57 protein-coding genes (2 of these 57 running past the window's edge) are annotated in these 56,325 nt (G+C 60.1%); 30 read left to right on the top strand and 27 right to left on the bottom strand.

Annotation, left to right across the window (positions count from 1 at the left end; translation table 11 throughout):
* Positions 1 to 620 carry the 3' portion of a non-homologous end-joining DNA ligase gene (gene ligD, locus DTW90_RS25420; protein ID WP_149341862.1) on the top strand. The gene continues 433 nt to the left of window position 1, outside the view, so only the last 620 of its 1,053 coding nucleotides appear in the window; its start codon lies off the left edge, out of view; its stop codon occupies positions 618 to 620.
* A gap of 62 nt (positions 621 to 682) precedes the next feature.
* Positions 683 to 1,477 carry an SOS response-associated peptidase gene (locus DTW90_RS25415; RefSeq protein WP_149341861.1) on the top strand — a complete coding sequence of 265 codons (795 nt, stop codon included), beginning with the start codon at positions 683 to 685 and terminating at the stop codon, positions 1,475 to 1,477.
* Here DTW90_RS25415 and DTW90_RS25410 read toward each other — a convergent pair.
* The gene (locus DTW90_RS25410) at positions 1,455 to 2,447 is read right to left on the bottom strand and encodes a YiiX/YebB-like N1pC/P60 family cysteine hydrolase (RefSeq protein ID WP_188080039.1); all 993 of its coding nucleotides are present in this window, start codon (positions 2,445 to 2,447) and stop codon (positions 1,455 to 1,457) included. The genes DTW90_RS25415 and DTW90_RS25410 overlap by 23 nt on opposite strands.
* A gap of 351 nt (positions 2,448 to 2,798) precedes the next feature.
* On the opposite strand from DTW90_RS25410, the gene thyX reads away from it, so the two are divergent.
* From thyX to DTW90_RS25385, 5 genes are all read left to right on the top strand, one after another.
* Entirely contained in the window at positions 2,799 to 3,722 is a 924-nt protein-coding gene (thyX, locus tag DTW90_RS25405) for an FAD-dependent thymidylate synthase (protein ID WP_149341857.1), read from the top strand.
* Positions 3,715 to 5,091 carry a DNA methyltransferase gene (locus DTW90_RS25400; protein ID WP_188080038.1) on the top strand — a complete coding sequence of 459 codons (1,377 nt, stop codon included), beginning with the start codon at positions 3,715 to 3,717 and terminating at the stop codon, positions 5,089 to 5,091. Before thyX ends, DTW90_RS25400 begins: the two co-directional genes overlap by 8 nt.
* Before the next feature lie 1,170 nt (positions 5,092 to 6,261).
* The gene (locus DTW90_RS25395; protein WP_149341853.1) at positions 6,262 to 8,271 is read left to right on the top strand and encodes a hypothetical protein; all 2,010 of its coding nucleotides are present in this window, start codon (positions 6,262 to 6,264) and stop codon (positions 8,269 to 8,271) included.
* 6 nt (positions 8,272 to 8,277) lie between these two features.
* Positions 8,278 to 9,222 carry a hypothetical protein gene (locus tag DTW90_RS25390; RefSeq protein WP_149341852.1) on the top strand — a complete coding sequence of 315 codons (945 nt, stop codon included), beginning with the start codon at positions 8,278 to 8,280 and terminating at the stop codon, positions 9,220 to 9,222.
* A 291-nt stretch (positions 9,223 to 9,513) separates the two neighbouring features.
* Entirely contained in the window at positions 9,514 to 10,257 is a 744-nt protein-coding gene (locus DTW90_RS25385; RefSeq protein WP_149341850.1) for a DUF5677 domain-containing protein, read from the top strand.
* 121 nt (positions 10,258 to 10,378) lie between these two features.
* Here DTW90_RS25385 and DTW90_RS25380 read toward each other — a convergent pair whose 3' ends face one another.
* The 8 genes from DTW90_RS25380 to DTW90_RS25345 form a co-directional block, all read right to left on the bottom strand.
* Positions 10,379 to 11,518, bottom strand: a complete 1,140-nt coding sequence (locus DTW90_RS25380; RefSeq protein ID WP_188080037.1) for an RHE_PE00001 family protein — start codon at positions 11,516 to 11,518, stop codon at positions 10,379 to 10,381.
* A gap of 241 nt (positions 11,519 to 11,759) precedes the next feature.
* Positions 11,760 to 12,668 carry a nucleotidyltransferase and HEPN domain-containing protein gene (locus DTW90_RS25375; protein WP_149341848.1) on the bottom strand — a complete coding sequence of 303 codons (909 nt, stop codon included), beginning with the start codon at positions 12,666 to 12,668 and terminating at the stop codon, positions 11,760 to 11,762.
* A gap of 211 nt (positions 12,669 to 12,879) precedes the next feature.
* Positions 12,880 to 14,283 carry an MFS transporter gene (locus DTW90_RS25370; protein ID WP_149341847.1) on the bottom strand — a complete coding sequence of 468 codons (1,404 nt, stop codon included), beginning with the start codon at positions 14,281 to 14,283 and terminating at the stop codon, positions 12,880 to 12,882.
* A gap of 231 nt (positions 14,284 to 14,514) precedes the next feature.
* Complete coding sequence (locus DTW90_RS25365) at positions 14,515 to 14,991, bottom strand: helix-turn-helix transcriptional regulator (protein ID WP_149341845.1); 477 nt, start codon at positions 14,989 to 14,991, stop codon at positions 14,515 to 14,517.
* Positions 14,992 to 15,107: 116 nt separating this feature from the next.
* Positions 15,108 to 15,653, bottom strand: coding sequence for a hypothetical protein (locus tag DTW90_RS25360; RefSeq protein WP_132525477.1), 546 nt, complete (start codon positions 15,651 to 15,653; stop codon positions 15,108 to 15,110).
* Between the two features lie 12 nt (positions 15,654 to 15,665).
* On the bottom strand, positions 15,666 to 16,352 hold the full coding sequence (locus tag DTW90_RS25355; protein ID WP_246665031.1) for a thermonuclease family protein: 687 nt from the start codon (positions 16,350 to 16,352) through the stop codon (positions 15,666 to 15,668).
* Positions 16,349 to 16,888: a thermonuclease family protein gene (locus tag DTW90_RS25350; protein ID WP_149341843.1), complete on the bottom strand. Its 540-nt coding sequence runs from the start codon at positions 16,886 to 16,888 to the stop codon at positions 16,349 to 16,351. Before DTW90_RS25350 ends, DTW90_RS25355 begins: the two co-directional genes overlap by 4 nt.
* Positions 16,885 to 17,553, bottom strand: a complete 669-nt coding sequence (locus DTW90_RS25345; protein WP_348642663.1) for a hypothetical protein — start codon at positions 17,551 to 17,553, stop codon at positions 16,885 to 16,887. The genes DTW90_RS25350 and DTW90_RS25345 overlap by 4 nt, the downstream gene beginning before the upstream one ends.
* A gap of 219 nt (positions 17,554 to 17,772) precedes the next feature.
* Between DTW90_RS25345 and DTW90_RS25340 the strand changes: the two genes are divergently transcribed.
* From DTW90_RS25340 to DTW90_RS25280, 13 genes are read left to right on the top strand one after another with little or no spacing between them, the layout of a single operon-like run.
* Positions 17,773 to 18,558 (top strand): lytic transglycosylase domain-containing protein, encoded by a 786-nt coding sequence (locus DTW90_RS25340; protein WP_246665030.1) that lies wholly within the window; start codon positions 17,773 to 17,775, stop codon positions 18,556 to 18,558.
* A complete protein-coding gene (locus DTW90_RS25335) occupies positions 18,555 to 18,893 on the top strand; it encodes a TrbC/VirB2 family protein (protein WP_132525483.1) in 339 nt (112 codons plus the stop codon). The genes DTW90_RS25340 and DTW90_RS25335 overlap by 4 nt, the downstream gene beginning before the upstream one ends.
* Positions 18,894 to 18,896: 3 nt before the next feature.
* Positions 18,897 to 19,196: a VirB3 family type IV secretion system protein gene (locus tag DTW90_RS25330; protein WP_149341839.1), complete on the top strand. Its 300-nt coding sequence runs from the start codon at positions 18,897 to 18,899 to the stop codon at positions 19,194 to 19,196.
* Positions 19,197 to 19,198: 2 nt separating this feature from the next.
* Entirely contained in the window at positions 19,199 to 21,613 is a 2,415-nt protein-coding gene (locus DTW90_RS25325; RefSeq protein WP_149341837.1) for a VirB4 family type IV secretion/conjugal transfer ATPase, read from the top strand.
* Positions 21,610 to 22,701: a lytic transglycosylase domain-containing protein gene (locus DTW90_RS25320; protein WP_149341835.1), complete on the top strand. Its 1,092-nt coding sequence runs from the start codon at positions 21,610 to 21,612 to the stop codon at positions 22,699 to 22,701. Before DTW90_RS25325 ends, DTW90_RS25320 begins: the two co-directional genes overlap by 4 nt.
* A gap of 13 nt (positions 22,702 to 22,714) precedes the next feature.
* The gene (locus DTW90_RS25315) at positions 22,715 to 23,431 is read left to right on the top strand and encodes a type IV secretion system protein (RefSeq protein ID WP_149341833.1); all 717 of its coding nucleotides are present in this window, start codon (positions 22,715 to 22,717) and stop codon (positions 23,429 to 23,431) included.
* A complete protein-coding gene (locus tag DTW90_RS25310) occupies positions 23,421 to 23,687 on the top strand; it encodes a hypothetical protein (protein WP_149341831.1) in 267 nt (88 codons plus the stop codon). Before DTW90_RS25315 ends, DTW90_RS25310 begins: the two co-directional genes overlap by 11 nt.
* Positions 23,688 to 23,698: 11 nt before the next feature.
* Positions 23,699 to 24,736, top strand: a complete 1,038-nt coding sequence (locus DTW90_RS25305) for a type IV secretion system protein (RefSeq protein ID WP_149341829.1) — start codon at positions 23,699 to 23,701, stop codon at positions 24,734 to 24,736.
* Between the two features lie 13 nt (positions 24,737 to 24,749).
* Positions 24,750 to 25,442 (top strand): type IV secretion system protein, encoded by a 693-nt coding sequence (locus tag DTW90_RS25300; RefSeq protein ID WP_149341827.1) that lies wholly within the window; start codon positions 24,750 to 24,752, stop codon positions 25,440 to 25,442.
* 35 nt (positions 25,443 to 25,477) lie between these two features.
* Positions 25,478 to 26,263: a TrbG/VirB9 family P-type conjugative transfer protein gene (locus tag DTW90_RS25295; RefSeq protein WP_149341911.1), complete on the top strand. Its 786-nt coding sequence runs from the start codon at positions 25,478 to 25,480 to the stop codon at positions 26,261 to 26,263.
* Positions 26,260 to 27,504 (top strand): type IV secretion system protein VirB10, encoded by a 1,245-nt coding sequence (gene virB10 / locus DTW90_RS25290; protein WP_149341825.1) that lies wholly within the window; start codon positions 26,260 to 26,262, stop codon positions 27,502 to 27,504. The genes DTW90_RS25295 and virB10 overlap by 4 nt, the downstream gene beginning before the upstream one ends.
* The gene (gene virB11 / locus DTW90_RS25285) at positions 27,467 to 28,489 is read left to right on the top strand and encodes a P-type DNA transfer ATPase VirB11 (RefSeq protein ID WP_149341823.1); all 1,023 of its coding nucleotides are present in this window, start codon (positions 27,467 to 27,469) and stop codon (positions 28,487 to 28,489) included. The genes virB10 and virB11 overlap by 38 nt, the downstream gene beginning before the upstream one ends.
* Positions 28,486 to 30,471 (top strand): type IV secretory system conjugative DNA transfer family protein, encoded by a 1,986-nt coding sequence (locus tag DTW90_RS25280; protein ID WP_149341821.1) that lies wholly within the window; start codon positions 28,486 to 28,488, stop codon positions 30,469 to 30,471. Before virB11 ends, DTW90_RS25280 begins: the two co-directional genes overlap by 4 nt.
* Before the next feature lie 362 nt (positions 30,472 to 30,833).
* Here DTW90_RS25280 and DTW90_RS37215 read toward each other — a convergent pair whose 3' ends face one another.
* The 7 genes from DTW90_RS37215 to DTW90_RS37210 all read right to left on the bottom strand — a co-directional run bounded on the left by DTW90_RS37215 (position 30,834) and on the right by DTW90_RS37210 (position 37,286).
* On the bottom strand, positions 30,834 to 31,418 hold the full coding sequence (locus DTW90_RS37215; protein ID WP_188080036.1) for a hypothetical protein: 585 nt from the start codon (positions 31,416 to 31,418) through the stop codon (positions 30,834 to 30,836).
* Between the two features lie 31 nt (positions 31,419 to 31,449).
* On the bottom strand, positions 31,450 to 32,052 hold the full coding sequence (locus DTW90_RS25270; protein ID WP_149341817.1) for a hypothetical protein: 603 nt from the start codon (positions 32,050 to 32,052) through the stop codon (positions 31,450 to 31,452).
* Between the two features lie 146 nt (positions 32,053 to 32,198).
* The gene (locus DTW90_RS25265; RefSeq protein WP_149341815.1) at positions 32,199 to 32,627 is read right to left on the bottom strand and encodes a SyrB-like regulator; all 429 of its coding nucleotides are present in this window, start codon (positions 32,625 to 32,627) and stop codon (positions 32,199 to 32,201) included.
* Positions 32,628 to 32,880: 253 nt separating this feature from the next.
* The gene (locus DTW90_RS25260; protein WP_149341814.1) at positions 32,881 to 33,417 is read right to left on the bottom strand and encodes a response regulator; all 537 of its coding nucleotides are present in this window, start codon (positions 33,415 to 33,417) and stop codon (positions 32,881 to 32,883) included.
* A 523-nt stretch (positions 33,418 to 33,940) separates the two neighbouring features.
* Positions 33,941 to 36,238, bottom strand: a complete 2,298-nt coding sequence (locus DTW90_RS25255) for a conjugal transfer protein TraA (protein WP_149341812.1) — start codon at positions 36,236 to 36,238, stop codon at positions 33,941 to 33,943.
* Positions 36,238 to 36,690, bottom strand: coding sequence for a mobilization protein (locus DTW90_RS25250; protein ID WP_149341810.1), 453 nt, complete (start codon positions 36,688 to 36,690; stop codon positions 36,238 to 36,240). The genes DTW90_RS25255 and DTW90_RS25250 overlap by 1 nt, the downstream gene beginning before the upstream one ends.
* Positions 36,691 to 37,121: 431 nt before the next feature.
* The gene (locus DTW90_RS37210) at positions 37,122 to 37,286 is read right to left on the bottom strand and encodes a hypothetical protein (protein ID WP_188080035.1); all 165 of its coding nucleotides are present in this window, start codon (positions 37,284 to 37,286) and stop codon (positions 37,122 to 37,124) included.
* Positions 37,287 to 37,560: 274 nt separating this feature from the next.
* On the opposite strand from DTW90_RS37210, the gene DTW90_RS25245 reads away from it, so the two are divergent.
* Positions 37,561 to 38,805: a DUF1173 domain-containing protein gene (locus tag DTW90_RS25245; RefSeq protein ID WP_149341808.1), complete on the top strand. Its 1,245-nt coding sequence runs from the start codon at positions 37,561 to 37,563 to the stop codon at positions 38,803 to 38,805.
* Here DTW90_RS25245 and DTW90_RS25240 read toward each other — a convergent pair.
* Positions 38,769 to 38,990, bottom strand: a complete 222-nt coding sequence (locus DTW90_RS25240; protein WP_149341806.1) for a hypothetical protein — start codon at positions 38,988 to 38,990, stop codon at positions 38,769 to 38,771. The two genes, DTW90_RS25245 and DTW90_RS25240, sit on opposite strands and share 37 nt — an antisense overlap.
* 143 nt (positions 38,991 to 39,133) lie before the next feature.
* Here DTW90_RS25240 and DTW90_RS25235 point away from each other — a divergent pair, with 143 nt between their 5' ends.
* Both DTW90_RS25235 and DTW90_RS25230 read left to right on the top strand, forming a co-directional pair.
* A complete protein-coding gene (locus DTW90_RS25235; RefSeq protein ID WP_246665029.1) occupies positions 39,134 to 39,451 on the top strand; it encodes a WGR domain-containing protein in 318 nt (105 codons plus the stop codon).
* Between the two features lie 51 nt (positions 39,452 to 39,502).
* Positions 39,503 to 39,781, top strand: coding sequence for an HU family DNA-binding protein (locus DTW90_RS25230; RefSeq protein ID WP_132525521.1), 279 nt, complete (start codon positions 39,503 to 39,505; stop codon positions 39,779 to 39,781).
* Between the two features lie 133 nt (positions 39,782 to 39,914).
* Here DTW90_RS25230 and DTW90_RS25225 read toward each other — a convergent pair whose 3' ends face one another.
* Positions 39,915 to 40,238: a DUF736 family protein gene (locus DTW90_RS25225; protein WP_132525523.1), complete on the bottom strand. Its 324-nt coding sequence runs from the start codon at positions 40,236 to 40,238 to the stop codon at positions 39,915 to 39,917.
* Between the two features lie 477 nt (positions 40,239 to 40,715).
* Between DTW90_RS25225 and DTW90_RS25220 the strand changes: the two genes are divergently transcribed.
* Positions 40,716 to 41,000: an acylphosphatase gene (locus tag DTW90_RS25220; RefSeq protein WP_149341804.1), complete on the top strand. Its 285-nt coding sequence runs from the start codon at positions 40,716 to 40,718 to the stop codon at positions 40,998 to 41,000.
* 387 nt (positions 41,001 to 41,387) lie between these two features.
* Here DTW90_RS25220 and DTW90_RS25215 read toward each other — a convergent pair whose 3' ends face one another.
* Positions 41,388 to 42,329: a DUF2493 domain-containing protein gene (locus DTW90_RS25215; protein WP_149341802.1), complete on the bottom strand. Its 942-nt coding sequence runs from the start codon at positions 42,327 to 42,329 to the stop codon at positions 41,388 to 41,390.
* On the opposite strand from DTW90_RS25215, the gene DTW90_RS25210 reads away from it, so the two are divergent.
* On the top strand, positions 42,328 to 42,558 hold the full coding sequence (locus DTW90_RS25210) for a hypothetical protein (protein WP_149341800.1): 231 nt from the start codon (positions 42,328 to 42,330) through the stop codon (positions 42,556 to 42,558). The genes DTW90_RS25215 and DTW90_RS25210 overlap by 2 nt on opposite strands.
* Before the next feature lie 90 nt (positions 42,559 to 42,648).
* On the opposite strand, the gene DTW90_RS25205 is transcribed toward DTW90_RS25210, so the two are convergent.
* From DTW90_RS25205 to DTW90_RS25195, 3 genes are all read right to left on the bottom strand, one after another.
* Complete coding sequence (locus DTW90_RS25205; RefSeq protein ID WP_149341798.1) at positions 42,649 to 43,713, bottom strand: toprim domain-containing protein; 1,065 nt, start codon at positions 43,711 to 43,713, stop codon at positions 42,649 to 42,651.
* Positions 43,713 to 44,906, bottom strand: coding sequence for a DUF932 domain-containing protein (locus DTW90_RS25200; protein WP_149341796.1), 1,194 nt, complete (start codon positions 44,904 to 44,906; stop codon positions 43,713 to 43,715). Before DTW90_RS25200 ends, DTW90_RS25205 begins: the two co-directional genes overlap by 1 nt.
* Positions 44,907 to 45,024: 118 nt before the next feature.
* Positions 45,025 to 47,184 (bottom strand): ParB/RepB/Spo0J family partition protein, encoded by a 2,160-nt coding sequence (locus tag DTW90_RS25195; protein ID WP_149341794.1) that lies wholly within the window; start codon positions 47,182 to 47,184, stop codon positions 45,025 to 45,027.
* Between the two features lie 303 nt (positions 47,185 to 47,487).
* On the opposite strand from DTW90_RS25195, the gene DTW90_RS25185 reads away from it, so the two are divergent.
* Complete coding sequence (locus DTW90_RS25185) at positions 47,488 to 47,706, top strand: hypothetical protein (protein ID WP_149341791.1); 219 nt, start codon at positions 47,488 to 47,490, stop codon at positions 47,704 to 47,706.
* 190 nt (positions 47,707 to 47,896) lie between these two features.
* Positions 47,897 to 48,349, top strand: coding sequence for a ProQ/FINO family protein (locus tag DTW90_RS25180; RefSeq protein WP_149341789.1), 453 nt, complete (start codon positions 47,897 to 47,899; stop codon positions 48,347 to 48,349).
* 140 nt (positions 48,350 to 48,489) lie between these two features.
* Here the strand turns inward: DTW90_RS25180 and DTW90_RS25175 are convergent, their stop codons facing one another.
* From DTW90_RS25175 to DTW90_RS25155, 5 genes are all read right to left on the bottom strand, one after another.
* Positions 48,490 to 49,167 carry a response regulator transcription factor gene (locus DTW90_RS25175; protein ID WP_149341787.1) on the bottom strand — a complete coding sequence of 226 codons (678 nt, stop codon included), beginning with the start codon at positions 49,165 to 49,167 and terminating at the stop codon, positions 48,490 to 48,492.
* A 15-nt stretch (positions 49,168 to 49,182) separates the two neighbouring features.
* On the bottom strand, positions 49,183 to 49,962 hold the full coding sequence (gene fabG / locus DTW90_RS25170) for a 3-oxoacyl-ACP reductase FabG (RefSeq protein WP_149341785.1): 780 nt from the start codon (positions 49,960 to 49,962) through the stop codon (positions 49,183 to 49,185).
* Positions 49,865 to 51,727, bottom strand: coding sequence for an acetolactate synthase catalytic subunit (locus DTW90_RS25165; RefSeq protein ID WP_149341783.1), 1,863 nt, complete (start codon positions 51,725 to 51,727; stop codon positions 49,865 to 49,867). The genes fabG and DTW90_RS25165 overlap by 98 nt, the downstream gene beginning before the upstream one ends.
* Positions 51,724 to 53,085, bottom strand: coding sequence for an aspartate aminotransferase family protein (locus tag DTW90_RS25160; protein WP_149341781.1), 1,362 nt, complete (start codon positions 53,083 to 53,085; stop codon positions 51,724 to 51,726). The genes DTW90_RS25165 and DTW90_RS25160 overlap by 4 nt, the downstream gene beginning before the upstream one ends.
* Positions 53,086 to 53,172: 87 nt before the next feature.
* Positions 53,173 to 53,883 (bottom strand): GntR family transcriptional regulator, encoded by a 711-nt coding sequence (locus DTW90_RS25155; protein ID WP_149341780.1) that lies wholly within the window; start codon positions 53,881 to 53,883, stop codon positions 53,173 to 53,175.
* A gap of 196 nt (positions 53,884 to 54,079) precedes the next feature.
* On the opposite strand from DTW90_RS25155, the gene DTW90_RS25150 reads away from it, so the two are divergent.
* The 3 genes from DTW90_RS25150 to DTW90_RS25140 form a co-directional block, all read left to right on the top strand.
* The gene (locus DTW90_RS25150; RefSeq protein WP_149341778.1) at positions 54,080 to 55,177 is read left to right on the top strand and encodes an ABC transporter ATP-binding protein; all 1,098 of its coding nucleotides are present in this window, start codon (positions 54,080 to 54,082) and stop codon (positions 55,175 to 55,177) included.
* A gap of 89 nt (positions 55,178 to 55,266) precedes the next feature.
* Positions 55,267 to 56,076, top strand: coding sequence for an ABC transporter permease (locus tag DTW90_RS25145; protein WP_246665038.1), 810 nt, complete (start codon positions 55,267 to 55,269; stop codon positions 56,074 to 56,076).
* Positions 56,077 to 56,119: 43 nt separating this feature from the next.
* A protein-coding gene (locus DTW90_RS25140) for an ABC transporter permease (RefSeq protein WP_149341775.1) crosses the window boundary here: on the top strand, positions 56,120 to 56,325 show its 5' end (the start). It continues 580 nt past the right edge of the window; 206 of the gene's 786 nt are visible here — the first part of the coding sequence; the start codon lies at positions 56,120 to 56,122; its stop codon lies off the right edge, out of view.

The following is a 56,325-nucleotide window of genomic DNA, read 5'->3' as shown; positions in this document are numbered from 1 at the left end:
ACGCCATCCTCTATGCCTTCGATCTCTTGTACCTTGATGGGCATGATCTGCGCGGGGTAGAATACCGCTCGCGCCGCCATCTTCTTGAGGACACGCTCGATGGTAAGGACGGCGCCATCCGTCTTTCTGAAACACTCGACGCCGAGCCAACTGTCCTGCTCGAGAACGTCTGCCGCCTTGGCCTCGAAGGCATCGTCGGCAAGCAACTGGATCAACCCTATCGTTCCGGCCGGACCGGCGATTGGGTCAAGATCAAGTGTGTGCAGAGCGAAGCGTTCATGGTCGTCGGCTATGAACCATCCACGGCGTCGCCCGCCGGCTTCGGCTCTCTCGTGCTTGCCGCCCATCGTGGTCTTGATCTCGTCCATGTCGGAAGCGTCGGTACGGGCTTCAAGCAAGCTGAGATGATCAGGCTGCGCAAGATGCTGGACAAGCTGCGCTGGAAGCGGAAGCAGCCGCCTGTTCCCTATGCCGAAAAGGCAGACATCGTTTGGGTCGAGCCGACTTTGATTGCAGAGATCGAGTTTCGGTCCTGGACCGGAGACGGCAAACTGCGTCATCCGTCCTACAAGGGCTTGCGGGAGCGGCAGGACAACGCCGACGTTTACAAGCTCGACTAGCGAAATCGGCGACATACGTTAGATTGACTTGCACTCGACCCGAGCGAAGTGGATGGCGTTGGATGTGCAACCTCTACCGGATGGAAGACAAGGACTGGGTCTCAAAGTGGGCTCAGGACGCCGAAAGCCTGATCAACCTGATGCCGGCCTATCAGTTGAACCCCGACCAGATGGGGCCGATCGTCCGCAACACTTCAGATGGGAAGAAGCAGCTCGTACACGCCCGCTGGGGCCTGCCGTCACCGATCTTCGTGCAGAAGAAGGCTGCGGAAGCCCGGGCGGAGAAACTGAGAGCCAAGGGTCAGGCCGTCGATATGAATGAGCTCATCCGCATGGAGCCGGACCGAGGTGTGACCAATATCCGAAAGCTCAACCTGCCACACTGGACACGATGGTTCGGTACCGAAAATCGGTGCCTCGTCCCGGTGACAAGCTTTGCCGAACCGGATCCGGCGAGCAGAGAGGAAGGCGGCAATGTGCCCAATGCCTGGTTTGCCCGCGATGACGAGAAATCGCTGATGTTCTTTGCCGGCATCCATGTTCCGCAATGGAAGAGCGTCCGCAAGGTTCGGGACGGACTCACGACCGACGACCTCTATGGTTTTCTTACCACGGATCCCAACGATCTCGTCAAGCCGATCCATGAGAAGGCCATGCCCGTACTCCTGCTGACGAAGGAAGAAACCAACATCTGGATGCGGGCGCCATGGGACGAGGCAAAGGAACTGGCCCGTCCTCTGCCAAATAAGGCGCTGATTATTTCGTCGCGAGAAGCCTACGGATCATCGATCGTGTCGAAGTCTGGCGAGCTGGTGGAGCAAGCCGCTTCCACTATCATACGTACGGGTGACGCTTAAGCCAGTCCTCTGCGATATCGAGGCGGCGAGCATGTTGCTCCGCTAACATCTGGTAGAAAGCCATGAGCGTCACAATGGTTTTTCTGGGCCTCATCGACTGGTAATGTTGGTAGACCTTGGCATTCGCCACATATCGATTCTCTGCGCGAGACCCCTCGGACAGAGTGCTCTCGCAATACCACCGAACGCCGTCATAATTTCTATTGCCAACGTCCTCCATAAGCCGCCCATCGTAGTGCCACGGGTTGATCTCATGATCGGTCTTCCAAACGTGAAGAAAGCCGGATTCGATGTAAAGCTGCAAGATGGCTTCGTCATATTCGGAATGTTCCAGCACTAATCTATCCACGTCACTAAGATGTTGAATAGATTTATCAATAATACGAGCGCCGTTGAGAATGTGGTTCGTCGACTGCCGCATCAGATCTAACCCGCTGGGATGTGTCTGCCAGGCCCGATACTCCTCGTCGGTGACTTCCACCGTAGGGTCGGCGATTTCGACGAGCTTCGCACTCTTCAATAGTTTCTTTGGCGTGCAGAAATCCGTGTTCTTGACGAGATTGAAGCCATTGGCTGCATAAGCCTGCGCAACGAGACGGCTGCAGAATAGTTTGGGCGTTCCTTTTTTTCCCAGTCCCTGCCAGGCTCTGCCAGCTTCCCAAGTTGCGTACTCGCTTCCGACGCGTTCGCGGACATAGTTGCAGATCTTTACCGCGGTTGCCGGATCCAGACCACCTTCGACGCGAAGGACGAATACCGCGTTATGCTCCTCGAAGAACAGTCGTTGTGTGTTCGCGGAGTGCACTCCATCTCCCGTCGCATCGATAACCGAGCAGTGATCGACATAGAGCATAGCGTGCGAAATCGGGCTGATGGTGGTGGCGCGGATTAGTTTACTAATCCCCGCGTCACTGGTCGTCAGGATCACATCCCCAACTTTGAGCACTTTGTCGTTCAGTCGTTTTTTCATGGTGCCCTGTGGTTTCTTGCCTTCGTACATGGGGTGCAAAATGAGGTACTCAAGACAGATTTGGCAAGCTGACCTTCAAGCCTTTATCCCGAGCCTATCCCAATGTGCTTTATGAACACCACGGATTCGAATGTCTTCGATCAAGCTCTCGGTCGAACATTTGGGCAGCCGCAAGACCCTAATGGTCTTCGACAGGCGTGGGGCGATCGGCAGTTTTACGCGCGCGACGCTGATCCAATGCAATGCTCTCATCCTTTGAAGGCATTTGGGGAGAAAAGAGGCCTTCTAGATTGTCGCTAGGCTGAAATCACAGTACTGATATGGCGCAGACAGCTACTCCATGAGGATGATTTGGTACAGGAAAATGACGTTGAAAACGGTCTTCGAGACGACGTGAAACCGACGTACCGTGCTGTCTCCACCGGCTTGGAAGAACTTCTCCACAAGACAATCCCCGTGCTCGACCACGGTTTCATCCGCGTGGTTGACTACATGGGAGACGATGCAGCGGTGGTGCAGGCCGCGAGAGTGTCCTATGGTCGCGGGACGAAGAAGGTTAGCGAGGATCGCGGCCTCATTCGATATCTGATGCGCCACTCACATACGACCCCATTCGAGATGGCCGAAATTAAGATTCACGTTAAACTGCCGATCTTTGTTGCTCGCCAATGGATACGCCATAGAACTGCGAGTGTGAACGAGTACTCTGCCCGGTACTCTATTCTGGACAAAGAGTTTTATGTGCCCGATGCCGCGAATTTGGCCGCGCAGTCGGCCAACAACAAGCAAGGGCGCGAGGACGCGCCTCTCGCCGACAACGGGTGGGTGCTGAACCTTCTTCGTGAAGAGGCTGAGCGCAGCTACGCGGGCTACAACGCTCTTCTGAATGTTTCCGAAGAAGGCATGATCACTGACAATGGACGTGTTGGCATCGCGCGCGAGCTCGCCCGCATGAACCTGAGCCTCAATTTTTACACGCAATGGTATTGGAAGACAAATCTACACAACCTGTTGAATTTTTTGCGCCTGCGAGCCGATCCTCACGCTCAATACGAGATCCGCGCATATGCAGAACGGCTGCTTGAAATCACCGAAAAATGGGTCCCTCTGACCTATGATGCGTTCAAGGAGTACAAGCTAGGCGCGGTGACACTTTCGGCTTCCGCGTGGAAGGTCGTGAAAAGCCAACTGGCCGGTAAATCGATCTCATTCGATGAGAGCGGTCTTTCCCAAAGGGAATGGACCGAGCTCATGTCTGCGCTCAAAGATGAATGAGTTTCTTCGTCCCCTTCGCGCTCGATCTCTGACCGACTCTGATCTAACCGCAGGGGCTGCGCCGATTAGCACGCAAGTTAAAACACGCGATCTTAAGACCTGGAACTTCGATGCCGACCTTCAGAGTTTGCAAGAAGCATACGACGCCAACGGTTCGCCGATCTCGGTCAATTTCCGCGCCCTTGTTCCACTCGGGTCTGGTGTGGATCGAGCCACACACCTCTTTCATTCCTACCCTGCGAAGCTGCTGCTTAACATCCCGCTATTTTTCATAAATTGCACAAAGTACTCGCGACCAAACGACTTGGTCTATGATCCCTTCTCGGGGTCTGGCACTGTTTTGGTTGAAGCCCTACTAGCTGGACGGCGGGCTATGGGTGCCGATGCAAACCCGCTCGCAAGGCTTATTGCTAAAGCTAAGACGACACACATAACTTCCGATATAGTAACAGCAGCACTTGATGCGGTCATCTCTGGCGTCGACGCGGCGCGGCAAGTTCCCTTTACGACTACAATCAAAAAGGATATTTGGTTTTCTGAAGCTGTTATTAGGTCTCTCGGCTCTCTACTTTATTCAATACGAAATAACACAAACGGTTCTGTCCTCGATTTTCTTGAGTCCTGCTTTTCCGCCTGTGTGAAAAAAGTTAGCGTCAGCGATCCGAGACTTTCTGTACCCGTTCGACTAAAGGGAGAAGCGCTCGAAAAGCACATTATAGACTCTCCAGACCTTATCGAGCACTTCAAAAAAGTTGTAATGGCGAACTGTGCTCGCTTGAGTAAGATGCCGGAAGGCTGCATTTCGAAAATTTACACCGATGCGCGGCAACATCACCTAGATGGAGAAGCACAGGCCGACCTCATCATCACCTCGCCGCCTTACGCCGGGGCCCAAAAATACATTCGAGCATCGTCTCTAAGCATTGGATGGTTGGGAATGGCCCCCGCCAATCAGCTTCGCGAGCTAGAGAAACTGAATATTGGCAGAGAGCACTTTTACAAATCTGACTACAACGCGGAGAGCGCTTCAGTGTCTAGCGCCGCGGAGGTGCTAAAAAAAATCAAAGCTGTGAATCCTTTGCGTGCTCATATTGCGGTTACTTATCTTCGCGAAATGGACGACGCGGCAGAAGGTATCGTTTCGCGACTTCGGCCGAACGGTCATCTAGTTCTAGTTGTTGGGGATAATATGATTTGCGGCCATAATTTCTCAACTAGCCAGTTTGTGAAAGACATTTTTTCGCGCAAAGGTCTGACAACGACGCTTGAACTAGTAGACGATATACGATCCCGAGGGTTGATGACGAAGCGCAACAAAACCGCCGGAACAATTGAACGAGAGCACGTAATTGTTTTTCAGAAGCGCTGAGGGACAAAGGGTTCGGTAATGCGACAGAGACGGGCGGATGCGATAAAAGAAATAGGTTTGATGACAACGGGGCAAAGGCGCTCAGAAGCCATCACTAAACACTGGGCGTTGGTCCATAAGAAGCTGCCGGTGTAAGTGCGATGAGCCCGTTGGACGAAATCCGAAGCCTGCTTCCGCTTGTGGAGGACGAAGGTGCCGAAAGCACTTGGGACAGCCTTCGCCGACGCATTACCGTGTTGAATTCCGCCTTGTGGGAAGGCCGAGTTAGCTGGCCACTTGTCGAGCGGTGGCTAGAGAATTTCGACGGTCGGAGCGGCCATACCAGTGAGGTGGAGCGATTACACGCATTATACCTCCTCGCCCAGTTTCTTTACTACGGCAGCACGGAAATTCGTGTTCTACTTCGAGCCCAATACAGAGATCTGTTTCTTATACCTCTTATTCAAGAGGTCCGAAAGGCGTCTGGCGACACTCGCGATCTCGATGTGATTCGAGCGAGACTTTCCGAAGAATTGAACCGGACGCGGTTTCTCGGGGTGGGAAATCCGTCCGAGAGCGGCGTCCATCTGCTGTACTTTTTCAGGCAGGAGAACGGGCTTACTAAGTCGATTTTTCTAGACAACGCGGAAATCACTGAGAGATTTGTGGGCCCTGGGGGCGTTGTCTCGAGGCAGCTACAGGACACATCCATCAGACGATATGTATTTTTGGACGACGTATGCGGCTCGGGGGATACAGCCCTCAAATACTCCAGGAACATCTTGCAGGATATTCGGGCGCTCGATCCTGATATCGAATTTTCTTACTTTTCAATCTTCGGAACCGCAGCAGGTATGTCGAATGTGAGGACGAACACGTTGTTCAACGCTCGATCGGCCGCTCTTATCGAGCTGGACGCCAGTTACCGGTGCCTTTCTAACGATTCTCGATACCTTCGGGTGGTACCGGAGCATGTATCTGAGGCAACTGTTCGCGACGTTGCTTTGCACTATGGCAACCTGCTGGCTCCTGGCCACGCGGGAGGCTTTGAAGACAGTCAGATGTTATTCGGATTTCATCACAACACACCAGACAATACGCTCCCGATAATATGGCGCGAGGTCTCAAACGGCTCTCCGATACCTTGGACACCGATATTTAGACGGTATCCGAAGATTTAGGATTAGAAGCATGGCAATTCGACTAGACGAAAACCCGTTTGACCTAGTTAAGGCATCCGATTTTTCTGCGGCAGAGATCCTTGATTATTGGGTTGACATTGCCGACGAACACGGAGGGCTCGTTAACTTCCTTCAACCTCGACTTTTGATGCCGATGATCCTTGTTGGCGGCAAAGGCAGCGGCAAGACGCACTTGATGCGCTATTGCTCTGCACCGGTGCAAGCAGCCAGAGCGGGAAGCATAACCGATGCGGTCGTAAAAGATGGTTACCTCGGCATCTACGTGCGAGCCGAGGGACTCAATTCGCAGAAATTCTCGGGCAAGAAGCAGACTGAAGACCTGTGGCTGGCGATCTTCAGCATGTATTTTGAGCTTTGGCTTGTCGCCACTTTTCTCGATGTCCTCAAAAGCTGGCTCAACGAAAACGAGGAATGCGACTACGATTCAAGCGGCTTCGTTTCGGATATCCACCAACTTTTCGACATCAATGTGAAGGGTGAATTTTCGACCATCGACGAGCTCATCGAGTATGTCACACGGTTACGAAAACATATTGACTATGCGGCTAACAACGTAGCGATCACGGGAACCATGGACCCGGTGGTGATATCTTTCTCGCCTGGAAGTCTTTTCTACGGTCTCCCTCGTATAGCAGCGCAACGGATCCGTGAATTCGAAAAGACAGTATTTGTCTATCTTATCGACGAGGCGGAAAATTTCACTGCCAGCCAACAACGGTTCCTGAACAGTTTGATCCGATACCGATCCGGAAATGCCACGGTTAAGGTGGGCGCCAGATTGTATGGCATTCGAACATACGAAACGCTTGGATCGGGAGAACCCATAAAGCGGGGCTCGGAATACGAGCGCGTAGAACTCGATTCCTTCCTACGTGATGAGTCGTCAGCTTATGAAGTCTTTGTGGAAAAATTGGTATCGAAGCGGCTTGACCAAGTCGGTCTAACATCGCGGCGTAACGGAGAACTCCGTGATTGCTTTCAAGAACTAAACAAGGCCAATTTTTACCAGAAACCGACCCTTGAGGCGGTTTCGGGCCGAGACAAGAAAGGAGCCGACAGAACGCATATAGCAAAGCTACGGTCAAATCTTACAAAGGGGTTCGACGCGCCATCGTCATGGGTGGAACAAATCGTAACGTTGTTGACAATGAAGGATTATCCCCTACTCGAGAAGGTGAACATCCTCCTGCTATACCGAGCATGGGCTGACACAACCGGCGAAATACGCGCGGCTGCAGAATCTATATCAGCGAAAGCTGATGCCTTCATGAAAGGTGGGAAAGCTGCCGCACCCGACTACGAGGATGTCTTAAGCCACTTCGGCTCCGATTTGCTCGCTCAACTCTACAGAGAATGCGGAAAAACCATCCCTTACTGTGGATGGGAACAGCTAGTGCATTTGTCACAGGGAATTCCGCGGAATTTACTTGGTATTCTGAAGCAAATCTACCGTCGCTCTTCGTTCGCTGGGGAGAAGCCATTCGCCGACGGCGTCATCAGCGTCGAATCCCAATCACTTGGTGTTCTCGACAGCGCCGCTTGGTTTTGGGAGGATGCACAGCCCACGGGAACAGGGGTGGACGTAAGGGAAGGAGTGGAAGCACTGGCCGTGCTCTTCCGAACCGTGCGATACAGCGACAAACCGAGCGAATGTGACGTTGGGACGTTCAGCGTTGATGAAGAGAAACTAACCGAAAACGCACGCAAAGTTCTACAAACCTGCGAGAACTGGTCATACCTCATCAAAATCCAGGCAGGGAGCAAAAACAAGAACTCTCACGCCGTCGATGCCAAATACCAGCTTGGCCCTATGCTTGCCCCTAGATGGGGAGTATCTATCCATAGGCGGGGAACGATTGAACTACAGCAAGAACTCGCGAACGCGATCTTAGATCACACGAAGCGGGCAACGCTTGCGTCTCTGATGCGAGGTCGGGTTCAAAACATGTTCATCGAAGTCTCGCGCAATGCCACCGTAAAACAACCAAAACTTCTGTGATCAATGATGTTGCAATTTTTGATTGATTCAAAGCGTCTTCTGTCAGCCGATGAGAAACAGCGTAATCGAGACGTTTTTATCTCGGCATATAACGACAATGAACGAGTGAAATCTACATTTGATGAGGTAAATGCATCTCGGAAGGTTTGGTGGATCTTGCCCGATTACGGATACAGCACCGATGAATATCCTGCAGGACGTCATCTGGTGGATTCGCTACCTGAGAATGAAGCGGAGCTGGTTGTTGAGGGCCTTCGCCAAAGCGGCCTGGCCGATCCGGACATCAAGAGCGTGTGCGTCGACATTACAGGATTTTTGCACCCCCATATCCTTTTGCTTCTGAAATATTTCAAAGCTAATCCGGTCGAAGAACTAGAGTTCATATATACTGAACCAGGCCATTATTCGCGCAAGGTCGAAACACGCTTTTCTCTGACAGAGACAGTCAGTGTGCGCCAAGTCGCTGGTTTTGAGGGATTGCACAATCCGGAGATGGACCATGACGTTGTCGTGGTTGGCATCGGTTATGATCATAGCTTGATTGGCCAAGTAATAGCGAACAAGGAAAGCGCACGAGTCGTGCAGTTGCATTGCTTTCCCTCTTTGAGTGCAGACATGTACCAAGAGAGCATTTTACGCCTTGACCGCGTATCCGCTGTTTCGACCCAACATGCCGTGGATCTCAACTTTTTCGCGACGGCTAACGACCCCTATGTCACGGCCGCTGTCTTGGATGAGGCAGTGAGTCTGCTAAACAGCAAACAACGCATATCCAACCTATATTTGAGCCCCTTATCAACAAAGCCACAGGCTCTGGGTTTCGGGCTGTACTATTTATCCAAGTTAGAGGGCCGTGCGGCTAGCATGATCTATCCCTTCACGGAGAGGTATTCGCGCGAAACCAGCACAGGTGTTGGGAAGGGGTGGGTTTATCCAATCGTTTTCAACTAAACAACTGCCGACATCTCCTTGAGCAAGAATCTGATACTTTGCCGCCCCGACAGCGCCGTGGCGTCGAGCGTATCCTCACCATCCCGGCCAGGAACACCGGCCGCGCAGGCGCCGCCAACGCATCTCGCCTTGGATGCCTGGGGGAACCAACGTTGTCACAGCACAAACCGTGACTGGGCACCGCAGCCTAGCGGAGAAGAACCTCACTCAGGATTCTGGCTGTAGACCGCACTTGGGATGATCTGGACGTTTAGCTCCAGCCGTGCAAATTTTCTCTGCCCGGAGGAATCAATGTACGGCTATCTCATCGAACTCTACAGTGTGACCGTAAAGAATCTTAGCAATCTTAAGTTCGACAAGCGCAGCGAAGTTCACCGCACTCTTATATCGCTGTACGCTACCATCATCGAGTTGACGAACAGCGCCATCATTATTCGCGAGGGCGGCGCATATACTGGCATGGACACATTGCTCAGGTCTGCCATGGAAGCTCATGTGGATCTTATCAATCTAGCGAACAGCGACGAGTATCTGAAGGCGATGCTTGCCGTTTACCACAAGGAGTGGATCAAGCTCGCAGGCGACGGAGTGAAAGGAGAGAACCCCTTTCTCATCTACTTTAAGAATAACCCTGAAGCGCTGAAGAAGCTCGATCATCATAAGGCGGAGCTAAAGGCCTTCACCGACGCATCAGCCATTCCAAGTAACTATGACAAATTCAAAGCGGCTGGGATGGAAAACGAATACCGCTCAATCTACAACAGCCTCTGCAACGACAGCCATAACAACATCCGAGCGCTCACCTCGCGGCACTTCCGGCCACGGGAGGATGGCCTCGACATGGTGATATTCGACGAACCCACTCGCGAAGACCTCGCCGCAACGCTGGATTCCTTCATCGCCATTCTCAACCAGTCCAACCTCATCATGCACGACTATTTCAAGTCCAACGACGCGGTGAAAAAAGAGCTGGATTATTTCAAGCGGTTTCGGGAAGAAAAGGGCCTGTCGTGGGCGGATTCGCTGGAGGATTAGGCTCAGGAGCCAGCGAGATATATTCGCCGCTTCTTGAAGGTCGTTGTGCTGGCGCGTCAGTCGAACTGCGCCGCACTGGCCCAACCCAGAGCACGACGGTGTCGTCTCGTAAGCCGCAGATTCACATAACTCCCCACGCCCGAAACCTCCCCCTCCCCGTCATCTCTCTCAGGCCGAGCTCCAAAACAATCCGCCGCGCCGCCTGCGGCGTCACCTCCAGCGTTTTCGCCACCATCTTGGCCGACACCAGCGGTTTCGCCATCACCAGCTCGACCAGCTCCGGCAATTTCGAAGACGTCCGGCGCCCGTCCAGCTTTCGGTCCATCATTGTCTTCGCCAGCGTCAGCCGGTCATGCTCTTTCAGACCGATCTCGGCGGCCGCAAGCAGGCCATGGGCGATGGCAAGCAGCCGGGTCTCGCGATCGCGATGTCGGCGCCGATCCACCGGGATGGTTCTGAGGCCGGTGTTGATCGCGGCAAGATGGGCCCCGCTGGTGACGCCGGCCTGGTGCAATATTGAGGCGGACAACAGCCGTCCGAGCCAGGGCGCATGCTGCAGGACGGCAAGCTCGTTCCAGGCGTCGAGGGCAACGATCGCCTGCAGCACCACCGGCAGGTCTTGCACCTGCCACAACACGCCCCGCCATTCCTCCAGCCGCGCGTCCTCGTCCCAATCGAGATCGTAGATCAGTGAATCTTTTTCCGCCGCGCCGGCGCGGCCGGGCCGTGTTGCGTTTTCGATCGCCGCCTCCGATCGGGCGAGCACCGCATCGATGGCGGCATAGTCGACGCCGGGGAGAGTTTTGAAGTCGTCATCCTCCTCCCCCTCCCCTTCCGGATCGATCGCGGCCGCGCGCCGGATAGTGCCGGTTGCCTCCATCTCATCAGTGCCGACCGGCGTGATCTCCGAGGTCTGTCGGAGCTTCCGCAAACCGTCGGCGGATAACGCCCAGGCGGGGGACTGGCCAGCAATGCGCCGACGGGTGCGCAGGACGTCGCGGGCGATGGTCAATTCGTGGGTGGGCGTGCGGATGTCTTTCGTGGCGTCGTGGAGGACGAGGTCTTCGAGGTGGACGAGTTCGCCGTCGATCCACAGCGAGGCGCACGCGTCGGTGAACTGAGAGCGTTCGAGGAAGCCCTGCCCGACCGGCGAAAGGGCGATGCGCTCGTCGAGACGCGTCAGTGCGACACCGGCGTCGAAAGCCGGCCGCATCAACGGTGTCACGCTAATTTTTGCGAGATCGTAAGCCATTGAAATCATGGTAAATGATTTCTTATGAGAACTCTATAGAGATATTAGAGTTCCTCACATGGTACGGTTTTGAGTTGGATTATCAACCATCGATAAGTACTGGTTATCGATGGTCAGTAATATTCGTAGCCATTAATATGGAAAAACTACTTACAGAACACAAATGTATTACGGCCATCCCGAATTGATAACCATACGCACTGAATCTATACTCAATAATTCAGAAACTATCACTGGAATCGCTTCACAATTAAAGCTGTGACTTCAAGCTTGCCAGATGTTCTTCACAAATTGTCGCCACGAGTTGGTGCAGCTCAGTTGTCCGCTCTCCGAGCCAGATCAAAGCCTCTTGGCTAATCTCGTAGTGGGGCGAATACCGTGCTTTAACGTAGGCCTCATTGATCAGATTGAACCAAGCGATAAAGCGCTGCCGGTCACGAGGCCACGCGTCCGCCAAGCGCCGATCTCGGTCCTCACTGAGGGCGCGTAGAAAGTTGATGTTGTGAGACGCTGGCGAATAATTTGTAAGAGTAAGAAGGACGGTCGAATAAGCCTGTTCAATCGCCTGATGAAGACTAAACGATGCAGACTTGAAACTGTTCTCCTCTGGCTGAAGTTTTTGCCACTGCGATGTCTTAAGCATCATGACAGCTTCGGGGTATCGTGCATCGAAATGCCCCCTGGCAACTTGATACTCTTCGGCAGGTGACATTGGCTTCGGCTGTGGAAGAGGCACGTCATCAAGTTCGTAGAGAACAATCCCGTCGCGGCGGATGTCTGAGAAAAAGGGCTGACCTAGGTGAAGACGATCGCCAACCTCGCGCCGCGAGTGGACAATGATGCCTACCGGCGTCTTGAGTCCACTGTGCATCAGTCGACTCCTGGTCGCGTCCCAATACTCCGGATCCGTCAGCTTCTTGGTGTTGACGATGATCAGGATATCGTAATCGGATCGGTAGCCTTTCGTCGTGTGCGGCTCCTCGACCCAGGTTCCGCGGGCATAGGAACCAAACAGGATGATCTTCCAGATCCGCCCCCTCTTCTTGAATTCCGCCTCGCCACCCTTCAGCGCATCCTCGAACTCCTCGTGGATGATCTCTACCACGCGCGTGAGTTCCCGCTGCTTCTGTTCCGGCAGATGCTCGAGGCTCGATTTCATCAAGGGTAAAACTCCGTATGAACCACCTTCCTAGCCTATCGCATCGGGGTGACGCCACCGTAATTTCTGACGGGAAACCACACTTTATTTTCAACTCTTCCGATTGCCGCCGCATGCATGCTGCCACCACAAACAGCTGACCAGGCAGAACCATTTCGTCAGCTACGCTTTACTTTATCCAGCCACCAGCCTTGGTCTCATCGGGCCAAGATCAATGCGCCTTTTCATGTGAGCCATTGCCCTTCGAAATGCTCACGAATGCAATCACAGCACTTGCAGCCGATGCCAGCGCTGCGCACCACATCACGCTGGTATAGGCGCTGGTCAGCACCTCGATCGACATGGCTGCCATCCGTTCACTACCAAAGGCAATACCGAGGGCAGCCGTTGCCAAAAGGCTTCCCGTTCTCGCCGCAGCATTGTTAATCCCCGACGCCGCGCCACTATCGCTGTCAGCGACGGAATCGAACACCGCGGTAGTGAGAGCCGGCACAGCCAGGGTCATTCCCAGGCCCACAATGACCAGTCCCGGAAGAAACGTCGTCGCGTAGTTTTCACCGTTTGCCGAAAGCGCCAGGGTCGCAAATCCGGCGCCAGCAATCAGCGGACCGATCGTCAGCGGCAGCCGGTTGCCGACCGCGTCGGCCAGGCTCCCGGACAGCCGTGACCCGAGGCCGAGGATCAGCGATAGGGGCAGGAAGGCCAGGCCCGCAGCGATCGAGCTATAGTGATGCGCCCTGATCATTGAGAAGGGCAGCATGAAGATCGCAGCACCCAGGCCACCATAGAGGATCACGGTGAGCGCGTTTGCGCCGGCAAAGGTACGACTGCCGAACAGCTTTAGCGGCATCATCGGCATCGCGCTTCGATGCTCGATCAATAGGAACACAACGGCAAGCGGCACCGCGGCGGCAATCGCGATCGCGCCAGCTCTCGCCATCCCCTCTCCAAGCACGATTAGCCCGTAAGTCAGCGCCGCAAGCGTGGCGATCGCTAGCAGCGCTCCCGGCACATCCAGGCTTCGATCGTCTAACCGGCCCCCGGCGGTGCGGATCATTCCTGAAAGATAGATCGCCAGAGCGGCGAGCGGTATATTGATGAAGAAGATCGAGCGCCAGCCGGCGACGTTGATCAGGAAACCGCCGAAGGGCGGTCCTAGGGCCATCAGCAGGCCGCCCGCGGCCGCCCAGGTGCCTATCGCCCGTCCCCTCGCTTCCCCCTTATAGGCCTGGCTGATGAGGGCAAGGCTGGTCGGAATGAGGAAGGCGGCACCAGCGCCCTGGACGATCCGCGCACCGACAAGCACGGCAGCCGAGGGGGCGATCCCACATCCAATCGAGGCAAGAGCGAAGACTATGAGGCCGATGACGAAGACGCGAAGCGTTCCGTATCGGTCACCGGTGGCACCGCCAAGCAGGACCAGGCTTGCCAGCGTCAGCAGGTAGCCGTTGGTTACCCACTGGATCGTGGCAAGCGATGCGTTCAGATGGTCCTGGATGGTCGGAAGCCCGATATTGACGACCGAACTGTCGATAAAGCCAAGGCTGCTCCCAAGGATAGAGATGGGCAAAACCCATCGAGAAACATTCGTCTCCTCAGTGTGAACCTTATCCATCCTCGGACTTCACTCCATGTATCGAACGCAAATCGTCAACGGCTTGTCCAGTTCCGATAGGCGGTGATGATGGTCACGCATGTCGGCAACTCCGTAGCAGCTCAGTGTTCAAAGCCGGCCTCAACCGCCCTTCCCGCCCGCCGGCTGATTTTTGGCAGCAGGACTTTGCCACCTCAGCTTTGCAAACGAACTGACCCGAGCCGTCGCAGTCTTGGAGCGGAGGCCTCAGTATCAGGTGCTGGCCGGAGATGATTGCTCCGTCGCCAGGAACGATTCGATGACACCGAGCAGAAGCTTCGTCTTCTCCAGGGGCAGCTGCTCGACATGCCGCATCAGGCGGTAGCGGGTTTCGGCCTCTTCCTGTGCCTCTCCCCATAGATGGGGGGCGGCGGCAAAGATCAGTTCCAAAGGCGAGAAACCGAGAATTTCGCAGAGATGCACGAGGCGGGTGACGTGGAGCTTGGCTTCTCCCCGCTCGTAACGCCCGTAAACCTGCGTCGTCAGACCAAGAAGCGGCGAAAGGTCCGGCCGCGTCAGGCCTTGCCGTTCGCGCGCGACCCTGAGCGCCTCGCCGATGCGATTGTCCATCTCACCGAGCGCAGGCGTTCCCTCGTATCCTTCTGCGCGGAAGATCGGATTGTCGATTTCCGCATCATTGGTCTCAACGAGACCTCTGCGTTTGATGTAATCGTCTGTTTTTGCGGTCATTCTGTTGCTCGTCGCGCCACTCACAGTCGATTTATCACTGGAACGGCAGCCGACCGCAACCCCTGCCTCTCCCTCCCGAAATTTAGAATACCGGTCAATCGCTACCGCGCGTTCCATCATCGATCCAGACTAAAATATTGCCGTGCCGAACCAGAGCCATCCTGTTCCTCGATATCGAAGAAATACGGCTTGTCGCGCAGTGGCCGCGCCATGGTCTCGACGACATGGCAGGAATCGTACTGCGAATACGCCCTGGTGATCCCGGCATCGTCGACTATGCGACCGTCGGCGCCATCCCGACCGGCGCGCGCCGCACCGCGTGCACACTGATCGACCACACGACGGCAGCGGGACAGGTCCGAGCTTCCATGGTCGCTGTCGACGTCTGCAACGCTCGGCGTCCAGCCTGCGGGACAGTCGGCATAGCGATCATAACCCGGTTTGCCGGCGCCGCCCTCGGGACAGGTCGGCCAGGAAAATCCGGGCTGCTTCATCGCATCGATCAATCGCTCCATCGGCGGCCGGCAGGTCGCGACTGCCTGCCAGGCGGGATTATCCGAGGCGGCGCAGAGCAGGACTTCGCATCCCCATTCGCTGGCGCGCGTCGGGGATTGCACGGTGCAGGCCATCGCCATCAGAAGAACAGCCAGGGGCAAACGCATGATGCTTTCCTCCTATCGATCGGTTCTGAGCGCTCGCCGGCGCCAGTCGGCAAATGGCGGCGTGATTTCAGCCTGGAGCGATGCCAGAAGGTTTCGGTCGACGGCGGGCCCCCGCGAGACTGTCCGATCGACCGCCCTTTGCTGCCACTCGTCCATGTCGAGCACATAGGTTCCCCAGAAGCCGTAGCGGGCAGACCGGGCATAGCGCTCAGCGGCTGAATATTGCAGATCGCCTCGGCCGGCGGCCGTTGTTCTCGCCCAGCCGACCCGCAACATTTCCAGACCGAGGTCGTGACCGCGGGCCGCGCATCGCGCTGTCTTTCGGTTTCCAGACGTGTCGAGGGTCAGACGACAGGTGACGGCGGCGTTGCCGACGATGCGTTTCAGCCATGCCTTTGCCAGCGGTCCACACGGAACCGGCGGGGACGAAACGGATGCAGGCGCGCCATCCGGCTCAAACGCCCATTGCGGCAAGGCGCAAGCGTCGACACCGGCGAGCCTGACGGCGACGGCATATTGCGGAAACCAGAGTGCCCCGCCATCGACCACCGATACCCTTCCCCTAATCTCACCACCGCTGATCTCATTGCTGCTGAGATCACCGGTGTCTCTGCCAAGTGCGAAAAGATCGGCAGCGAAACAGGCATGGGCCGAAAGCCCGATTGTCATCGACAACAGCACCGCGCACCGCTTCATCATGGTCGCTCCCCGGGATCTGTCGCCACATGGCCGATCAGGACGGACGGATGCTGCACGTCGGCGAATTGCCAGAGCCCCGCCCGACGCGACCGCGCCTCCTGCTCGGCAACGGCATAGGCGGGATTGACCGGCAGGCCTTTGTTATCGAGTGCGGCAAAATCGAACCCCTCGGAAATCAGTATCGTACCGAGATCGAGCGAATGGCCGCCGACCGTTGAAAAGCAGAGGACGTAGGATAGGGACGTGTTCTGCGCGACCGGCGCGCAGGCGGGCCTGGTGTCCCGGATGAAGGCCGCAAGCACCGCCAGCGACGCCTCGCCGCAATCGCGTGTATCGCCCGGTGAGACGGTAAACGAAGTGCCCCTCAGACAGGACTGGACGCCATAGAGGCGAAAGCGATGACCGTCCAACGACCAGGTATCGCCGGTTTCGAGCGTGATGCCGTCTCCGAGTGGGGTGTAGCCTGACTGCGCCGGCGCCGTCGAAGCGACCAGGCACAGCATGAGGGAAAGGTTGCGGGCGCGGATCCCGGTCATCGCTGCGTCCTCGCGTCGGCCCACATGCCGTAGCCTGTCCGGCCGATCCTCTCCGCGCTTATAAGGTCTGGCCGCAGCGGCGTTCCGTCGGCTTTCCTGGATAGGCGAAGAGCGCCGATCGACAGCAGCTGCTCCTCCATATTATCGACACTGTCGAGACTACCCGGATAGTAATGATAGCCCCAACAGGTCACGTCCTGGACGCTCGCCTTTTCCTCCGTCAGGAACGCCCGGCAGTAGAGCACCTTGGCGGCTTTCAGCTCGATGGCCAGATGCGTCCTTGCAAAATCCTCGCAGCTCCCGCTGTAGCCTTCGCGCTTGTTGACGAAGTCTCCCTGGCAAGACTCGACCCCGAAGAGGTGCAGGCTGACGCGGTCGTCGACCCTGAAATCCGTGGGCGAGATCGGCGCAAAGCCCTTCGCCGACGCATAGCCCTGACGGGCGACGACGGTTTTCTGACCATCGTAGTACTCGATCACCAGCACCTTCTTTCCCGGAGCCGCCAGCGACCGGACGTAATCGGCATCGACCGAACCGCCGGCATAGGCTCGCCCAGGGACGCCAAGCTGCACGACAACCACGGACATCGCCACAAGGCCCACACGTATCATATCTATTTTTGATATCTTCAGAATTCGCTCCATCCCGAATTTTTCTCTTTTCAACCGCAATTTCCTGATGTACGAGTTATCGTATTTAGTAAACTTCCGCAACGTCAAATTCAGTGTGATTGATGCCGCCAAGCGCCGTGTTGATCCTGTTTGAGAGTGGTTGACTAGATGGTTATTTGTCTCAAATCCGCGATATCGCTCAGATGCGCCATAGCATCGACATTGCTGCTTGCCTCGGCAGGATCGTCAAAATCCTTTGAAATCAAACAATTCATGCCTATGACTGTCCCGACATCGGGACAACAGCCGATCCGTTGGTCTGAAAACAATACCGCACCAATCGCTCTCCTTCCCGACCGAGAAGCGATCGCTTCGTTGGATGAGTCAGCAGCAGCCGAGAACAAATTTGGATATCATCCTGCGGTAACCTCGCCTTCGAGTGGTGACAGCAGAGACGCGAGGAACGGATTACCGGAACAGAACAAATATAGGTATCTTATCGACAATCAGGCTTGCGGATCGTCACATTACACCACCACCGACATCACCCGGCTCGTCCGGGCTGCTGCGGACCGCTATGCCGTCGATCCCGACTTTGCCGTTGCGATCGCCTGGACGGAAAGCCGTCTTGATGAGAGCCGCAACAGTCCGCGCGGCGCTCGCGGCCCGATGCAGCTGATGCCGCAAACGGCAGCACGGTTCGGCGTTGCCGACATCTGCGATTCCGCCGCCAATATCGATGGCGGGGTCCGCTATCTGCGCGCGCTTCTCGATGAATTCAAAAATCCGCTGCTTGCGGCCGCCGCCTACAATGCCGGCGAGCAGGCGATCTACGACAGCAACGGCGTCCCGGCCTATCCGGAGACCGTTCGCTACGTCGCCTCCGTCATCAACCGTGAGCTGGGCATCGCACTGCCCGCAAAGTCGCTCGCAACCAGCCAACAAGCTCCCTTGCCCAGGACCGGCGGCGCGTCGTCCGTGAGCGATGTCATCGGCGCCCGCCCCGGCACATTCGTTGCCGGCGTCCTGCAGATCTCAAAGGAAAGGATAAAACCATGAAACCCGCATTCCCGCCGCGCCCAGGCTTTTGCCTGCGTGCAACACTCGTTGTTTCCGTGATCGTGCTGTCGCAAATTCCGACCGCCGATCTTGCTCTGGCCCAGGCGACCAACCAGGCCTTTGCGCCGCTGCAGACGGTGGTCCAGGCGGTCGTCGATTTCATCACCGGCCCCTTCGGTCGCCTGGTTGCGATCATTGCGGTGATCGGTCTCGGATTCTTGGCCTTCGCCGGTCGGTTGAGCTGGTTTACCGCAGGCGCGGTCGTGCTCGGCATCGGCCTCGTCTTCGGCGCGCCCGCCATTGTCGATCAGCTGATCTCCACCGTCGGGAACTGAGCGATGATCCGGACCGAGGACGATAAGCCTGCCCTAACGCCGCTGGTGATCGGGTTGACCCGCGCACCGACCTTGTGGGGTGTTCCCTATATGGCAATCGTGCTGGTGATCGGCCTGACCATCGTCGCCTGGCTTGTCACCAACACCTTCTGGTCGCTGCTGACCGCACCCTTTGCCTATCTCGCCCTCTTTGCCCTCTGTCGCTGGGACGCGCGCACCCTCGACGTCATCCAGGTCGCCGCCCGCCGAACGCCACGCATCCCGAACAGGACGTTCTGGGGCGCCAATTCTTACGGACCATGACCGTGCTGAAACTCATTCGCGACGAGCTTGGCTTCGGCAACACGCTTCATCGGGAGCGGTCGATGGGCCGGCACATCCCCTATCTGCGGCACGTGGCCGACACGGTGATCAAGCTTGAGGACGGCGCACTGATGAGCGTCGTCAAGCTCGACGGTCTCTATTTCCAGACGGAAGACCAGGCCGAACTCAACATGCGCGCGGCGGTGCAAAACACTTTGATCCGCGCGCTCGGCTCCAGCCGTTTCTCGCTCTGGTCGACGGTCATCCGCCGACAGGTCGACACGGCGCTCGACGGCGCCTTCGACGATCCCTTCTGTGCGGCGCTCGACCGTCGTTACGCGGCATCGCTAAAAGACAAGCGCCTGTTCGGCAACGAACTCTATCTGACGATCCTGCGATCAAGCATGCGCGGCCCCTTGGCGGCAGGACAGGCCATCGCCTGGATTATCGATCGATCGAAGGCACGCGGCACCGAAGACGAACAGATGCGTGAGGCGATCGGCGCGCTCGAAGAGACCGTCGGCAATATCGTCGGCGACCTTGGCAAATACGGCGCTCGCCCACTCGGAATCATCCATCGCAACGGCGAGCCCTATTCGGAGCCTTGCGAATTCTTAAACGCGATCCTGACCTGCGGCATCGAACGACGGATGCGCCTGCCGCGCATGGGGCTTGCCGGCTATCTCGGGACATCGCGGCTGCATTTTTCGAGGCGGAGCCTGCAGGCACAAGGGCCGGTTAAGCATGAAGACCGGTTCGGCGCTATGCTGTCGATCAAGGAATATCCGCCCTTCACGGGGCCGGGCATGCTCGACGGGCTGCTTGAGGTCAATCACGAATTCATTCTGACGCAATCCTTCACGATCGCCGACAAGCCGATCGCGCAGGAGCGGATCACCCGCCTGCAGCGCCAGATCGGCGCATCCGACGAGGCGGGAAGCGATGTCGAGACCGATATCGACTTTGCCCTGAACAGCCTGCTCAATCAGGAGGCGGTGTTCGGGTTTCACCATCTGTCGCTGCTTGCCCTGTCGCGCGACCTTGCCGGCCTCAACAAGGCGGTCTCAGAGCTCGGCGCCTGCCTCACCGACATGAACGTCAACTGGCTGCGCGAGGACTTGAACATGGAGGCCGCCTTCTGGGCGCAGCTTCCGGGCAACCACGGCTATATTGCCAGGCGCGCCATGCTGTCGAGCGCGAATTTCTCCGGCCTGTCGTCGATGCATAATTTCGCGTCCGGACAGCGCGAGGGCCAGCATTGGGGTTCACCGATCACCGTGCTGGAAACGACAAGCCAGACGCCTTACTGGTTCAATTTCCACCGGCGCGACATCGGCCATTTTCTGGTGACCGGGCCGACCGGATCCGGCAAGACGGTCGTGCTTACTTTCCTGCTTGCCCAGGCTTTCCGGGTGCGGCCAGCACCGCGCGCCGTCTTTTTCGACAAGGACCGGGGTGCCGAGATCTTCATCCGGGCAATGAACGGCGCTTACGAGGTGCTGTCGCCGGACAGGCCGACCGGCTTCAACCCGCTCCAGATCGCCGACACCGGCGAAAACCGCGATTTCCTGCTGCGCCTTTTGAAATCCATGCTCAGAAGGGGCACGGGCGTGCCCTTCGAGCAGGAGGAAGAGGACACGCTCGAGCGCGCCGTGCTCCGCCTGATGTCGGAGCCGGTATCGCAGCGGACGCTTGCCAATCTCTCCGGGCTTCTGACCGGCCGCTCGCGCGCCGATCCGAATGATCTGCGCGCCCGTCTCCGCCCCTGGATCGACGGCGAGAAGGCGTGGCTGTTCAACGCCGGCCAAGACGTTCTTTCCTTTTCCGAGCGCCGTCTGTTCGGTTTCGACATGACGAGCATCCTCGACAATGACGAGGTTCGCACGCCGGCGCTAATGTATATCCATCATCGGCTGGAGGAGCTGTTCGACGGCTCGCCCGTCCTGATCTTCATGGACGAAGGCTGGCGGCTGCTGCGCGACCCGGCCTTCTCGGATTTCATCGTCGACAAGATGAAGACGATCCGCAAGTTGAACGGTATCGTCGGTTTCGGCACGCAATCGGCAGCTGACATCGTCCGGTCGCCGGCAGCGCACACGTTGATCGAACAATCTGCGACGACGATCCATTTTCCCAACCCGCGCGCCGACGAGGAGAGCTATATCCACCGTTTCGGCCTGACGGTGAAGGAATTCGACTTCCTGCGCAACACGCCACCGGAGCGACGCGCCTTCCTGGTCAAGCATGGCAATGACAGCGTCATTGCACGGCTCGATCTCGGCGCCATGCCCGACATCGTCAAGGTGCTCTCGGGACGAACGCAAACGGTTGCCAAATGCGAGGCATTGCGTGCGGTCCATGGCGACCATCCGTCCGGCTGGCTGAATGCCTTTTGCGGCTGGGAGCCGGAGGAATGAGAGCCCTTCCCTCATCGATCGCCGTCCTGGCTTCGATCCTGCTTGCCGAGACGGAGGCAGGCATCGCCCATGCCGACGTGCCGGTCGTAGACGACACAGCTTTCGACGCCCGCAACAGACGGGACGACGCCACGAGCAAAATCGAGGATGCCGATCATGACCGCTATGCCATCCACACATCGGTGACCTGTGCGATGTATCGCCCTGGTCCGGCAAACGACCCGGTTGGGGCTGCCCAGGCCAATCCGGAGATCTCAGGACTGGTGCGACGGGTGGCGCGCGAGGAAGGCGTCGACGAAAACCAGTTCCTGGCGCTCGTCTACCAGGAGAGCCGGTTCAACCCTTGTGCCAAGTCGCCGGCTGGCGCGACCGGTCTTGCGCAGCTGATGCCGGGGACGGCAGCGCAGCTCGGTGTCGACGCCAACAATATCGAGGACAACCTGCGCGGCGGCGCGCGCTACTACAAGGATCAGATGGACAAGTTCGGCGGCAATGTTTCGCTGGCGCTCGCCGCCTACAATGCCGGTCCCGGCAGCGTCAGCAAATATGGCGGCGTGCCGCCTTTCAAGGAAACACAAGGCTATGTCGCTTCGATCACCCAAGAATGGTTGCCGGCCTTCGGCGGATCGGACAAGTCCGCCATTCCGCTGAACTATGGCGGCGGCGACATGGCCTTTGCGACGATGCGGTCCTCGACGCTGAATGCCATGGGCACGAGCGCGGCAATGTCGGACAGCCTCGGCAACGTCGGGAGCTGGTATCAGCAGCTCGGAGCCGTCCAAACGGGGTCGATCCAGGACAGCTGGGATCAGAATTCCACCGTCCGAAACGCCAATCTCGGGATGATGAACAACGTCATCACGCTCGGCGCCGCGATGGCCGACCTGATCAATTCCAGAAACACGGTCTCCGTGTCGAACCTCTCCGGCAGTGCAAGCAGCAGCCGGCAGACATCCGATGAGAAACCACAAGCGACCCCCCACCTCTGCGACCCGCGTCAGAACCTAGTCTGGAACGACAAGGAGCAGGTCTGTGTCCAGAAGCGGGAGGCCGAGGACCGGATAGAGCTTCAACTGCAACCTCAATGATGGGAGACGTCAGATGAATTCGAATGCCCTCGCAATCCCAGCACTGCTGATCCCTGTCCTGCTGATCCCTCCAACGTCCGCATTTGCCGACGTGCCGGTCATCGACAAGACCAATTACGAAGTCGCCAAGAAGACGGCCGACACAACCGACCAGATCCTCGAGACGAACAAGAACATCCTGGCCACCGTTCAGGACACGTTGAAGGCCGTGACCGGGGATCGCGGCAATACCGCCGGCCCCTTGAAGAACCTTGCGATCGGCAACGGCTTCAGCGTGTCCTCGGTCCCCTCGCTCGACAGCATCATCAAGGAGGGCGTGCCGAATTTCGGTTCGATGAGTGGCGATATCGCCAGGACCGCCGCCACCTTCATCAACGGCCTGCAACTGGTCAAATCGCTCTCCGGCAAGGACGACAGCACCTTTTCGGGAGACAAGTCCTATGAGCAGCTGGTCAATACCGTGCTCGGCGTCTCGGCCCTGATTACCGGATCGCAACAGGCGATCGCGACGCGCAAAAACGCCTTCGAACAGGCGGGAGCCCAGATCGGCACCGCCCAGGATATTAAGGGGTCGATCGACCAGAACACGCAATTGGAGGTGCAATCGGGCCTGACGCTCAACGAAATGATCGGTGTCATGAATGGCGCGGTCACCTCCCTCCAGGCGGAGAACCAGCGCCGGCTCACCGACATTTCCAATTCGAAGAAGGCGCTCGCCTATGGCAACTGAACCAAGGGCGATTAAAGCATGGACGATCACGGCGGCTGCAGCATTGTTGATCGGTTGCGGGCTGCTCGGCGGCTGCGGCACCGTCAAGGACAGGACCGCCCCCTGCAAACGGCCGGCGGGGCTCGCCTCCTTTGCCGAGGATCCAAGGCTTTCCTGTGGGCCCATGCGCCCCGTCAACGATCCAAAGGCCGCGTTCACGGCGATCGGTCTTACCGATCCCGATGCGTCTCCCGATCAGTTCCCAGCAAAGTACTAGAGGGCGTTGAGATGGAGGATTTTCTCGGCGACCTGCTGCGACGGATAGACGATTCCGGCACGAATTTTTCCCAGCAAGCCTATACCGCCGTCGGCAGCGAGATCATGCCGCTGCTGAAGGTCATGCTGGTGGCCTATGTCGCGTGGTATGGGCTGCAGCTTACCATGGGCACCGCCCGGCTTGGTGTCGGCGAGGTCATCGGCCGCATCGCGCGGATGATGATCATCTTTGCCATTGTCGGTTCCTGGGCGAACTTCAACACGCTCTTTTATCACTGGATCAACGATGCGCCCGAGAATGTCGGTCGCGCGATCCTTGCAGCGTCAGGGACAGGCGTCACCGAGCCGACCAACGGCATGTCGCAGATCTGGCAGACGGCCAATGCGGCGGCTTCCGCCTTTGCCGAGCAATCCGGCTATTTCTCCATCCTGCCCAGCATGATCGGCATCGTCATCCTCGTCGGCGCCGGCATCTTCATCGCCGTGGCCCTTGCCGTTCTCATCCTTGCCAAGGTGATGCTCTGGGTCCTGATCGGAACCGCACCGATCTTCATCGCCTGCATGCTGTTCGAGCGGACCCGCGGCTATGGCGTCGGCTGGTTCAACCAGGTCCTAACCTATGCGCTCATTCCCCTCTTCATCTATGTCATCGCCGCCTTTCTCATTGCGGCGATGAACCCGGAACTGGCGAAGATCAACGCGGCAAGCGGCGCACGCACCCTGACGCTCGCCGATGTCGCCGGCTTCCTGCTGCTCTCGATCGCCGGCGGTTTCGTCATGCTTTACATCCAGTCGATCGGCCAGGGCATTGCCGGCGGCATCGCGGTGGGGATCGGAAACGCTGCCGGCGGGATGTCGCACACTTTCGGACTAAAGCTGCCCGTCGCAACTGTAAGCAATAGCTTACGCGCCGGCAGATCAGCGTACCGCGCGGGGCAGGCAATCTCCAACCGGACGCGCGATATCGGCCGCGATGCGCGCTCCGGGACCCGGGCTGCGATGGAAGCCCAAATTTCGCGCCAGAGCACTCCACCCGATCTGAAGCAATGAAAGATAATCGATCATGGCAGAGACAAGCGACGCCGATCTGAGGAGCTATTACCAGAGCGGCGACATCTGGGAACAGGAAGTCGTCAAACGGGCCAAGCGCTCGCGCGACCTTGCCTGGTTCGTGACCGCGCTGTTCGGCGGCATCACCCTGCTCAGCCTGGCTGCCCTCGTGCTTTTGATACCGCTCAAGAGCTTCGAACCCTATATCGTCGAGGTCGACAGGAACACCGGTTACATCGAGGTAAAGACCGGCCTGACACGACCCTCGAACCTGACCGAACAGCAGGCGATCACCCAGGCCTACATCGTCCGCTTCATTCGTGCCCGCGAAGGCTACGATCCCTATGCGATCTCCGACAATTTCGGCATTGCGGCGCTGCTTTCGACCGGCAATGCCGCACGCGCGCTCGAAGAACTCTACAGCGCCGCAAACCCGAAGAACCCCGCCAAGCTCTATGGCAAGGTGAAGCGCGTGACGACGGAGATCGCCTCCGTCACCTTTCCGAACGCATCGACCGGCATTGTCCGCTTTGCGACGAACGAGCAGTCCGACACGGACACGGTCGTCAATCACTGGATCGCGGTGGTGCGTTATCGCTATACCGACACGCCGCAGACCAACGAATGGCGATTCGAAAACCCGCTCGGGTTTCAGGTGTATGATTATCGCCGCGATCAGGAAACGGTCACGGAGGACAATCCGTGACGAGAATTCCAGCAGCACCCGTTCTCGCCCCGATCATGCTTGCGGTCTCGCTGACCGGCACGGTCCGGGCAGCGCAAACGCCCTCTGCCGGCCGGTCCGACCCGAGGGTCACCAGCGTCGTCTACCAGCCGGACAATGTCGTCAAGGTCGCGGCCACCTACGGCATCTCGACGATGATCATCTTCGACGGGGACGAAAAATTCGAGACGATCGCCGTTGGCGATACCGACAGCTGGGACGTGGTGCCGACCGACAAGGGAAATATCCTGTTCGTCAAGCCGAAGGCGAAGAATGTCGGCACCAACATGAATGTCGTGACGAACAGGCGGATCTACTATCTCGAACTCAACGACTTTGCGCCTGAGGCCAACCGTCAGGTTTTCGGGATCCGCTTCGTCTATCCGGACAAGGATCTCAACGCGTCGCTGCGAAGGCAGGCGGAGGCCCGCGCCGGCTACCCCAACCTGTCCGGCATCCATAAGGAAAACATCAACATCGACTACTCCTTTTCCGGCGATCCGGACCTGAAGCCGCTGATGGTCTTCGACGACGGCGCGAAGACTTTTTTCAAATTCGGCGCCAGGGTGCCGGGGATCTTCGCGGTCAATTCCGACTACACCGAGACCTTGCGCAATTTCCGGCGCGAGGGCGACTACATCGTCGTCGACGGCACCGCCCCGCAATACACGTTGCGCGACGGCAGTGAATGGACCTGCATCTTCAATTTGGGCAAGCCGGATTTCGGGGCGCCGGATCCTGGCATCATGGGACCAGCCTTTGACAGCAAGGCCAGGCGGCGGCGTGGGAGTGGCAATCCATGAAGCGTTCGCCCGAACTTCAAGCCATGCTTGCTGCCGACGACAGCGAGGTGCGCGACAGGAGCGCCCGGCGCAGGCAATGGCTCACGGGCGCGGCACTAATCCTCGGCGGCGCAGCGCTCGCCTATATCGTCATCCTTGTACCGCAGAAGAAGAGCGGCGATGCTCTCAACAGTGACGAGGAATTTTCCACCACGACGTTCCGACCTCCGTCTTTCCTGCGCGATAACGAGAAGCCGAAGGAAAAGCCGGCGGACAATATCATCCACCTGCCGGACCCCCAACCGGAGAAAAAGCCGGACGAGACCGACACCACCGCGTTCAATGTTCCCCCGCCTCCCCCGGCCGTAGAACTGCCTCCGGCGCCCGAAAAGCCGGCCGAGCCATTCCCGAAGCGATACCTGTCGAAGCAGATCATCGTCGATAACGACAAGGCGGCCGACCAAGGCAATGCCCTGGCAGACGAAGGAGGCGCCGGCGGCCCCACGGTTGCCGGCGACGATCGCAACAGCAAGTTCCTGGCGACGGCTTCGACGATCGGCGACCGCTCCGCCAAGGCCCGGCAGCTCGGCCGGCTCGACGCCCTGATCCCGGAGGGAACCCTCATTCCAGGCATACTCGAAACAGCCATCAACAGTGATCTCCCGGGCGAGATCCGCGCTATCACGTCTGCCGACGTCTATTCCTTCGACGGCAGGCGGATCCTCATTCCAACCGGAACGCGCCTGATCGGCGAGTATCAATCCGATGTGACGCGCGGGCAAAAACGCATCTTCGTGATCTGGACGCGGCTTTTGCGCGATGACGGCGTCTCCGTTCGCCTGAACAGCATCGGCACGGACAGCCTCGGCCGCTCGGGGCTGACCGGCATCGTCGACAACAAATGGCGCGAGCGCTTCGGGTCGGCAATCCTGCTTTCGATTGTCGGTGCGGGTTCGTCCTACCTGACGGGCTATGGCAGCGGGTCCTATTCGACGGGAAGCGGCAGCGGCGAGACCGACGCCGATCGCGCCGCTGATCTTGCCAGAGAAACGATCGCCCAGACCTTTTCGAACATGGCCAATCAGGCGCTTGGCGAAAACCTGCATATTCCCCCGACGATTAGCGTCGCGCAGGGCGAGCGCATCTTCGTCTATGTCCGTCAGGACCTCGACTTCTCCGCGCTTTATCCGGACCCGGTCGAGCAGGCCATCAAGGAGATCAAGCATGAGCGAGGCATCCCTGCGGATCGTTCCCGGCAATGATCCCTATTACTTTCTGCGGCGGTCGCTCGCACCGCTTGTGAGATTTCTCGACGATCCGCAGGTGGTCGAGATCTCGGTCAACCGTCCCGGCGAGGTGTTTGTCGAACGCCTCGGTGCTGAGCATATGGAGTATCATGCCGTGCCCGAGCTGACGGCGGCGGAAATCGAACATATCGGCGAGCGGGTTGCAGCCGCCAGTGACCAGTTCATCAGCCATCTCAACCCACTGCTGAGCGCTGCCCTGCCGACGGGGGAGCGCATCCAGGTCATTCTTCCACCCGCCGCACCCGCGGGCGGGGCAATCTCGATCCGTAAACAGGTGATCAGCGACTTTTCGCTTGCGGACTATCGCAAGGCAGGCGGGCTCGACAAAGTCTCTGTTGCCTCCGGCGGCCTGACCGAGATCGAGCGCCAGCTCACCGGGCTCCTACGAACACACCGCATCCACGACTTTATCGAGACCGCGGTGCGCGGCCGCGTGTCGATCCTGATCAGCGGCGGCACATCGACCGGAAAGACCACCCTGCTCAATGCCTGTCTCAAAAGCATCGATCGGCACGAGCGGATCCTGACGCTTGAAGACACGCGTGAACTGACGCCGCCGCATCACAACGCAGTCCATCTCCTTGCCTCCCGGGGCGACCAGGGAACGGCACGGGTGACGATCCAGTCACTGCTGGAGGCATCGCTGCGCATGCGCCCCGACCGGCTCTTTGTCGGCGAGATCCGCGGCGCCGAGGCCTTCGCCTTCCTGCGGGCAATCAACACCGGCCATCCCGGCAGCATGTCGACGGTGCATGCGGACACACCAACGGGCGCCTATGAGCAGCTCGCCATGATGATCCAGGCGAGCCTGTCTTCGGGTTATACCAAGCAGGACCTGATGGCCTATATCCGCACTGTCGTTCCGATCGTCATCCAGTTGCGGCGTGACGGCGGGCGGCGCGGCGTCTCCGAAATCTACTATGCCCGGAATACGCCATGAAGCGGTCCGCCCTCGCCCTTCATCTGCTCTTCTCCCTGCTGACGGCGACGGCAACATGGATGCTGATCTACAGTCTCATCCTGCAATTCGTCTGGAAGGATGGCCGCGTCCTCCACCTGATGACAAGCTCCGACCCCTTCGTGCCGTTCCGGCAGCTTGTTCGATATTCCGCCGCCAGACCCTTGCAGCTCGCAGCCCTGACCGCTCTTGCCCCGGCCTTGGCCGTTGGGGCGGCAGTGGTGGCCTTCGGGATGCACCGTCCGTCAAACCCGCTTGGAGACGCCGCCTTCCAGGATCCGGCATCGCTGCGTCGTGGCGGCTGGTTTCGCAAGAGCGGCCACGTCTTCGGTCGATCCGGGCGGCATCTGCTTTGCCGCAACGACGACCGTCACCACCTCGTCATCGGCCCGACACGATCCGGCAAGGGGGTCGGCTACGTCATTCCGAATGCTCTGGTGTTTCCAGGGTCGATGATCGTCACCGACCTGAAGGGCGAGATCTTCAAGCTGACGGCGGGCTACCGCAAAGCCAATGGTCATGAAGTCTTTCTGTTTTCGCCCGGCAGCCCGAAGACGCATCGATGGAACGCGCTCGACTTCGTGCGCGCCGACCGCGGCAGCCGCACGATCGACATTCAGAATATCGCCGCAATCCTTATCCCGGAAAGCGCCGGTTCGGATAACGCCATCTGGCAGGGCATCGCCCAACAGGTGATCGCCGGCGTGATCAGCTATGTTTTAGAGAGTGTCCACTACGATGATCGCCGCACGCTCGGCGACGTGAACGCGTTCTTCAACACCGGTGTCGATCTGCAGGATCTGATGCGGCGCATAGAGGAACGGGAACCCGATCTGTCGCGCTTCACCAGAGACAGCTTCAACGCCTACATTGCATTGAACGAGAGAGCGGCGCGTTCGGCGCTGCTGGACATCCAGAAAGCCCTGTCGCCGTTTCGAAACGAGCGTGTGGTTGCGGCAACCAGCACGACCGATATGGATCTGACATCGCTGCAGCACCGGCCAATCACGATCTATCTTGCTCCGACGATCACCGACATGACGATGCTGCGGCCATTGCTGACGCTGTTCGTTCAGCAGGTCATGGATCTCCTTACCCGCAAGCACGATCCGAGCGCCCTGCCCGTCTATTTCCTGCTCGACGAATTCCGGCAGTTGAAGAAAATGGACGAGGTTCTGAACAAGCTGCCCTATGTGGCCGGCTACAACATCAAGATCGCCTTCATCATTCAGAACCTGAAGAACCTCGACGAGATCTACGGCGAGACTGCGCGACACTCGCTGCTCGGCAATTGCGGCCTGCAGATCATCCTCGGCGCCAATGACCAGGCGACAGCCGATTATGCGTCGAAAGCGCTCGGCAAGAAAACGATCCGATACCAGTCGGATACAAAAACGGTCGAGCTGTTCGGGCGGTCACGCCGCACGAAGGTCGAGCAGATCCGCGAGCGCGATCTGCTCATGCCGCAGGAGATCCGCCAGATGCCCTTGGACCGGCTGATCATCCTGGTCGAGGGCGAGCGCCCGATCTATGGCAGCAAGCTCAGATACTATGCCGACAAGCCCTTCCGGTCGACGGCCGACAAGGCCCGTCGGCTGAGGGTCGAGGTGCCGAACGTCGACCTTCCGATTGCCTCGCTCACATCGGCCATCGCCGATCGTGATCATACCGACGGCGGAGCTCGGCCCGGCAACGTCAGGGATGAGCTGGCCGACCCACCTGGCGCGCACGGCCGGACACCGCCGCGGGTGGCGTCTGCCATCCAGACGGGATCGCGAAATGCGCATTCCGGTTTTGACGATCCGACGCGACCTGCAGTCTCCGATCCGTTGGCCGATCGGTTAAAGGCAACCGAGGCGGTGCTGAGATCGGCCATATCGGAAACGCTGGCGGAGATGGCTCCTGTGCCGTCCGAAGCCAGAAAGACCATCGGGAATATCCTCGTTCATACGGTCCCCGATTGATCCGCCCCCCGTTCCTGACCGGCAGGAACGCAATACTCGACCATGGCCGCCTTTTGGAATGGTTCAGTCATCGCCCACCACGATAAAGTACCGGCTTTTGTCTCAGACTTTCGGCATTTCCGAGCCAGGGGACCCGCATTCCAACAAAGACGGCGATTTTCGCAAGCGTGATCGAACGGACCCCATCGCAGATCGCTGGACCGAAACGCGCCCAGCAAGGGGACCTAAATCCGCAGCCGCCAAGGAAATGGACACACGAGAACGCGATTGTGAGCTTCGCAAACCTTCTCCCCCAAACGCGCACAGCTGATCCTGCAGGTCTCGCCATCCCAAGACGCAACGGATGGTCAGCTGTTTGCCGGCTAAACGAACCTCTCCAGCATCTTGCGCAGCCGAAGATTCTCCTCGCGCAAATGCTCGGCCAGCAACCGCTTCAGCCGTTGATTTTCATTCTGCAGAAGAGCCAGTTCATCGAGCGTTGCTAATTCTCCGAGCGTTGGAGGATCGATCTTAGTCTTGCCCGTTTGGTTGACACGGTTTTTATCCGTGGCGCGCCGCGGTGCACCATCTTTGCTCTGGTCGGCTACGTCTTGGCGCGACGGGCGTTTGACGGTCGCATCTTGCCGAACCTCATCAGCAACGCTCTGATTGGAAGTCGTCTCCTTTGACGATCCCGGATCGCTTTCACCCTCTCCATCGAAAGCCGCCGCTGCGACGACGACTTTATCGTCGGGGCCATCTGTTGGATGCTGACGTTCAGTTCCGCTCGACGATGCGCGCAGCATGTCGACAGCCTTGTCCAGCTCGAACAGATGCGGCGCATCCGCGATTGCCTCGCGCACCAGTTCCTTGAAATCGGTGTTGCCCCAAATTGCGTTGGAGTGCTGAACCGGCCGCCGGCGCGCCGACTTGATCTCAACCACGAACTTGCGGTGTGATGTCTTCATGGGTCAATGTCTCGATTGGTGATCGGATGTTTTACGGATGGTCAAACCGCTCAAGCATTTTCTTGAGCTGGCTGTTTTGCAGTCGGAGCTTCCGGGCCAGTTGCTCTCTGAGGTCGCTGATTTCCTGGTCGAGACGGGTTGCCTCGCCAAAAAACGAATTCTCGCGCGGCGACGCCTGCGTGGCATCGTTGTCACCCTTTGCCTTTTGGCCGCCGGCCGCGGTGCGGGTCCGGCCTTTTTCTTTCGCCGTTACACGTTTTGTCCGCGCCACTGTCGGCGCGCTGTCATTTGCCGGTATCGACTGGACGGGTTGCGCCTCGCCTTGCGGCTGGCTTGGACGATCGACTGTTTCAGGTAAGACCTCTTGCGCCGCAACGGGCTCGGCGGGTGGCACCGCTCCGTCGTCGACCGGCGCCAGACTGCCTGAGGCCGGCACGGCGTGATCCGGCGATGCCGCCTCTTCCTCGTGAAATTCCGATCCCGCCTCCGGGGAACCAGGCGCGATCAAAAGCTGGGGCTGGTCCTTGACCGCCTCCGTCTGGCCGTCGCCCCCGGCGACGTCAGACGTCGCCTCGTGTTCCGGCCTCCGGCGCCGCGACGCCAATTCGGCAAGGAATTTCCATGGTGATTTCATCGCTTGAACCTTCAGCAACACGAATGCTGATGTTGCCGTCATCTTCGACCCGGGCCGGAAATGTCGGCCCGGGAAAAGAACCTATCGCAGGACACGAAACCGGATCGACCGGATTTCCGATGTTGCCCTGCCTGTCCGTCTACAAATCAATCGACACCCAGCCGCTTGCGCAGATGCGCGTTTTCGGCGCGAAGCTTTTCGGCGAGCGCCATGCGGAGCCTTTTATTTTCTTCTTCGAGCTGAATGAGGTCCGCCATCTCATCGAGAACAGGCGCTTCCGCTGTCGGCGCCGAAACGAGTTGCTTGACCGTCTGCGGCTTCGCAGGTCTCCCGCCGCGCTTTTTGACGGAACCAGCATCGGTGGCGGCCGCGGCCGCTTCTGCTGCTTTCTCTCCACGCTTGCGACGGGTGGTTTTTGCGGGTGTTGTGGCAGCGGTCGAGGTTTCTGACACGGAGGCACCGGCAGCATTCTTCGCGCGTCGCGGGGCGCGCTGTTTTTTTGGTTCCGCTGCTGTTGCGGATGCAGACGCATCTGCAGCTTCGGTGTTTACCGTCATCTCGTTCTCGTCAGCCATGAATTGTCTCCTTGTGTGGTAACAATTCTTTCCACTGCGCAAAGATCGATGTCAACTAGGGCCTGTCGTTTCACGATATTGCACGTGCCAACAGAATCGACGGCGCGGCAACGACTAACCCGTCTCAAGTGGAGGCGGCCAGACCGGTTTCATCACCGCCGCCTGCGCGCCGGTTGCGCTTCGCTATCGCGTTTCCTCAAGGGGGCAATCTCGGGCTTCACTCACAGTGACCGCCTGCCCGACGACGCGCGGATCAAGAGATCATCCTCAATAGTTCCAGCTTCGGTGTTGGCTTCGAAATGAAGCAGACACCGCTCTCAAGATCCGCATGGGATAGCTTGATCACGCCCGACGTCACGACAATCTTGATCGCGGGCCAGTGGGACCTCACCGTCCTGACCAGCCCTAAACCATCCATCGTCCCTGGCATGTCGATGTCCGTAACCAGCGCGTCGATGTCGTTTCTTTTCAGGAGCACAAGGGCCTCGTCCGCGTTGGCCGCCTCCATCACCCGGTGCCCGGCCTGTTCGAGAAAGTCGACAGTGTGGAATCGCAGCCGGTCTTCGTCTTCGACAATGAGGACGCGTGCTGTTGCGCCGCGCCTCTCACGGACGCTGTGGACATAATTCATCACGTCCCGGCCATCCGCCGACGCGCGGGTTTGTTCAAGCAGATCACGCTCCAGAACCGCCTGTTCCCAATGGGTCCTGTCTTCGAAGAAGGGGCGCCCTGCCTGCTCCCACAGGGCGTAGGCCCGTGCGGCGATCCATTCGTTCCTGTCGTCATCCATTGAAGAGCCAATCTGTTATCGAGAAAATCTGGGGCTTCGAAATATTCATCCCGTCCCGTCCAAAATCGCCCGGCTGATACGGTATGAGCCAGGGTTGCGACAGACGGTGGGAAATACGGGCGGAGACGCCCAACTGTGCTTTACACAAGATTTCAGGGCAGCATTGAAACTGACGTCTGAGCTGCAAGTTCCCACGCCAGCGTAAATTTGAATCAGATCGTCCCTGGGCAAGGCACGGAGGAAACGCGCCAGTCCGCCATATTTTTCAAGACCGCCGGTCATGTCCGGATCGCATGCCGGACAGGCATCCTCACGCGCAAGTGCCGATGAAACCGATCCATCACGCCGCTTTGCCGAGGTAATCATCCAGCCTGTCCACTGGGAACGCGGCCTTAGCAGGCTCAGGCGCCGACCCTGGCGCCTGGACCTATCCGAGCGATCGGGACGCGATCGAAGCAGCGACGGCTACGCCGCCGATCCTGCGCCCGGAATGTGATGGCGAGCGGACGCAGGGCAGTGAATGCTAGCGGTCGTGATCGTCACCGTCCCGGCGAATATGTTCATCCGCGTTTCGGCGAGGACTTGGTTGCCGGGGGACGTCTTCTCGGTTCGGCGAGGAGTGCTGCATATCGCCTGCGTTTTTTCCCTTGGTGTGGTCCTCTGGCCTGTCGGCAAGACGCTCGCTCTCAGTCTCGTGCATGAGCGTCGAGCTCCGCGTCGCCTGGTCACGACGCCCGCCATGACCCGATCGATCCCGCAGGTGATCTGCCGCGGCAATGGCGCTTTTCAGTTCCACATCGACTTCAGCGATTTCGCGGATGAGGCTGTTTCCGGCCGCGCCGAGTTTCGCCGCGCGCGTGAGCTCGTCATTCAAGCTTGCCCGCAAGGCGTTGGCGTCGTCGGCGATCTCGCGCCTGTCGGCAAGCGCGATCCTCTGCCGGTAGTACTCGACCGCAAGCATGGCCTCGTTGGCCACTTCAACTGTCTTCAAGCCATGGCGGGCAACCGCCTCTTCCCAGCGTCGGTCGTCGGCAGTCAGGGCCGCCCGGTCTCTGGCAGCAGGCGCGCCGTCGCGTTCGGCTTCTTCCATCATCTCGCGCCGAACCTCGACATGCGCACGCGCCGCAGTCGCAATCTCCCTGAACCTGTCGCGGGCGGTCTCCGCCACCAGACGCTCTGCCTTGGACAGCGCCATCTCGACCCGCTTCTCGTAGATCTCGAATTCCGGTCGTGTCATCGCGTTCATGTCATCAATCTCCAAAAGCCTGGACAGGTTTGCCAATTCCATTTTCAACTGCGGCGGTGATTGATCGGCAGCGCGCCGAGAAGGAACGCCCTGTCCTTCGGCTCTGTCGGCCGTTTCGAACCGGGAGAGCTGGTCCCGCGCAAAATCTCGGACCCGCGCGGCCTCGCTCGCCCGGGTGAGCCGATGCCACTCGCCCCGTGCCGCATCTGCATAGGCCCTGCTTGCCTGCGACAAGGCTCTTTGCGGCGCGTCCGCCCGTTTCTCGTCATATCGCCGCTGGGCCGCCAGGCTCGTTCCCACATGCTGCGTGCGCCCGACATGGTTCGTCGGACGAACCTGGTTTCGGCCATATGCAGGTGCATTTGCCCGCTCCCGCCGGTCGGTCATTTCCATGTCGATGCCCTGCGCGCGAGCCTGCATCGCAAGACCCTCGCGCCAGCGCCGAAACGAGGCAATGGTCGTCTCGATCCGCTCCCCGTCCTCCGAGCGCATGGCGACGACCGCGTGAACATGCACGTGCGGTCGCCGGCCACCCTGCCCCTCGCCTTTCGGATCGTCGAAGGGATCGTGGAGCGCAAAGACGTAGCGGTGGGATGCGAATTCGCTCGCAAGGAAGTCCCGGGCCGCTGCGCGGAACGCTTGCCGGTCCGTCCCGGCCCTCGCCGACAAAACGAGATGCATGATGTCTCTTGGCCTGCGGCTGTGAAGTTGATGTCGCCATTCCTGCTGGACGAGGTCGCCTGCCTGCCTGCTGTCAGAAACGCGTTGACCGTCCCCGGTCTCGACCGCGCCTGCGTGTCTGTCGACGAGGCTGCGGAGACGCGCCGTGCCGTAATCGACGCCATTCCCGTAACCGGTGAAGCGGAAATCATCGATGGTTTGACCGGCCACGCTGGCAGCACTCATTCTTGCGCGGACAATGTCGGCGGCCTTTGCATCGGCGGTCAGCCGTTCGCCCTGCCCATCCCGAAGCACGACGACGCCTTCGATCCGATAACGGCCGTCCTCGCCGCGAGAAACGTTGAACGCAAAGGAACGATTGCCAAGACCGGATTTCAGAATTGCGCGTGCCTTGTCGAAATCGCCGTGATCGCTGCGTACCGGTTGGCTGACCCGCATCCGGAATACGCCAATATCCCGGCTCTCGGCTCTTGCGCTCATCAGGTCTTCCCAAGCAGGACCAATGGAAGCGATCTCGCTTTTGCCTCTCAATACCTCGCCAAGATGGTTTTCGATCGCAATCTCGCCATTGCGCGCGACATAGGAGATCATGGCGCCAAGCCGCGCCCTTCCCCCGAACGACGCAACCTTGACCACGGCCGGTTGACTTCCCCGCGCAAGCGCCCCGAACCGCTGTGACATCGGACGCGCCGCGACCTGGCGCTGATCGCTCTGCGGAAAGCCCGAGCCGCTTCTCTTCGTTCGCCGTCCGTCGAAATTGCGCTCGCTCCCCCCGACCCGGCGGCGTCGCAACTCTTCCTCCCAACGTGGCCCAGCACCAAGGCTTCGCTCATGCAGAAGCACCGCCCGCCGCTGTTCCCACTCAAACAGGAAGGCACCCAGGAAGATCTCCATCAGAGCATTCTCCGGCGCTTGCCGCGCCCGTTGCCGGCAAGTCGCTTCACTTCGATGCCGATGGCCGCCACAACGGCGCGCAATTCTATCAGGAACCTTAAGGCCTCACTCTCACTCTCATTCTCCCTCTCACTCTCCTTCGCCCCGTCGCGATGCGCCATCCGCGTCATCGCGTTCAAATCCAGTCGCACATTTCGCAACTCCTGAAACAGGAGATCGAAGATCAGGCGATCGTCGTCGTTCAGGAACGGTTCCACGCCCGCGCCTTCGAGCGCCAGCGAACGAAGGAAGGCCGATACCGTCATCCCCGCCTGCTTGGCCGCCAGGTCGACGGCGAGAGCCTCCGAAGCCGAAAAGCGTGTATGAATGATCGCCGTCTTTCGTTGACGGGTCCCTGTCGACGCTCTCTCGGCCGCTATTGTCTCGGCCGCTATTGTCTCGGAATGCCGCATGCCTGCCATCCGATCGCCTTGCACCAGGCTCGCCGCAGGCGTTATCGACGGCCCGTCCGTCGATCGTCAGCAAATTTGTATCACAAATTTGCGTATCCTGCCAAAACCAGCCAAAACCAGCCAAAGGCAGACTTTACTATATTTGATCTAACTTTCAACCCGCATCGTCGACTGACGCCCGCCCCCAGGACACCGCACACCGTCCGCATCGCAATGGCCCGTGTACGGGAGCTGCGGCGATTTTCTAGAATAAATCGCTGTTATCGGATGATTATCAACGAGTTCAAGTTGGCATAATGCATTGACCCACGACCGTCCGTAACGGCCAGGCGACAGAACAAAAGGCGCCGATCCAGACCTTGACGAAAGCAGAAGAACCGAACAATATTTGTTCCATTCGCAAGCCAAGTGGACTGGGACGCCGGCCGGTCTCAGAACGGCGGTTCCGGATCGATGCGGCCATCGAGTTCGGCCAGGATGACTTCCAGTTCGGCGCGTGCGAGGTCGAGTTCGGCCGCGATGCGGCTCCGCTCCTCTGCCGTCATGGCGTTGCGTGCTTCGGCGCGCAGTTCCTCGATATGGTCTTCGATGGTCATCGTCGTCTCCTTGACGTGGTGTGAAAGATGACGACCGTCCGGTGGGCAGGCGAAGACAGGTCAAGGCTCGTGAACACGACCGGCAAAGCCGGCGTGCGGAGGTGCCGATTTTGTTGGAGCGCAATGCAATGGAGCGGAGAGAAAATTGGAGGGGCCGCGCGGCCTTGAGCTGTCTTTGCCTGTCCGCCAAGATCGAAGGATCTGAACAGACAGGTTTCCCTCTCGCGGGGCACCGTCTGAGAGCGCCGCGGCCTGTTGTGCGGGAGCTGTGGGCATGAGACGATTTCGGCTGGGGGACGTCGAATGCGACGAGGAGGACGAGGCTTTCCAGGGTCTGGTGCTGCAGGCTCATGGCAGCAAAGTCAGGCTGCTCTGCCTCTGCAGGCCGTCGGGCATACCGATGTATATTGCCGACATCGGCAGCCAGCTTGTGGTCAAGCGCATGCCGCTGACGGGCGGTGACCACGACCCGACCTGCCCGTCCCATGAGCCGCCCTACGAACTGACCGGGCTCGGACCTCTCGTGAACACGGCGATCAAACTCGATGCTTCGGCAGGAATCGCCTCCCTCAAGCTCGACTTTCCCCTTTCCAAACAAACCGGTTCGCGCAACGGGATCGCGACCGCGCATGCAGCAGACAGCGTCAAGAGCGAAGCGAGGAAGCTGTCGCTGCGCTCGCTCCTGCATCTCCTATGGCATGAGGGTGGCTTGACCGAATGGACAAGCCGCTGGACGGGACGACGGCATTGGTGGCAGGTCTACCATCATCTGTCGCAGGCGGCGCGTATGATGGAGATTCGGGGTGAAAGTCTCGGGGAGCGGCTGTATATCCCGGAACCGTTTCGGGCCGACTGCAAGGCCGCGATCGAGCAGCGCCGGGCGGGGAAGCTGTCCGGGCTCTATCAGCCGTCCGAGGGCCGGAAAAAGCTGATGCTTTTGATCGGAGAGATCAAGGAATTCGGGTCCGCGCGGAGCGGAAAGCAGCTGGTCGTCAAACACATGCCGGGCTTTCGCCTCCATCTGGAAGAGGCAGGCTGGCGTGCCTTGCAGAGGCGGTTCGAAACCGAACTGAGGCTCTGGGAGAGCGGTCAGGACGGGCATCTCGTCGCCATTTCGACAGTCGCCGGATCGGCAGGCGGCCTGGCAACCGTCAACGAGATCGCGCTGATGGCCGTGACCGGGCAATGGCTGCCGATGGAAAGCGTCTCCGAGCAGAGACTGCTCGGCCACCTGGCACGATCGACGTCGAAGTCGGTGAAGGGACTGCGTTTCAACCTGCCTCGGGACCAGCCCATCGCCAATGCGATCCTGCCCGACCTAAAACCAAAACCCATGGCGCTCTATATCGTGCCTGCGGGCGCCGACGCGACGTTCGAGACGACGCTGCGCGATATGATTGCGGCACGACCCGACCTGTCGGCATGGGTTTGGCGTGTCGCGGAGGGCGACCTGCCGCCGCTTCCCCGTCTGAACGAGGAGGACTATCGTTCCACGGGACCCTCGAGGAGCCCGTCATAGACCTCCATCAAGGCATTGGTGATCGCCTGGCCAAGGGCATTGCCGGCGACACGGATGTCTTCCTCGGCACCGTCTTTTGCAGCGCTTGCAAGCTCAAAACCCTGCTCGCTGACGATCTGCTTGGCGACCTCGATCGCCCAAAGCCCGAAGTCTCCACGGCTGGCTATATCGATGGTGTCTGTCATTGTCGCTCCGCTATCTCTGCGGCCGATATAGAGGGGAAGACAAGGTTTCGCCAGCGCGGCGACCGGCAGGATCGGCCGCACTTTCATCAATCGTGTGAATCGATGGGCGGCGACCGATTCAAAACTGTCGTTGGACAGGGCAGATGGGCCTGGGCGATTTTGTCTGCATGTCCGACCATCCTGATCGCCTCTACTGGCAGCGTATCGACAGGGCCAAGAACATGGCGCGCTACTATGCGCTGGCCATTCAGCCGACGCTGTTCGGCGAGGTCGCCGTTGTTCGTTGTTGGGGCAGGATTGGAAAAGGCGGCGGAGAAAAGAGCGACATCTTCAATACGGAGCGGGAGGCGGCTGCCCACTTCCGCGCTCTGGCGCTCAAAAAGAGCAAAAAGGGCTATAAACCGGTCGGAACCTGTGGAAAGACGGCAATCGGCAGCGATCCGGAGACGACAAACCCGTGACAGGACAAGATTCCGGTGCAAAGGATTCCTGGCATTCCACGGGGAGACATCATGACCACCACCAATGAAATCGCAGACAAGATCGCCGCCGACCACGGGCTGACCAAGGTTCAGGGCAAGGCGATCGTCGAAGCTGTCTTTGCAGCCGTTACGGCAGCCGCCACCGCCGGCGCCGAGACATCGATCCCGGGCTTCGGCAAGTTCAAGGTCAAGGAAACGCCGGAGCGGGAAGCCCGCAATCCGGGGACTGGCGCCATGATCAAGGTCGCAGCCGCCAGGAAGCTCACTTTTACGCCGGCAAAGGCGCTGAAGGATACAATGAACAAGTAAGCCGCGGTCGCCGCAGGCAGGCGTCCCAGACACCGCAGCGCAAAACGCGCGGGTCAAGACCTGCAAGGACAGGACTTACAGGACAAGACTTGCATGCTGGATGGCCGGCCCTTATCGGGCCGGCCATCGGTTTTCAGGCAGGGTTGTTCCAGAGGATCACCTTGCGGTTGGGTTCGCCGCCTGGCGCCGGCGCCAGGTTCCCGAAAATGACGCCGATCTCCGGCGCTTCGAGTTTGACCGAGAGATATTCCTCGCCGGTCTGCCGGGCGATACGGTTCCAGCCGGCACCGATCTCGAAGCCGGTCTTCTTGTGGATGATGCGGTAGTCGGGAGCCTCTTCGCTTGCCTTGTTGGTATTCGGGATGATGGCGATCGGGGCGTTGACCCGGATCGTGGCAAAGATGCCTTCGAGACTGCCGTCGTTCTTCTGCGTCAGGGTTGCGATCGTGGTGGCCATGTGACGTCTCCTTCGGTTGATCGGGACCATTCCCGATGGCGCCCGAAGAAGGCGCCGCGCCGCAGGCGTCACCGGCGCATAAGCGCCGGGAAACCCCTTGCGGGTTGACGCAGATGACGGCCGGTGCCTTAGACAGGCGACAGAAACAAGGGAATGGTCTCCAAGCGGGACCGCATCGAGACCTCGCGTTGCCCACCCATGTGACCTGGCCGCAAATCGGCCTCGGCCCGGAGGCCATTCCTGTCCCGGGTTCACAATGGGCCGTTTCGCAGACCGCAGGAGCGCCAACAGACGGGGTGTTAGATGTCGTCCGCGCGGCGTGGGGCGGCCGTCCATGCCGCCGAGCCACAATGAAAGGCCGAACCAGACTGCCTGACGGACAACTCGGGCCTTCGAAACTCCCGATTCAAGCCTTCCACGCAGGGATCCGGGTGCTAGCTTTCCAGGGATGCTTCAACAATTCCGGCTGGAGGAACCATGTCAAAGGACATCAGGGCGGCACTGGTCAAGATCACGGGCCGGGTCCAGGGCGTCGGCTACCGGGCCTGGGTGCAAGCGGAGGCGCTGGATCTCGGCCTGACCGGATGGGTTCGAAACGAAAACGACGGCAGCGTGCAGGCTCTCGTCGTCGGCACGGACGGGTCTGTTGCCGACATCCTGGAACGGTTTCGAAAAGGACCCCCAGGCGCAATAGTCCGTTCCGTCGAGCAGCACGACACGTCGCTTGCCGAACCGCCGACGGATTTCCGCATAACGAAATGAACCGAAACGCCGATCGACAACGGGGACGTGCCGATCGCTGCCCGTCCTTAAGGCTGGCGAAAGATAAGGCGGTTAGCTTTTGAGAACCGGGCGGCCATCCCGCCAAGAACAACCGCCCGGAAAGCACGATGACGTCATGTCATCTCGCTTTTCTCTGTGTCGTAGCGATCAGGTTTCGGGGTTTGCTTTCGACGGTTTGCACCGTATGGAAGCGCCCCGTCACCGCGCTGCGACGAGTTTGATTGATTTCGTCATTCTCATCACCCTCGAACCCCGACTGCAGTCCGCCGCCTGGGCGCAGCCGGGAATGTGCGAATCACTCGTCAACCAGGTGAATTATCCGCTCGACAGGATGGCGAGTAAACGGCGGGCTTGAGAATGCGGCGCTCACGCGCCGCCTTCCCTGATCTGCAGGGCTGGAATGCCGAGTTGGCGCGCCTTGTCGGCAAGATTGCCGGTGATGCCGTTGCCGGGAAAGACGATCAAGCCGACCGGCATGACCGACAGCATCGCGTCATTGCGACGGAAGGGAGCGGCCTTGGCGTGTTTCGCCCAGTCCGGCTTGAAGATGACCTGCGTCACCTTGCGGGTGTCGGCCCAGCAGGCGGCGATACGCTCGGCGCCTTTCGGCGCGCCACCGTGGAGAAGGACCATGTCGGGGTGCTTGGCATGAACCTGGTCGAGCGTCTTCCAGATGCGCAGGTGATCGTTATAATCCATGCCGCCGGCAAAGGCGATCTTGGTGCCGGGTGGAATCAGAACCTCGGTCTCGGCCCGCCGGCGGGCCGAAAGAAAGTCTCTGGAATCGATCACCGCCGCAGTCATCTGCGCGTGATTGACCCTGGAGCCCGCATGCGGGCGCCAGGCCGAGCCGGATTGTGCCTCGAAGAGGTCGGCGGCGAAGTCCCGCATGAATTCGAAGGCATTGCGCCGTTCGAGCAGCGATATCCCTTCGGCGATCCGACGTTCGAGCTCGACGCTTTTGACCTCCGAGCCGTCCTGTTCGCGCTGGCCGGACCTTTGTGCGTCCTCGTTGCGATCGAGCTCGCGCTGGACACGCTCGCCGGCGCGATGGAAAAGGTTGACGACGGACCAGAGCAGCCCCTCGAGATCGGGCTCCATCCGCGTGTCGCCAAAAATCTCAAACAGCGCGTCGAAGATCGCCGTGAGCGCGGCGGAGACGACAGGCTCCTCCGGAAGCGGTCGCTGATCGGGCTCATCCTCAAAAGGACGATGACCAAAGAGCTGCATCTCATAGATGACCTCGCCGGTCGGCGAGGGCGCGTGACCGGGTTCGATATCGTCTTTGAAGGGAAGGGAAAGGTTCATGCTGATCTCCATCCGGTTACGGCCGCGCCTCTCGCGGCCTGACGGCGGACCGATGCATGCACAGACGGGTTGGAACCGCGGTGCCTGGCGCCGCGGCCCAGCGCAGCGCCGGGCGGCGGAAGGAGGGTTTCTTGGCTTGGGCGAGGAGTGCCGGCGAAAGCCGGCACGGGGAAGAAACCCGGATGACCCGCTGAAAGCCCGGCTTTCGCATGCCAAGGGTAGCGCCTGAGCAGGCCCGCGGGCGCGCGCCCGCTTCCGATCGGAATCCGCAGGACCTGGCCTTCTGCGAAAGGCGGTCCGACGCTACCCACGGCTCCCGTCATTGTGCCGGCCGCAAGGCGGCTGCGTCTTCCGGTGCGATTTGATCGCGCAGGTGTGCCAGCAATCGATCGGAACCGAGATGGAGCAGATCCTCGTTGAAATCGCCAAGTTCCGGATTGAGAACCTGCGTTCTGATGCCGAGCGCCTCTGCGCGCCGGCGCAGCGTTGAGACCGCGCGGCGGCCGGCTGCGTCCGCATCCCCGGCGATATAGAGCCGCAGACATCCGGCAGGTGGCACGAAGGCAGCAAGATGGGCGGCGGAAAGTGCGGCCGCCATCGGCATGCCGGAAACCACCTGCGACAGCGAAAGAACGGTCTCGAGCCCTTCGCCCACGACCGCAGCGACGACATCGCCGTCCGGAGGAAACCGGAAGCGCACGGCGTTGCCGAGCAGATGGCCGAGCGCGCGGCGCGGATCTTCGATCCTGGCCTTTCCCTGGCCCCGCGGATCAAGAAAGGTCCGATGGATTGCGGTGACCTCGCCGATGGAATTGGTCACCGCCGCCACGAGTGCAGGAAAACGGAGCGAACGACCTGTTTTAAGGTCGCGGCAATGACAGGCCGGATGAAACCGAAGTGCGGCATGGTCTGCTGCCCCGTCGATGCCACGACCACACAGATAGCGCTCGGCAAGGGTGCCGGCGATTGGCCGTGTCATCGAAAGCAGACGGCGGGCGCGCTCCGGCGAGGCCCCGCCGTCCCGCCAAACGGGCCGGCCGGTGTCATCGAGGGGTCTCGTGGCCGCGGGAAGCCTGAGAAAGTGGCGGGCCTCGGCGGCGACATCGCGAAAGGCGTTCAGCCCGCCGCTCTCGCGGATGAGATCAAGAAGGTCGCCATATTGGCCGGTCGCCGCATCGGTCCATCGGCCCGCCCGCGGGCCGGTCAGACGAATATAGAGCGATCGGCCGCTATTGTTGGCGACGTCACCGACGATCCAGTAGTTGCCGGCCCGGCGACCGGCAGACAGATAATGGCGACAGACCGCCTCGGCGACCAGCGCCAGGCGATCTGCCAGCTCCTCAGCCGATAGGCCGAAGCCGGGATCATCAATCGGATCCGACATTATCTGCTCGCGCCTTCGAGAAGTTTTCCGGCTTTCCCCTCCAGTTCAAGCCGCGTGTCCTGGTTGGATTTGTCACGCGCAAGCGCGGTGATGCCCTGGACGAAGTCGAAGACGCTTTCGGGCGGCCGGCCCTCTTCCCTGAGAACCGTTTCGATGATCCCGGCTGTCTCCCCCTTCGAAAATCCTCGCCTGCGGAGAAAGGCGTGGCGATCCTCCTCGCTGCGGGCGACGATCCGTTCCCGTGCGGCCTTGATGCCTGCAACGAACGCGCCCGGAGAGGAGTTCGCAAAGCGAGCGAGCGCTGGCGCCGCCTCGTGCGCGAAACGGTCGGCGGCAAACTTCGAATGCCGGATGCTGATCTCCTCGAAACTCTCCGCGCCCCAGATGTTGCGGTTGGCGCAGACGGCCCGAAGATAGAAGGATGCAATCCCGAGCGTCTTCGATCCGACCTCGCTGTTCCAGGCGTAGAAACCACGGAAGAACAGATCCGGTTCGCCGTTCGGCAGGCGTCCGGCCTCGATCGGATGGGTGTCGTCGACGAGGAAGACGAAGACGTCGCGATCCGAGGCATAGAGCGTCGTCGTATCCTTGGTGATGTCGACAAACGGGTTGTGCGTCATGCTCGCCCAATCCAAGAGCCCCGGCACCTTCCAGATCGTGTCGCCGGTTCCGTTGCCGGCGAACTTCATCACCGCAAGGACGAGTTCGTGGTCCCAGATCCGCCCATAGTCCGGTCCGGTGACGGCGCGCAGCTCGGTGCGGCCGTCCTCCATCTCCAGCGTCTTGACCAGTTCCGCGCGGTGCTGAAGCAGTCCGTGCTGCAGATTGAGTGCGGACAGCGGTGCCGGCAGCCGGCGGAGATAGGCGGCGGGAGCGCCAATCAGGCTGCAGAGCTGGCCGTAACTCCAGTGTGTCGGTGCGATCGGCCGGTCCTTTCCCGGAACGATCAGTTCCAGACGTTCGGCATTGTCGCGTGTCGCCTCGACACGGATCGCAGCGCTCTCGACGGTGCTAACCTGCGCATGATCGGCGCGGCGTTTGACTGCGCAATAGAGTTCGCCAAGCGAAAGATAGCGTTCGTCGTCGGGACGCAGGAACCATTCCGACGAAACCCAACCAATGCGCTGCCCTCTCGAAATATCGACCTTGAAGCCGGCTAATGTCTGCGTTGAACCAAAATCCGTGTTGCTCACCAGGTTATCTCCTCAAACAGGAACGCCCGGCTGATCTGCCAATGCAGGGCCGGGGCGCGATGCGTTTCTGGGAAAGAGCCCGGCCGGATGCCGGGCGCGTTGCGACGAAAGTGGAATGCTATTCGGCGGCCTCGTTGTGAGGATGGTCGCCGCCATCGGACCATTCGCCGGTCTCGTTGCGGGAGCTGTCATCCGGATCGGCGCATTCCCCGGTTTCGAGCGACCCGGTTCCGAGCGACCCGGTTTCGATTGGCTCGAGATCGGGACCCTCGGTTTCATCGGCCGTGGTCGAGGCATCGGGGTTGAAGATTGCGAGGGGGGCGACCGCGTTGGCGGCACGGAGAAGCTCAGGAAGCCATTCGATGTCCTGAAGCAGACGTTCGCCTTCCGCTGCCATGTCGATCTTCTTCAGGTGGCTGATGCGCCGGGCGGCCTCTTCGCCTCTGGCTTCGCGAACCGATTGCAGGATCTGGGCCTTTGTGACGCGTCCGAGATAGTTGTCCACCGTCGGCTTCCATCCGGCCTTGATCATGTCGAATGCGATCGACAGGGCGAGTTCTTCGGCATGGGCGATCGCGCGCGGTCGCCTGTTCCATGGCTCGACGGCAGCGTTCAGGCAAAGCGAGGCGCAATGGGCAAGAAGCGCCTGTTGGCTGGCCTCATCGAGAGCGATGAGATGGCCAAAGACCCCGCCCGGATCTTTGGGAAGATCCCGTCCCCAGGCCGCATGCCGCGCTTCGATGTCCCTTGCCCAGGGCGTGTCGGCAAGGCCTTGCGTCTGCGCGAAGTTGGTGATCTGGAGGTTGAACTCGAGGCAGGTTTCCGAGGCGTAGGGATAGAAGGTCTTCAAGACGAAGGCATGCAACACGGCGGTGAAGGCCATTGCCGGCTTCTGCGCCAAGGCGTTGCGCATGGCGACCGTGCGGGTGGCCGTCAGGTCGAGGATCAGGCGATCGGAGAGCGGCCGGATCGCTTCTTCCTCATCCTCGTCGCTCCGCGCTCCCGTCGATGGGCGAACCGCGGCGTCGCCGGCGATGCCGGGGTCCTGATCGGGGTCTTCATCAATAGAGACACTGTCGCCCGGCTCGACGGGCGCCTGGTCTTGCGGCAGAAGAAAGCCGCGCTCGACCTTCAATTCGCCATTGGCTGAAAGCGAAACGAAGGCGCCCCCACGGGCGACGTCGGCCTGGGGAAAGACGATCGGCCGTTCGTTCAGTCGGTCGAGCTCCGCGCCGAGCTGCTCGAGCCGTCGCTCGGTTTCCTCGCTATAGGCTTCGGCTTTGGCATACTCGGCATCGAGCGCGTCATAGTCGCCTTTCAACCGGTCGAAGGTCGCAAGCTCCACTTCGGACCATTCGGTCGGCTCGCCATAGAAACGACCCAGTGCCAGGGCGTGGCCATGGGGAAAGTCGAACGCGGCCTCGACCCATTTCCACCCCTCCTCCGTCCTTATGCGCTCAGCATCGGCATTGAGCTTTGCAATGGCAAGTTGCTCGAGCAGCGGCGGATCCTGAAGCCAGCCGCCCTGATCCTGTTCGAACAGGTCGCGCAGCACGACACCGCCGGCGGCCTCGTAGTCCGCGACGCCGACATAGACCGCACGACGGTCGCTGGCGCGGATCGCGGTTTCCGTCAGCAACCTGCGAATATGGTAGGGATCGCGAAACGACTGGCGCGACAGCGCCTCCCAGACCTCTTCCTGGCGGTCATGGTTCTCGGTAATCGAAAAGGCCATGATCTGTTCAAGCCTGATCTCGTTATCGGCATAGAGCGCGAGCAGGCGCGGCGAGACCGAGGCCAGCCGGAGGCGCTGGCGCACCACCGCCGGCGAAACGAAGAACCGTGCAGCAATTTCCCCGTCGCCGAGCCCCTGTTCCCGCATGGTCTGAAAGGCGCGATACTGGTCGAGCGGATGCAGGTCGGCCCGCTGAAGATTTTCGGCCAGCGAATCCTCGACTTCGAGCGTCTCGCTCGTGCTTACGATGCAGGGGACAGCGGCGTTCTTGGACAGCCGCTTCTGCAGGACGAGCCGTTCGAGCGCGCGATAGCGTCGTCCGCCGGCAGGGATGCGGAACATGCCGGTTTCCCTGCCATCGGCGTCGACCTCTGCCCGGACGGTGAGGCTGGTGAGCAAGCCGCGACGGGCAATGTCCTCGGCCAGATCCTCGACGGAGATGCCAGCCTTGATCCGCCGGACATTTTGCTGGCTAAGGATGAGCTTGTTGAACGGGATGTCGCGTGCGCTGCTGAGTGTGATGTTCGGCATATTCTGCGCCATGATGGTTTCTCCACGACGGGCCGGCCGGATCTCTCTCCAAGCCTCCCAACCCGTCACCCCGCCCCTGCCCCCTCTCCCTCTGGACAGGACGCCCGGCCGCCGCGACAGGCTCCGCCCGGGTCCGCCACGCCCGTCGGCCGGGACCCGGGCGTTGTTGTTTCGGCGCGCAAAAGCGGATTCCCCATTGTTTTCGCGAACTTGTTTCGCCGCTTCGAAAACCCGGCAAGGGCGACCGTGGCTGGCGCAATTGACAAGCGTCAAAGGCGCTCAACATAGACGTCATCGACACTGGAGGGCACAGGGATGACCTATTTCGAAGAAACGCGCCGCATAGGCTGTCAGAATGCCAGTGGACGACCACTGGTGATCATCGAGCAGCGCAAATGGGCGGTCGGCAAGACGACGGGAAACGCGAAGGCCCCGGTTTATGATTACATGACCGAGGACGGCGACATCGCCAGCAAGCTCGATGACGAGACCTTCCTCCTGTTGATGACGGACGAGGTTTTTCACAGGGCCTGAACCTGTGGCGGCACGCTGGCAAGATGATTGCCCACGCGGCTGGAGCAGGGCTGAGATGGCGGTGATCCCGTTGATGTCGATGGAGCGATGACTTTGTTGGATTGATCACGATCAGGGCCGGAAAAGCTTGCTCTCTGTCACCTTTGCTTCATATTTCGCGCCTACGGGGAGATCGCAGGAGGCTCGAAGCATGACCAAAGCCTGGACGGTCAGTCGCGGACCTATTGCGGCGAACGAGATTGGCATCGAAAAAGCCAATGCGATCAACTTATTGCTTGTTCGCCCGATCGGCATTTTGCCGACCGTGCCCGGCGATCAGATCAGACCTTTTGCGGTCGGGCTGTTTGACGAGATCCGTCTTCTCCTCAAGCCTGACATTGCGGTCACGACGTTGCGTCGCGCGGTCGCGGCTTTTGTGCATTCCAAGCGCTATTATTTTGCAAGCGCCCAGCCCGATGCCATGCGTCACGATATCGATGGAAACAGCGTCGAGGCGATCGCCGAGGCGGATCGCCTCATCGCACAGCAGCGGTTCCTGACATTGCAGCGCACCCGTGCGCAACCGGATGGCACCCAGTCTGGTTCCAGCGCCGGAGCGGGGCAGAAAAGGGCCAGCGCCGACAACGTCCCCTCCGATGGCTGAGATCTCCGTGGCCGTAGCGCGGTCCCGCTGCGTGCGGCAACTATGGTTAAAAAACCGTAAATAGCTGTTTTTCCTGACATAATCCGGCATTTGTACGGCTGACAACGGATCGTGCCGGATCGGCATCCCCGCACGAAAGGCTATGGCCGCGCCGAGAGAAGTGCATAGCCCTGGCCATAGATCGTCCTGATCCGGACGTTGTCGGAGCGGGCGAGAATCCGGCGAAGACGTCCGACATAAACGTCTATGGTTCGTTGCTCGACCGCCTCAGGATGAGGCCACACGGCAGCCAGGATCTCGTTGCGGGAACACGGCTTGCCGTCATTCTTCATCAGGGTCAGGAGGACCCGCGCCTCGGTCGGCGACACGGATTCGCTGCGTCCATCGACCACCACGTGGGTGAGATCGGGCGAGACCGAAAGACCGGAACCGAAGCCGTTGTCTTTGACGCCTGTGGCGCCATTATTGCGCTCGGCCGATCGAAGAAACGCAAACAGCCGTTCGGGCGCCAAGGGACGCATGATGCCGTCGTCGAGCCCGGCATTCATCATCCGCAAATAGGTGCCGGTCGTGCCGGGCCCGATCAACGCGCCGGTTTGCACGCCGAATGACCTTGCCAGCGTACACAGGGCAACGACGTCTCCGATCCAGGCAGCCGCGTCGACGATGGCTGCGAGGATGCCCCCTGCCTGCAGCGCATGTTCAGCGTCTGCCGTGCTCGTTGCCAACACGGCGACAAAGCACTCTGTTGCCAGAATGTAGCGAAGCAGCAGATAGAGCTCGGGATCTTCGCTGCAGATCAGAACGGTCTTCGCCATGGGACTCCTCGTCTTTCAGCTTGGCGTGAATTCCCCACCATTGACATCGAGGATCGCGCCGTTGATGAACCCGGCCTCATCGGAGGCGAGAAAGGTGACGGCTGCAGCAACGTCGTCGACGGTGCCGAGACGGCCGCTAGGAATGCGGGCGAGTGCCTCGCGATTGCTCGCGCCGTCGGCAGGCCCCGTCATCGCCGTCAGGATACGACCAGGTGCAATGACGTTCGACGTGATCCCGTCGCCGCCATATTGCGTAACGATGATCCGCGAGAGGCCGGCAAGCGCCGCTTTCGAGGCAGCGTAGGCGGCACCGGCGATCCGTGGCCGCGTGCGTCCCGCCAGAGAACCGACCAGCACGATCCGGCCAAAATGGCAGGCCTGCATTTGGGGCAGGACGGCCCGGCAGCATAGCATGGCGCCTGTGAGATTGACCGAGAGCACATCGTCCCACTCATTCTTGACCGTCGACCCAAGCCGGGACGGGCGACCGTCGGATCCCTTGGGCGAAATGCCAGCACAGCAGACGAGGACCGAAACGGGGCCGAGGTGCTCGGTCACTTCGGCAAAGAAAGCCTCGACTTCGCCCTCGTTTCGGAGGTCGGTTCGCGCCACCAGGATCGAATCCGCATCGGTGAAGGCAGCGAGGGTTTCCTGCGCTGCCTTCACCGCATCCGGGCTATGCCCGCAGACGGCAACTTTATGGCCGCTTTTCAGAAAGCGCTGTGCCGTCGCCAGTCCGATGCCGGTCGTGCCGCCGCTGACGACCACGACCCTGTGCCCGTTCGTCTCGTTCATGTCGCCCTACCAATGACAAGCGCTTTAACGTCTGCCCTTCCGGCTTGGCCTTTGATGCCTCGTCCATGCCGGCGAACAACGATATTGGGGGATGGGCCTCTGGATCGGTCATCACCTCCAGAAGAAGCGGCGATCGGCCTGCCAGACCGGAGCGGATGTGATGCGCCAGGTCGTTCGGATCACCAACCCGCACGCCCCTGCAGCCGCAGGCCTCGGCCATCAGGCTATGGTCGACGTCGACAAAATGGCAGGCGCTGGTGTAGCGGCCGAATTTCACCGTTTCGGCATCCCGCTGGAAACCGAGTATCCCATTGTTCAGAAGTATGATCAGCAGCGGGATATCGCTTCGCACCATCGTCTCGATCTCGGCCCAGCTATGGGCAAAACCACCGTCACCGACGAGGGCGACGACTGGTTTGTCCGGTTCGGCAAGTTTGGCGCCCATCGCCAGCGGCAATCCCCATCCGAGACCGGCGAGACCGCGCGGACTGAGGAACCGCATGCCAGGTGAAAGCGCGCGCAACTGGCCCGCGATCCACATGGAGGAATAGCTGGCGTCAGCAACGACGGTGGTGTCATTGGAAAGCTGCAGCTGCAGTTCCCGCATGACCCGTTCGGGCCGAATCGGGCTGCTGTCCGAGCAACTGACCTCGGCACGGTCGACGTCGAATTTCGACCAGCAGTCGGCGATCCGTGTTTCAAGAGCGCGCCGCGCGTTTCGCCGAAGCGTCAGGTCTTGTGCGGACAGCGCCATGCGCAACGCATCGATCGTCTCTGCGGCGTCGCCGGCCAGCCTGACCGCCTCATAGGTCCGACCGATCTCCTCGGGGTCGACGTCGACGTGGATGACGGTCGCCGACGGATCGATCTGCCGCCAGCTGTCGGTGCCGTTCTGGTTGGTCCTGGTGCCGACGAGAAGCACAACGTCCGCCTCCTGGACGAGCGGCAACGTGTGGCGACCGAGCGAGCGCGGACCGACCAGGGCACCGAGGACGCCGGCCGACAAGGGATGGTGCTCGTCAACCGCCCCCTTTCCCATGTTGGTGGTCAGCACGGGAAGTGACGCCTCGTCCTGCAGCCGTGCGAGTGCATTGGCCGCGCCGCTCGAATGAATGCCGCCACCGGCGAGGATGACAGGGGCACGTGCGGCGGCGAGTGCGCCGGCCGCCCGGACGATCTCGCTTTGCGCCGGGCGGACACGATCGAGCGGCCAGGAGCCGAGGTTGACCGATCGCCGCCGTGGCGCGTAGTCGACGGTCTCTCTCAGGAGGTCGGCCGGAAGCAGGAGCACGGCCGGGCCGGGGCGGCCGGTAACCGCCGCGGTGAAGGCGGCATCGACATAGTCGTCGATGCGCGCGGCGACGACGACCTTGCGGACCCATTTGGCGCAGGCCTGGAACAGCGTGAGGTGGTCGAACTCCTGAAAGGCATTGCGGTCGGCCTGATCGCGTTCGACCTCCTGGACCAACGCGACGATCGGAATGGAGGCTTTCAGGGCCTCGGCGAGCGGCGGGACCAGCAGCGTCGCAGCCGGGCCGTTCTGGGCGGCGACGACGCCGACCTTGCCGGATCGACGCGCATACCCGTCGGCCATGACGCCACCCATGTTCTCCTGCCGATAGGCGATCTGACGGATTCCGATGGCCTCTGCGGCCAGGATCACCGCAGAGGGGAGGCTTTGACCGAAGATCATTGAGACGCCGTGGCGTCTCAGCGCCAGCGCGATCCGTTCCGCAACGGTCTGGGGTTCGAGAGCGGTTGTCATTGGGCAGCCTCCAGGCCGTGCACGAAGGGAGAGGAGAGAAATGTCGCGAAGGTGTTGACGATCGTATCGGCGTCGGATGCGGTCATTGCCGTCGACAGGCAGGCAGCCGCGCCGTTCGGCAACAGTATGCCATTCTGCAGAAAATGATCGCAGAGCGCCTTGCTGACCGCGCTCTCGGCGCCGTTGGGATAGCCGCTGCGGAAATCGACGGGTTCGGTCTTCTTGGGATGAATGCGAAAAAGCGAGGCAGCGCCCGTGACGCTGAAGGGTGCGCCGGTGCGATCGATCTCCTCCCGGAGGCTTGCGCGGATCGCCTCGCCGAAGGCATCCAGTGCCTCGAACGCCTCCTCGGTCATGGCCTCCATGGCGATCCGCCCGGCTACCATGGAAACCGGGTTGGCCGAAAATGTGCCGCCCTGCGGCAGCAGCGGCCGGCCCTTGTCATTGGCAAAGACCGTCATGACATCCCTGCTGCCGCCAATGGCGCCGACCGGAAAACCACCGCCGATGATCTTTCCGCAGGCGATCAGATCCGGATTGAGGCCGTAGCGCGCCGATGCTCCCCGATAGGATTGGCGCAGATTGAGGACCTCGTCGGCAACCACCAGGAGCCCATGTTGTCGGGCGAGTGACTGAACGGCTGCCATGAAATCGGGCCGCGGCGCGAGCAATCCGGCGCGACTTGGCATCGGGTCGATCAGAATGCACGCCGTGCGATGTCCGACCTCGTCCAGGAGCCGGGTGAGCCCGGCAATGTCGTTGAAGCGCGTGACGGCCACGTCGCTGATCACGGAAGATGGCGTGCCGTGATAGGCGGCGACCGTCACGGGTTTTGATTCGGGACCCCAGGTGACGGGAGAACCGGACTGGCCTGCCTCGGCCCAGTCGTAGGCGCCGTGATAGGCCCCTTCGATGCGCACGACGCCGGGCCGGCCGGTATAGGCTCTGGCAGCCTTGATGGCGAACATGACGGCCTCGGTGCCGCTGTTGACAAAGCGCACGTGTTCGAGTGCCGGAATACGCTCGATCAGCAGTTCCGCAAGCGCGATCTCATGTTCGGTCGGATTGGAAAAGCAGGTGCCGCGGTGCAGAAGATCACCGACGGCGTCTGCGACCGGCAGGAAGCCGTGGCCGTGGATGAGGGTGGTGAAGTTGTTGTTGAGATCGAGAAAGCGGTTGCCGTCGACGTCGATGACATGGGCGCCATCCCCGCGTGCGACGTAGAGCGGTGTCGGTTCACGGTCGACGGTGACCCGGGTCACGCCGGCTGGAAACACCCTGCGACCGCGATTGTAGAAATGGCTAGACCGGAAATGCGAAGGGGGCCGCGCCATCGGCGTGTTCTGTCTGTGTTGCATCGTCTCCTCCAGAATGCACCATGCATCCGAACGTTGATATTTGTTACAACAAAAATCACAATGATGACGACGTTGCAACAAAAAATTTCAACTTCCGGGAATGGCACCGCCGGGATAGCGCAAAAGCGCGGCCTTCTTCAGGCGGCGAAAGCCGTCGCGAATGTCGTTTTCGACGGCGGCCCGCAGCGAATCCGCATCGCGTTCGACCAGCGCTTCGATGGCCATCATGTGATTGTGGACGCCGTAGCGCTGTTCGGCGAACTCGGGATAGAGGTCGTGAAACGAGGATCCGACCCGGAGCCAGAGGTTTTCGATGACCGCCAGGAGATGCGGCATGGCGCAGAGCCGATAGATGGTGAAATGGAACTCCTTGTTGTCATAAAGCGCATCGGCATAGCGCTTCTCGTCGAGGGAAAGCGATATTTTATCCTGCAGAAATAACAGCTTGGAGATCGTCTCGTCCGTGACATTCCGGCACCCGCGCGCAGACGCCAGCCCCTCCAGCGCCAGACGCATCTGGGTGATCTCGTAAAGGGCCTCCAGGGTCAGAAAGGGCACGATGACGGTTTTCGGGCCCGCCATGACGAGTGCTCCCTCCACCACCAGGCGATTGATCGCCTCGCGCGCCGGCGTCGATCCGACCGAGTGGACCTCAGCCACAGTGCGGATGGGAAGCTTCGTACCCGGCTTGAAGGCACCGCGGGCCAGCTGATCGCGCAGCGCCTCATAAGCGAAATCACTGAGCCGCCCGGCGAATTCCTCGCGTTTCGCCTCACTCTTGGTTGTATCTTCATTCATATTTCAGCCCCCGGCATTGACAGATGTCATTTTTTGTTGCAACAAAACGAACATTGTGAACATTATCCGTTTCAATGTGACAGCATAACGCGATTGAGAGCAATCGCAACGACACCCCATCCGGCGTCCCCCGGATTACGGCAGCACGCCTGCGCACGGGTTCGAGAAAACATGGCGATCAAGGGAGGAAAGAAATTTGATCGGTGCCCCTGTAAGAATAGACGGTGCATATAAGCACTTCGGCGCCTATTGCGCCGTCCGCGACGTCTCGATCGACATTTTAGCAGGAGAGTTCCTGTCCATTCTCGGTCCGTCAGGCTCGGGCAAGACGACGCTTCTGACGCTGATTGCCGGTTTCGATATGCCGAGTGCAGGCCGTATCGTCATCGGTGGGCGCGACGTCACCGCGCTTGCCCCGAACGAACGGCATATCGGCATGGTGTTCCAGCGCTATGCGCTATTTCCGCATATGACGATCGCCGACAATATCGCCTTTCCGCTGAAGATGAGGGATGTGGGCACGGCCGAGCGCAAGGAGCGGGTTGCCGCCGCCCTTGACCTGGTGCAACTCGGCGCGTTTTCGGCCCGCTATCCGCACCAGCTCTCCGGCGGCCAGCAACAACGGGTCGCCGTCGCCCGGGCGATCGTCTTCGAACCGCCGGTCCTCCTGATGGACGAGCCGCTCGGCGCGCTCGACAAGAAGCTGCGCGAGAGCATGCAGTTCGAGATCAAGCAATTGCAGCAGCGGCTGGGTGCGACGGTGATTTACGTCACCCACGATCAGGAGGAAGCCTTGACGATGTCGGATCGCGTCGCCGTCATGGCCGGCGGCCAACTCGTGCAGCTTGGAAGCCCCGCGGATCTCTACAGTCGGCCGCAGACAGCCTTTGTCGCCGATTTCGTCGGACGCATGAGCTTTGCCAAGGCGGTCTATGTCGGCCGGGCTCAGGGGATGCACGCGCTTCGGCTCTCGGAAACCGTCGTCGTCGAGGCGACCGGGCTCGATCCGGCAATCAGGCCGGGGGCTGCCGTCACGCTCGCCATGCGACCAGAGCACCTATCACTGGCGCCGCGCGCCGCTGGCGGCAACAACACGATACCCGGCACGCTCGAGGCGACCGTATTTGCCGGAGCCTTCGATCTTCATCTGGTGCGGGCGGATGCTGCGGATCGGCCGCTCATCCAGGTCCAGACACCGGTCGGATCGACGGCGGGCATGCTGCGCCCGGGCGCGGCGGTCGACATCGTCACCATCCGTGATGCGCTGCATGTTTTTGCAGACGAGGTGGTGTGATCATGGTTGCGGTCACCCCACCATCCTTTCGCCGCGCCACGCGCACCGCAGCCACACCTGCCGGCCGCTACGGACCGCGCGCCTGCCTCATGCTGCTCGCCCCGCTGGCGGTGCTGTTGTCGATCGGCTTTGTCTACCCGATCATCCGGTTGGTGCTGATCAGTCTCGGCGACGGCCCTGCCGGCCTTGGCCAGTATCGCCGGATCTTCGCAGCCGGCCTCTACCTCGAGGTGCTGTGGCAAACGATCACCATGGCGGGTCTGGTGACGATTATGTGCCTGATGCTCGGATATCCGGTGGCCTGGGCCGCCGCCAGGGCGCGGGGCCGGCTTTCGAGCCTGATTATGGCAGCAATTTTCATTCCGCTCTGGACCTCGGTTCTTATTCGCTCCTACGCGTGGATCGTGCTTCTGCAGCGCAGCGGACTGGTCAACACCGTCCTTTTCGAATTCGGCCTGATCACGCAGCCATTGAAGCTGCTTTACACCGATGGCGCGGTCGCTGCCGCGATGACGCATATCCTTTTGCCGTTCATGATCCTGCCGATCGCAAACAACCTGCGCACCATCCCGGACGATTACGGCCGTGCTGCCTCGAGCCTGGGGGCCGGCCGGACGACCACCTTCATACGCGTGATCCTGCCGCTATCGCTGCCTGGGGTCTTTGCCGGCTCCGTCATGTGCTTCATCCTGGCGATCGGCTTCTACATCACACCCGCGCTCGTCGGCGGCCCCGAGGCGATGACGATGTCAACGCTGATCGGCCAACAGACCACGGTCGCACTCGACTGGCCGTTTGCGGCGGCGCTGTCCACCGTCCTCCTCGTCGTCACGCTGCTCTTCGTCATCGTGTTCCGACGCGCACTTTCCCTCAGCAAAGGAACAAGCAGTGTCGTCTGATGTTTTTTTGGCACGTACCGTGCTGGTTCACCGGGGCCGCCCAATGCGGCGCGCCGTCTTTCGACTTGCAGCAGGCCTTGCGGTCGGCGCGGTGCTGTTCTTTCTTCTGCTGCCGACTTTGCTTGTCATCCCGATGTCGCTGAGCAGCACCGATTATATCCGGCTGCCGCCCGCCGGACTGACGCTGCGCTGGTATGCGGCATACATTGCCGATCCGGACTGGCGGGCGGCAACGCTCTTCAGCCTGGA

The organism is Neorhizobium sp. P12A, assembly GCF_008365395.1.
Classification (GTDB): Bacteria; Pseudomonadota; Alphaproteobacteria; order Rhizobiales; family Rhizobiaceae; genus Rhizobium.
The sequence above is the reverse complement of the archived record's forward strand: the minus strand, read 5'-3'. Positions and strand labels throughout refer to the sequence as shown.

Coding starts and splice junctions, on each gene's coding strand:
- DTW90_RS25415 (WP_149341861.1), top strand. CDS start 683: ATGTGCAACCTCTACCGGATGGAAGACAAGGACTGGGTCTCAAAGTGG.
- DTW90_RS25410 (WP_188080039.1), bottom strand. CDS start 2,447: ATGAAAAAACGACTGAACGACAAAGTGCTCAAAGTTGGGGATGTGATC.
- DTW90_RS25400 (WP_188080038.1), top strand. CDS start 3,715: ATGAATGAGTTTCTTCGTCCCCTTCGCGCTCGATCTCTGACCGACTCT.
- DTW90_RS25395 (WP_149341853.1), top strand. CDS start 6,262: ATGGCAATTCGACTAGACGAAAACCCGTTTGACCTAGTTAAGGCATCC.
- DTW90_RS25390 (WP_149341852.1), top strand. CDS start 8,278: ATGTTGCAATTTTTGATTGATTCAAAGCGTCTTCTGTCAGCCGATGAG.
- DTW90_RS25385 (WP_149341850.1), top strand. CDS start 9,514: ATGTACGGCTATCTCATCGAACTCTACAGTGTGACCGTAAAGAATCTT.
- DTW90_RS25380 (WP_188080037.1), bottom strand. CDS start 11,518: ATGATTTCAATGGCTTACGATCTCGCAAAAATTAGCGTGACACCGTTG.
- DTW90_RS25375 (WP_149341848.1), bottom strand. CDS start 12,668: ATGAAATCGAGCCTCGAGCATCTGCCGGAACAGAAGCAGCGGGAACTC.
- DTW90_RS25370 (WP_149341847.1), bottom strand. CDS start 14,283: ATGGATAAGGTTCACACTGAGGAGACGAATGTTTCTCGATGGGTTTTG.
- DTW90_RS25365 (WP_149341845.1), bottom strand. CDS start 14,991: ATGACCGCAAAAACAGACGATTACATCAAACGCAGAGGTCTCGTTGAG.
- DTW90_RS25360 (WP_132525477.1), bottom strand. CDS start 15,653: ATGCGTTTGCCCCTGGCTGTTCTTCTGATGGCGATGGCCTGCACCGTG.
- DTW90_RS25355 (WP_246665031.1), bottom strand. CDS start 16,352: ATGATGAAGCGGTGCGCGGTGCTGTTGTCGATGACAATCGGGCTTTCG.
- DTW90_RS25350 (WP_149341843.1), bottom strand. CDS start 16,888: ATGACCGGGATCCGCGCCCGCAACCTTTCCCTCATGCTGTGCCTGGTC.
- DTW90_RS25340 (WP_246665030.1), top strand. CDS start 17,773: ATGCCTATGACTGTCCCGACATCGGGACAACAGCCGATCCGTTGGTCT.
- DTW90_RS25335 (WP_132525483.1), top strand. CDS start 18,555: ATGAAACCCGCATTCCCGCCGCGCCCAGGCTTTTGCCTGCGTGCAACA.
- DTW90_RS25330 (WP_149341839.1), top strand. CDS start 18,897: ATGATCCGGACCGAGGACGATAAGCCTGCCCTAACGCCGCTGGTGATC.
- DTW90_RS25320 (WP_149341835.1), top strand. CDS start 21,610: ATGAGAGCCCTTCCCTCATCGATCGCCGTCCTGGCTTCGATCCTGCTT.
- DTW90_RS25315 (WP_149341833.1), top strand. CDS start 22,715: ATGAATTCGAATGCCCTCGCAATCCCAGCACTGCTGATCCCTGTCCTG.
- DTW90_RS25310 (WP_149341831.1), top strand. CDS start 23,421: ATGGCAACTGAACCAAGGGCGATTAAAGCATGGACGATCACGGCGGCT.
- DTW90_RS25305 (WP_149341829.1), top strand. CDS start 23,699: ATGGAGGATTTTCTCGGCGACCTGCTGCGACGGATAGACGATTCCGGC.
- DTW90_RS25300 (WP_149341827.1), top strand. CDS start 24,750: ATGGCAGAGACAAGCGACGCCGATCTGAGGAGCTATTACCAGAGCGGC.
- DTW90_RS25295 (WP_149341911.1), top strand. CDS start 25,478: ATGCTTGCGGTCTCGCTGACCGGCACGGTCCGGGCAGCGCAAACGCCC.
- virB10 (WP_149341825.1), top strand. CDS start 26,260: ATGAAGCGTTCGCCCGAACTTCAAGCCATGCTTGCTGCCGACGACAGC.
- virB11 (WP_149341823.1), top strand. CDS start 27,467: ATGAGCGAGGCATCCCTGCGGATCGTTCCCGGCAATGATCCCTATTAC.
- DTW90_RS25280 (WP_149341821.1), top strand. CDS start 28,486: ATGAAGCGGTCCGCCCTCGCCCTTCATCTGCTCTTCTCCCTGCTGACG.
- DTW90_RS37215 (WP_188080036.1), bottom strand. CDS start 31,418: ATGAAGACATCACACCGCAAGTTCGTGGTTGAGATCAAGTCGGCGCGC.
- DTW90_RS25270 (WP_149341817.1), bottom strand. CDS start 32,052: ATGAAATCACCATGGAAATTCCTTGCCGAATTGGCGTCGCGGCGCCGG.
- DTW90_RS25265 (WP_149341815.1), bottom strand. CDS start 32,627: ATGGCTGACGAGAACGAGATGACGGTAAACACCGAAGCTGCAGATGCG.
- DTW90_RS25260 (WP_149341814.1), bottom strand. CDS start 33,417: ATGGATGACGACAGGAACGAATGGATCGCCGCACGGGCCTACGCCCTG.
- DTW90_RS25255 (WP_149341812.1), bottom strand. CDS start 36,238: ATGGAGATCTTCCTGGGTGCCTTCCTGTTTGAGTGGGAACAGCGGCGG.
- DTW90_RS25250 (WP_149341810.1), bottom strand. CDS start 36,690: ATGCGGCATTCCGAGACAATAGCGGCCGAGACAATAGCGGCCGAGAGA.
- DTW90_RS37210 (WP_188080035.1), bottom strand. CDS start 37,286: ATGACCATCGAAGACCATATCGAGGAACTGCGCGCCGAAGCACGCAAC.
- DTW90_RS25245 (WP_149341808.1), top strand. CDS start 37,561: ATGAGACGATTTCGGCTGGGGGACGTCGAATGCGACGAGGAGGACGAG.
- DTW90_RS25240 (WP_149341806.1), bottom strand. CDS start 38,990: ATGACAGACACCATCGATATAGCCAGCCGTGGAGACTTCGGGCTTTGG.
- DTW90_RS25235 (WP_246665029.1), top strand. CDS start 39,134: ATGGGCCTGGGCGATTTTGTCTGCATGTCCGACCATCCTGATCGCCTC.
- DTW90_RS25230 (WP_132525521.1), top strand. CDS start 39,503: ATGACCACCACCAATGAAATCGCAGACAAGATCGCCGCCGACCACGGG.
- DTW90_RS25225 (WP_132525523.1), bottom strand. CDS start 40,238: ATGGCCACCACGATCGCAACCCTGACGCAGAAGAACGACGGCAGTCTC.
- DTW90_RS25220 (WP_149341804.1), top strand. CDS start 40,716: ATGTCAAAGGACATCAGGGCGGCACTGGTCAAGATCACGGGCCGGGTC.
- DTW90_RS25210 (WP_149341800.1), top strand. CDS start 42,328: ATGCTGATCTCCATCCGGTTACGGCCGCGCCTCTCGCGGCCTGACGGC.
- DTW90_RS25215 (WP_149341802.1), bottom strand. CDS start 42,329: ATGAACCTTTCCCTTCCCTTCAAAGACGATATCGAACCCGGTCACGCG.
- DTW90_RS25205 (WP_149341798.1), bottom strand. CDS start 43,713: ATGTCGGATCCGATTGATGATCCCGGCTTCGGCCTATCGGCTGAGGAG.
- DTW90_RS25195 (WP_149341794.1), bottom strand. CDS start 47,184: ATGGCGCAGAATATGCCGAACATCACACTCAGCAGCGCACGCGACATC.
- DTW90_RS25185 (WP_149341791.1), top strand. CDS start 47,488: ATGACCTATTTCGAAGAAACGCGCCGCATAGGCTGTCAGAATGCCAGT.
- DTW90_RS25180 (WP_149341789.1), top strand. CDS start 47,897: ATGACCAAAGCCTGGACGGTCAGTCGCGGACCTATTGCGGCGAACGAG.
- DTW90_RS25175 (WP_149341787.1), bottom strand. CDS start 49,167: ATGGCGAAGACCGTTCTGATCTGCAGCGAAGATCCCGAGCTCTATCTG.
- fabG (WP_149341785.1), bottom strand. CDS start 49,962: ATGAACGAGACGAACGGGCACAGGGTCGTGGTCGTCAGCGGCGGCACG.
- DTW90_RS25165 (WP_149341783.1), bottom strand. CDS start 51,727: ATGACAACCGCTCTCGAACCCCAGACCGTTGCGGAACGGATCGCGCTG.
- DTW90_RS25160 (WP_149341781.1), bottom strand. CDS start 53,085: ATGCAACACAGACAGAACACGCCGATGGCGCGGCCCCCTTCGCATTTC.
- DTW90_RS25155 (WP_149341780.1), bottom strand. CDS start 53,883: ATGAATGAAGATACAACCAAGAGTGAGGCGAAACGCGAGGAATTCGCC.
- DTW90_RS25145 (WP_246665038.1), top strand. CDS start 55,267: ATGCTGCTCGCCCCGCTGGCGGTGCTGTTGTCGATCGGCTTTGTCTAC.